At 48.9% G+C, this 43,507-nt stretch carries 42 protein-coding genes, 1 tRNA gene and 1 pseudogene (1 of these 44 running past the window's edge); 16 read left to right on the top strand and 28 right to left on the bottom strand.

Annotated features, from left to right (window positions below):
- Window positions 1-451 (top strand): IS3 family transposase (locus tag Q397_RS0112340; RefSeq protein WP_028879684.1); only part of this gene is annotated, 451 nt, incomplete at its 5' end.
- Between the two features lie 36 nt (window positions 452-487).
- Here Q397_RS0112340 and Q397_RS24725 read toward each other — a convergent pair.
- From Q397_RS24725 to Q397_RS0112325, 3 genes and pseudogenes are all read right to left on the bottom strand, one after another.
- Window positions 488-751: pseudogene (locus tag Q397_RS24725) on the bottom strand (helix-turn-helix domain-containing protein); the annotation flags it as partial.
- Window positions 752-871: 120 nt separating this feature from the next.
- Window positions 872-1,648: a HEAT repeat domain-containing protein gene (locus tag Q397_RS0112330; RefSeq protein ID WP_028879682.1), complete on the bottom strand. Its 777-nt coding sequence runs from the start codon at window positions 1,646-1,648 to the stop codon at window positions 872-874.
- Complete coding sequence (locus Q397_RS0112325; protein ID WP_028879681.1) at window positions 1,645-2,145, bottom strand: MarR family winged helix-turn-helix transcriptional regulator; 501 nt, start codon at window positions 2,143-2,145, stop codon at window positions 1,645-1,647. The genes Q397_RS0112330 and Q397_RS0112325 overlap by 4 nt, the downstream gene beginning before the upstream one ends.
- Window positions 2,146-2,380: 235 nt before the next feature.
- On the opposite strand from Q397_RS0112325, the gene Q397_RS22340 reads away from it, so the two are divergent.
- Window positions 2,381-4,126, top strand: coding sequence for an ATP-binding protein (locus tag Q397_RS22340; protein WP_051609971.1), 1,746 nt, complete (start codon window positions 2,381-2,383; stop codon window positions 4,124-4,126).
- Here Q397_RS22340 and Q397_RS0112315 read toward each other — a convergent pair.
- From Q397_RS0112315 to Q397_RS0112275, 9 genes are all read right to left on the bottom strand, one after another.
- Entirely contained in the window at window positions 4,123-4,326 is a 204-nt protein-coding gene (locus Q397_RS0112315) for a hypothetical protein (protein ID WP_028879680.1), read from the bottom strand. The genes Q397_RS22340 and Q397_RS0112315 overlap by 4 nt on opposite strands.
- Window positions 4,323-4,763, bottom strand: coding sequence for a FliM/FliN family flagellar motor switch protein (locus Q397_RS0112310; protein WP_240475069.1), 441 nt, complete (start codon window positions 4,761-4,763; stop codon window positions 4,323-4,325). Before Q397_RS0112310 ends, Q397_RS0112315 begins: the two co-directional genes overlap by 4 nt.
- A 92-nt stretch (window positions 4,764-4,855) precedes the next feature.
- Window positions 4,856-5,422 (bottom strand): cyclic nucleotide-binding domain-containing protein, encoded by a 567-nt coding sequence (locus Q397_RS24190; RefSeq protein WP_051609970.1) that lies wholly within the window; start codon window positions 5,420-5,422, stop codon window positions 4,856-4,858.
- Window positions 5,423-5,429: 7 nt separating this feature from the next.
- The gene (locus Q397_RS0112300; protein ID WP_028879678.1) at window positions 5,430-6,749 is read right to left on the bottom strand and encodes a dihydroorotase; all 1,320 of its coding nucleotides are present in this window, start codon (window positions 6,747-6,749) and stop codon (window positions 5,430-5,432) included.
- 12 nt (window positions 6,750-6,761) lie between these two features.
- A complete protein-coding gene (asnB, locus tag Q397_RS0112295) occupies window positions 6,762-8,522 on the bottom strand; it encodes an asparagine synthase (glutamine-hydrolyzing) (RefSeq protein ID WP_028879677.1) in 1,761 nt (586 codons plus the stop codon).
- Window positions 8,523-8,570: 48 nt separating this feature from the next.
- The gene (locus Q397_RS0112290; protein WP_038013761.1) at window positions 8,571-9,608 is read right to left on the bottom strand and encodes a glycosyltransferase; all 1,038 of its coding nucleotides are present in this window, start codon (window positions 9,606-9,608) and stop codon (window positions 8,571-8,573) included.
- Entirely contained in the window at window positions 9,608-10,639 is a 1,032-nt protein-coding gene (locus tag Q397_RS0112285) for a glycosyltransferase family 4 protein (RefSeq protein WP_028879675.1), read from the bottom strand. Before Q397_RS0112285 ends, Q397_RS0112290 begins: the two co-directional genes overlap by 1 nt.
- A gap of 2 nt (window positions 10,640-10,641) precedes the next feature.
- Window positions 10,642-11,391, bottom strand: coding sequence for a glycosyltransferase family 2 protein (locus Q397_RS0112280; protein ID WP_028879674.1), 750 nt, complete (start codon window positions 11,389-11,391; stop codon window positions 10,642-10,644).
- The gene (locus Q397_RS0112275; RefSeq protein ID WP_028879673.1) at window positions 11,388-12,419 is read right to left on the bottom strand and encodes a glycosyltransferase; all 1,032 of its coding nucleotides are present in this window, start codon (window positions 12,417-12,419) and stop codon (window positions 11,388-11,390) included. Before Q397_RS0112275 ends, Q397_RS0112280 begins: the two co-directional genes overlap by 4 nt.
- Window positions 12,420-12,562: 143 nt before the next feature.
- Here Q397_RS0112275 and ygfZ point away from each other — a divergent pair, with 143 nt between their 5' ends.
- Window positions 12,563-13,399: a CAF17-like 4Fe-4S cluster assembly/insertion protein YgfZ gene (gene ygfZ / locus Q397_RS0112270; RefSeq protein ID WP_028879672.1), complete on the top strand. Its 837-nt coding sequence runs from the start codon at window positions 12,563-12,565 to the stop codon at window positions 13,397-13,399.
- Between the two features lie 73 nt (window positions 13,400-13,472).
- Here the strand turns inward: ygfZ and Q397_RS0112265 are convergent, their stop codons facing one another.
- Together Q397_RS0112265 and Q397_RS0112260 are read right to left on the bottom strand one after the other, a co-directional pair.
- The gene (locus Q397_RS0112265) at window positions 13,473-14,801 is read right to left on the bottom strand and encodes a sodium-dependent transporter (RefSeq protein WP_028879671.1); all 1,329 of its coding nucleotides are present in this window, start codon (window positions 14,799-14,801) and stop codon (window positions 13,473-13,475) included.
- Between the two features lie 326 nt (window positions 14,802-15,127).
- The gene (locus Q397_RS0112260; RefSeq protein WP_028879670.1) at window positions 15,128-15,781 is read right to left on the bottom strand and encodes a FecR family protein; all 654 of its coding nucleotides are present in this window, start codon (window positions 15,779-15,781) and stop codon (window positions 15,128-15,130) included.
- 115 nt (window positions 15,782-15,896) lie between these two features.
- Between Q397_RS0112260 and Q397_RS0112255 the strand changes: the two genes are divergently transcribed.
- The gene (locus Q397_RS0112255; protein WP_028879669.1) at window positions 15,897-17,159 is read left to right on the top strand and encodes an MFS transporter; all 1,263 of its coding nucleotides are present in this window, start codon (window positions 15,897-15,899) and stop codon (window positions 17,157-17,159) included.
- Here Q397_RS0112255 and meaB read toward each other — a convergent pair.
- The 8 genes from meaB to Q397_RS0112215 form a co-directional block, all read right to left on the bottom strand.
- Window positions 17,134-18,072 (bottom strand): methylmalonyl Co-A mutase-associated GTPase MeaB, encoded by a 939-nt coding sequence (gene meaB, locus Q397_RS22330; RefSeq protein ID WP_038013758.1) that lies wholly within the window; start codon window positions 18,070-18,072, stop codon window positions 17,134-17,136. The genes Q397_RS0112255 and meaB overlap by 26 nt on opposite strands.
- Window positions 18,065-20,728, bottom strand: coding sequence for a pyruvate, phosphate dikinase (gene ppdK, locus Q397_RS0112245; RefSeq protein ID WP_028879668.1), 2,664 nt, complete (start codon window positions 20,726-20,728; stop codon window positions 18,065-18,067). The genes meaB and ppdK overlap by 8 nt, the downstream gene beginning before the upstream one ends.
- Before the next feature lie 65 nt (window positions 20,729-20,793).
- Entirely contained in the window at window positions 20,794-22,878 is a 2,085-nt protein-coding gene (glyS, locus tag Q397_RS0112240) for a glycine--tRNA ligase subunit beta (RefSeq protein ID WP_028879667.1), read from the bottom strand.
- A 2-nt stretch (window positions 22,879-22,880) separates the two neighbouring features.
- Window positions 22,881-23,768: a glycine--tRNA ligase subunit alpha gene (locus Q397_RS0112235; protein ID WP_028879666.1), complete on the bottom strand. Its 888-nt coding sequence runs from the start codon at window positions 23,766-23,768 to the stop codon at window positions 22,881-22,883.
- Window positions 23,769-23,850: 82 nt separating this feature from the next.
- Window positions 23,851-24,120, bottom strand: coding sequence for a hypothetical protein (locus Q397_RS22325; RefSeq protein ID WP_038013756.1), 270 nt, complete (start codon window positions 24,118-24,120; stop codon window positions 23,851-23,853).
- 68 nt (window positions 24,121-24,188) lie between these two features.
- On the bottom strand, window positions 24,189-24,884 hold the full coding sequence (locus tag Q397_RS0112225) for a hypothetical protein (RefSeq protein ID WP_028879665.1): 696 nt from the start codon (window positions 24,882-24,884) through the stop codon (window positions 24,189-24,191).
- A gap of 136 nt (window positions 24,885-25,020) precedes the next feature.
- Window positions 25,021-25,776 (bottom strand): tRNA1(Val) (adenine(37)-N6)-methyltransferase, encoded by a 756-nt coding sequence (locus Q397_RS22320; RefSeq protein WP_038013753.1) that lies wholly within the window; start codon window positions 25,774-25,776, stop codon window positions 25,021-25,023.
- Complete coding sequence (locus Q397_RS0112215) at window positions 25,763-25,993, bottom strand: putative signal transducing protein (RefSeq protein WP_028879664.1); 231 nt, start codon at window positions 25,991-25,993, stop codon at window positions 25,763-25,765. Before Q397_RS0112215 ends, Q397_RS22320 begins: the two co-directional genes overlap by 14 nt.
- A gap of 117 nt (window positions 25,994-26,110) precedes the next feature.
- Here Q397_RS0112215 and Q397_RS0112210 point away from each other — a divergent pair, with 117 nt between their 5' ends.
- Both Q397_RS0112210 and Q397_RS0112205 read left to right on the top strand, forming a co-directional pair.
- Complete coding sequence (locus Q397_RS0112210) at window positions 26,111-27,109, top strand: polyprenyl synthetase family protein (RefSeq protein WP_028879663.1); 999 nt, start codon at window positions 26,111-26,113, stop codon at window positions 27,107-27,109.
- A gap of 105 nt (window positions 27,110-27,214) precedes the next feature.
- Window positions 27,215-27,291, top strand: a tRNA-Pro gene (locus Q397_RS0112205).
- Between the two features lie 155 nt (window positions 27,292-27,446).
- Here the strand turns inward: Q397_RS0112205 and Q397_RS0112200 are convergent.
- The 3 genes from Q397_RS0112200 to Q397_RS0112190 are packed head-to-tail and all read right to left on the bottom strand — an operon-like array spanning window position 27,447 to window position 31,299.
- Entirely contained in the window at window positions 27,447-29,162 is a 1,716-nt protein-coding gene (locus Q397_RS0112200; RefSeq protein ID WP_028879662.1) for a hypothetical protein, read from the bottom strand.
- A complete protein-coding gene (locus tag Q397_RS0112195; protein ID WP_028879661.1) occupies window positions 29,159-31,063 on the bottom strand; it encodes a hypothetical protein in 1,905 nt (634 codons plus the stop codon). Before Q397_RS0112195 ends, Q397_RS0112200 begins: the two co-directional genes overlap by 4 nt.
- Window positions 31,064-31,089: 26 nt before the next feature.
- Window positions 31,090-31,299: a helix-turn-helix domain-containing protein gene (locus Q397_RS0112190; RefSeq protein ID WP_028879660.1), complete on the bottom strand. Its 210-nt coding sequence runs from the start codon at window positions 31,297-31,299 to the stop codon at window positions 31,090-31,092.
- A gap of 128 nt (window positions 31,300-31,427) precedes the next feature.
- On the opposite strand from Q397_RS0112190, the gene Q397_RS0112185 reads away from it, so the two are divergent.
- From Q397_RS0112185 to Q397_RS0112170, 4 genes are all read left to right on the top strand, one after another.
- Window positions 31,428-31,643: a hypothetical protein gene (locus Q397_RS0112185; protein WP_028879659.1), complete on the top strand. Its 216-nt coding sequence runs from the start codon at window positions 31,428-31,430 to the stop codon at window positions 31,641-31,643.
- A gap of 9 nt (window positions 31,644-31,652) precedes the next feature.
- Window positions 31,653-32,840, top strand: coding sequence for a tyrosine-type recombinase/integrase (locus Q397_RS22315; protein ID WP_038013747.1), 1,188 nt, complete (start codon window positions 31,653-31,655; stop codon window positions 32,838-32,840).
- Window positions 32,833-33,126 carry a hypothetical protein gene (locus Q397_RS0112175; RefSeq protein WP_028879658.1) on the top strand — a complete coding sequence of 98 codons (294 nt, stop codon included), beginning with the start codon at window positions 32,833-32,835 and terminating at the stop codon, window positions 33,124-33,126. Before Q397_RS22315 ends, Q397_RS0112175 begins: the two co-directional genes overlap by 8 nt.
- Window positions 33,127-33,208: 82 nt before the next feature.
- Window positions 33,209-33,610, top strand: coding sequence for a hypothetical protein (locus Q397_RS0112170; RefSeq protein WP_028879657.1), 402 nt, complete (start codon window positions 33,209-33,211; stop codon window positions 33,608-33,610).
- 4 nt (window positions 33,611-33,614) lie between these two features.
- Here the strand turns inward: Q397_RS0112170 and Q397_RS22310 are convergent, their stop codons facing one another.
- Entirely contained in the window at window positions 33,615-33,944 is a 330-nt protein-coding gene (locus tag Q397_RS22310) for a helix-turn-helix domain-containing protein (RefSeq protein WP_051609969.1), read from the bottom strand.
- Window positions 33,945-34,090: 146 nt separating this feature from the next.
- Between Q397_RS22310 and Q397_RS0112160 the strand changes: the two genes are divergently transcribed.
- The 6 genes from Q397_RS0112160 (at window position 34,091) to Q397_RS0112130 (ending at window position 41,306) form a co-directional block, all read left to right on the top strand.
- Entirely contained in the window at window positions 34,091-34,633 is a 543-nt protein-coding gene (locus tag Q397_RS0112160) for a hypothetical protein (RefSeq protein ID WP_028879656.1), read from the top strand.
- A 74-nt stretch (window positions 34,634-34,707) separates the two neighbouring features.
- Window positions 34,708-34,926, top strand: a complete 219-nt coding sequence (locus tag Q397_RS0112155) for a hypothetical protein (protein ID WP_028879655.1) — start codon at window positions 34,708-34,710, stop codon at window positions 34,924-34,926.
- Between the two features lie 10 nt (window positions 34,927-34,936).
- Window positions 34,937-35,143, top strand: a complete 207-nt coding sequence (locus tag Q397_RS0112150; RefSeq protein WP_028879654.1) for a hypothetical protein — start codon at window positions 34,937-34,939, stop codon at window positions 35,141-35,143.
- Window positions 35,144-35,544: 401 nt separating this feature from the next.
- Window positions 35,545-36,063: a hypothetical protein gene (locus tag Q397_RS0112140; RefSeq protein ID WP_028879653.1), complete on the top strand. Its 519-nt coding sequence runs from the start codon at window positions 35,545-35,547 to the stop codon at window positions 36,061-36,063.
- Window positions 36,056-38,266 carry a hypothetical protein gene (locus tag Q397_RS0112135; protein WP_028879652.1) on the top strand — a complete coding sequence of 737 codons (2,211 nt, stop codon included), beginning with the start codon at window positions 36,056-36,058 and terminating at the stop codon, window positions 38,264-38,266. Before Q397_RS0112140 ends, Q397_RS0112135 begins: the two co-directional genes overlap by 8 nt.
- Before the next feature lies 1 nt (window position 38,267).
- Window positions 38,268-41,306 carry a tyrosine-type recombinase/integrase gene (locus Q397_RS0112130; protein WP_028879651.1) on the top strand — a complete coding sequence of 1,013 codons (3,039 nt, stop codon included), beginning with the start codon at window positions 38,268-38,270 and terminating at the stop codon, window positions 41,304-41,306.
- Between the two features lie 217 nt (window positions 41,307-41,523).
- On the opposite strand, the gene Q397_RS22305 is transcribed toward Q397_RS0112130, so the two are convergent.
- Window positions 41,524-42,644, bottom strand: a protein-coding gene (locus Q397_RS22305) for an IS3 family transposase (RefSeq protein ID WP_420864632.1) whose coding sequence is annotated in 2 segments (ribosomal slippage) — window positions 41,524-42,398 and window positions 42,398-42,644 — 1,122 coding nt in all. Because the reading frame shifts where the segments join, the coding sequence is not laid out codon by codon here.
- Window positions 42,645-42,945: 301 nt separating this feature from the next.
- Window positions 42,946-43,507, bottom strand: partial view of an ATP-binding protein gene (locus Q397_RS0112115; RefSeq protein ID WP_028879649.1) — the final stretch only. Its footprint extends 3,299 nt past the window's final position; the window shows 562 of its 3,861 coding nt (coding positions 3,300-3,861); its start codon lies beyond the right edge, outside the window; it ends in the stop codon at window positions 42,946-42,948.

Genomic DNA, 43,507 nt, shown 5'->3' with positions numbered 1-43,507 from the left:
TATCAAGACAGCAGAGGGCTGGCTGTACTTGGCCGTTGTGATTGATCTTTATTCCCGCCGTGTCATTGGCTGGGCGACAAGTAAACGCTTAAAACGCAAACTGGTGATTGATGCCCTACAACGGGCGATCGCTTTACGTCAACCGCCTGAAGGCGTGATCTTCCATCCAGATCGTGGAAGTCAATATTACTCGCACGACTACCAGAAATTTCTCAGAAAACATGCCTGCAAGGCTTCTATGTCAGGCAAAGGTAATTGTTATGATAATGCCACTGTTGAGACATTCTTCAAATCTTTGAAAGCTGAATTAATCTGGAGAATGAAATTACAAACACGAGAACAGGCAGAAAAAGCCCTGTTTGGATATATTAACAGGTTCTACAATTCAAAACGCCGACATTCATATTTAGGAAATATCAGTCCAATGCAATTCGAAATGAAGGTCGCCTAAACGGAGAAAGTGCTCTCCACTTTTAGGGAACGGGTCCAGTTCATTACTGGCTCGTAATTGCCCATGTGCAGGATATTCGATGGCATGGGCAATGACAGCATCTTCCGTCATCTGGTCGACGCGATTTTTGAGGTTCGGTGTGTTTCTACTCTTTTCGAAAAGAGCAGAAACACCGCCTTCATCAACGGCGGCCTTATAGCGGTAAAAGGTATCTCTGGAAAAGCCCATGACATTGCAAGCCTTGGACACGTTATCGAGTTCTTCTGCCAGATTGAGAAGTCCGACTTTATGTTTGATGATTCTTTCGTTACTTTAAAGCATAGGGTTACCTCTTGGTGTTTTGATGTTTAAAGGTTCTCACCTCCATCAAAACGGGTAACCCTTCCTTTTTGCAAGAAGGACTGTCAGATCAGATCGGAACTAATTCAACTTATGAATCGTGCGCAAAGCGCGTTTACATATGCGGGCTGTTTCAGCACTTGTAGTTTCGCGCATCCAGCGTTGACACAGGCTTGCGACCCAATCAGGTTGATCCTTGCTCGCATCGTTGAGCCAATTGGCAACCGAGTCCTGCACATAAATGGCCGGATCAGCCTTCAATGGATCTAAAACAGGTAAACAAAGCTCCGGTGTTGTCTTTAGAGTCTTCAGGTGAGCGCACCAGACCCCGCGGGGGCGCAACGCTTCGCAGGCAAAGCGGCGGATACGTTCTGAAGGGTCATGCGTCCATGCGGACAGGAGGTCTATACTCGTCTCCAACTCAGCGGCAAGATGGGGGCGCAGTGACAACCACGACCACTCCCGCACCCCAAAGTGAGCATCATCCGCAAGTGTCCGCATCAAGTCCAATCGCGCCTGTAGCGACAAATCCGCTACTGCCGCGAGTACATAGCACGCCCATCCGCGCACAGTATCGGAGGGGTGAGACGTCAGCTCCGCCTGCTTTTCTTGTCCATATCGGGCTAAAATAAGGTCTGCCGCCAAGGCCATACGACGGGTAATGCCTTGCGTCGCAGCCGCTTTCATGCGCTCCAGCGACTCAGAACCGATATCCGGCAACACGGTCCACATGAGATGGGCAAAATCAACAGCAAGACATTCGGTTAAAACCGTTGCCTCCGCTTCACCACGGTTCAACTGGGCCAGCCGTTCCGGTGTGATGTCCGAAACCCGTTTGCGCTCCCCGACCCGCGTCATATCACGTCATCCTCTTCCAATGTCTTCCACACCCGATTGAGCAAGGGGCTCAACACCTTGAAATCTTCCTCGGAAAAACCCTCAAACAGTGATCCAATCCAACGACTGTGTTCTTCCCCTAATTTAGCCGCAACCTCTTCCCCTTGCGGACTTAATCGCACGATCAAACGGCGACGGTCTGTAGCATCCTGCTGACGGCTGATATAACCATCGCGTTCCAATCCATCCAACAACCCTGTGATGGTCCCGCGCGTCACACCCGCGCGTTCGGCAAGTTCATTCGGCGCGCCCCCTTGCGGCATCTGCTGCAACAAAAACAACACTATAAATTTTCCCTCTGACAACTGATAAGGCGCCAATCGACGCGCACAAGCCCGATCGATTGCCGACGCAAGGGCCAACACCTCGAAACACGCCTTCATCTTGCTGAGATCCGCCTGTCCTTTTTCCTGCGCAACGCCAAGAAGAGCGCAATACTTTTGCTCTAATGTCACCATTTCGATTTCCCCTTATTAAATTGATATCAAATTATAAGGCGCCAAATTATATGTCAACTATTCCCGCTTCCTGCCATCAGATTAAAAGTTAAGGGACCTTGCTATATAGTTCTTGGGTGTTACCCTAAAATGCCCTAAAAATAACTCAATCACACGTGGATAAAATCATGAGGGATAGTTGATTTTGATTTCAGCTTTCTTCGCCAATAACGACTTTGTCAAAAGGGTTTCCTAGATGGGCACCAGACTTTTGCTGATAATCCTTCTCTCTGGTATTTTCGCCATTACGGGAACCTGGTTTCTCGTCACCAGCATCGCAGAAGAGATGTTAGAAGATCAGGCGCGGTCTGAAAGTCTTGCCTGGGCGCAATTTGTGAAACGTGATTTGCGCGATCTCGACCATATTTTACGCGGGGCGCCACCGACCATTCAGGATATCCAGACCCTCAGCACCGCAAAAAATGTCGGCAACGTGATCTGGTTCAAAATTTACGACCACGATCGTTCCATCGTCTGGTCTAAGGACTTTCAGGAAATCGGAGATGTAAACGAAGCCCCCTTTTTCACCAGTCAGGTCGCAAAAGGAGAAAAGATCGTTCTACTAAGCCGCCAATCCGATAGCGACCAAGTCATCGCGACCGCCTATCTGCCGATTATGGATCAGTCAACCTTTCTGGGTGCCATTGAGGTTACCATGGACCTGACCCATATCGCGGCCAACAGTGACAATCTGGCCATCAGCATTTCAGTCGGGCTGGCAGTCCTGTTTGTTCTATTGCTCATTGTCACCGGATTTTCCGCCCGTCTGGAGATTAAACGTGAACGCGCGCTGAAAGAAAAAGCCCAACAAGCCGCCCGAGCCCGCAACGACTTTATCGCCATGGTCAGCCACGAACTGCGTACCCCCTTGAACGGAATTTTGGGGGCACTGGGGCTGATTAAGGAAAATCACGCCGAAAATAAGGATGAAACGCAACGTTTTATCCGCACAGCGATACATTCAACAGAACATCTACTCGCGCTTATCAACGAAATCATTGATTTTACGCAGCTTTCCGCACAACGCACAACCATTCACAAAGGTTTTGTCGATGTCCACGATCTAATGGACGAACTAAAGACCATCTTCCAGCTAGAGGCCGACACCAAAGGGCTAACGCTTCATCTGGAAAGCAAACTCCCCGATGATGCTTTTGGTGAAAGTGACTTAAAGCGTCTGCGCCAGATTTTATTTAATCTTGTGTCCAACGCCATCAAATTTACCAAACAGGGCCAGGTGACCATCTACAGCGAAATCAGCTTGAATGAGGAGCGAAGCCTGATCTTTCGCGTCATCGACACCGGCATCGGCATGGATGAAGAGCAACAGTTCAAGGTCTTTGAGCGCTTTCATCAGGTTGATAACTCCCTCACCCGCGCCTACGGCGGGATTGGGCTTGGCTTAAGTATCTGCCGAGAGCTTGCCCAGCTTATGGGCGGCGACCTCAGCCTTGAAAGCACAGTCGATACGGGCAGCACCTTTACACTTAAGCTTCCCTTTCCGACCTTGAAAAAGGAATCCCGACCACTATCGGACAAGTCAACACCGCCGATTGAGCAGTCGCTAAACCTTTTGTTGGTGGAAGACAATCTGGTCAATCAGAACGTCTTGAAAATCATTTTGGAAAAAGCCGGTCATACCGTCATGATTGCGGATAACGGACAAGAGGCCGTTGAGATCGCGAACGATCATCTTTTTGATCTGATCCTTATGGATATTCAGATGCCCCGCAAAAACGGCGTAGAAGCCACAAAAGAGATCCGACAATCTAACGGGCCAAATGCACAAACACCGATTGTCGCCTTAAGCGCAAATATTCTGGAAGAACAGCAGAAAAGTTATCTAGAAGCAGGCATGCAGAACTGTCTGGCCAAGCCAATTAAGGCGGAAGACTTACGTCGCGAAGTCCTCAGCCTCTATCACCGTCATAAACCGTCTTAGTGCAAAACGGCGGAATGCGGACGTTCTTTGGTTTGCAAAACTTCAACAGCGCGGGTAATGCGGCGCCACAGGACTTCACCTTCCTGATTACCCAAACGCTGAAATTCATCCCCCCGGATGGCTGCATATAACGCAGCTTCCTCGCCAAATTTTTCGATAACCTGATTGGCTGTTTTATAGATATCTGTCTCGCTTTTCATCGGCTTCGCTTCGACCTCATGATATTACCGATGCTTACGGCTAGCTTGTCTTCCACCACGACAACTTCCCCATCGGCAATTTTTTGATCCGAAGAAAAGACATCGATCGGGTCCCCGACACCACGGTCCAGTTCCACAACCGCGCCACGGCCCAGTTTCAGGATCTGGCTCATGGGCATGACGGACATCCCCAAGACAGCACGAACGTTGATTTCGACATCATAGACCGCTTCCAGATCACCCCCAAGTCCGAGCGCATCCCCAAGGGACATCTCGTCACTTTTGGGCGCAGAAGACTTTGCCGCTTCCTCTGCCTCAATATCGGCAAGGGCCGCAGCCATGTCTAAATCGTCATCCAAAGACGGTGCGTTGTGATCTTCTGCAAGTGCAGCTCCCCAATCTACGGAGAGATCATCATCGTCTTCATCGTCCGCCATAAGCGCCTCTTAACTTTACGATACAAAGGTCGGATATATGGAGTCACATATCCGACACTGCCAATTTAATGCGAAAAAGGTTAACAAACCGTCTAATCTGACAGCTTGGTCCGATATTTTTTCGATACCTGATAGAGTTTAGCACAGTTATCACGAATATTCACCAGATAGGGCGAGGCTTCTTCATTAAACCCGTTAATATGGGTCAGAAGGGCCAAATCCCCCATGGTATGGGAATGTCGCTCGATAGATTTGATATGTCCATCAAAACTATGGGCCGGATTTCGATAGGTATCGTGGGTTTCCCGCAGGTTCGTCATAAAGATGGACAACAAGGTTTTGACAAATTTATCTGCCCCGTTGATGCGGCTTTCCAACACCTCTGGCGCCACCACGATCAGTGTTGAATCTTCCAAGGCAATGGCAGAAGCCAACCGCTCCTGCCCGTCAAGCACCGCAATTTCGCCAAATATCTCGCCAGGGTTAAGGGTCGTGATCTCAACCTCGCTCCCTTGGATTGTTTTGTAAATACCGATCATGCCGGTTTCAACGATGTAGGCAAAGTCACCGGCCTCACCTTCATTAAAGATGCGCCGGCCCTTTCTTACCCGTCTGCCTTCATAAGTGGGGTCTTCCATATGGGATTTGGATGCGGACATCTCGACCTCACAGACATTCTGCGAAACGAACGGCCTCACCCACAGGATCCCCAATCAACTGGTCATCATGCATGACCACATTACCACGCACGATGGTGCTGATTGGCCAGCCTTTGACCTTCATGCCGTCATAAGGGGTCCAGCCACAACGTGACGCAATCCAGTTATCGGTGATCGTGCGTTCCGCCTTCATGTCCACAATGGTGAAGTCCGCATCATAGCCTTTAGCGATCCGGCCTTTTGCCGCCACGTTATAAATACGGCACGGCCCTGCACTTGTCAGATCGACGAAGCGTTCCAGCGTCAATTTACCGTTGTTCACATGGTTCAACATAATCGGCACCAGCGTCTGCACACCTGTCATGCCGGATGGGCTTTTCGGGTACTCAGCGGCCTTTTCTTCCAATGTATGCGGGGCGTGGTCGGACCCGATACAATCAACAACGCCCTGATTGATCGCATTCCACAACGCATCCACATGGCGCTGCGCGCGGATCGGCGGGTTCATTTGCGCTTTGGTGCCCAATGTTTCATAAGCTTCGTCATTCAAGGTCAAGTGCTGCGGTGTGACTTCCACGGTTGCAATGTCTTTATATTGCGGCAGAAGTTCCATTTCCTCAGCAGTCGTGACGTGCAGCACATGGATACGACGTTTCACCCCTTTAGCAATACGCAGGATACGCTGGGTGGCAAGGAATGCGGTTTGCTCATCGCGCCATACAGCGTGCATGCGCACAGGCGCGCCGTCTTTCACCAGCGCAAAACGTTCTTCCAAACGGTCTTCATCTTCGCAATGGACCGCCACGCGGCGTGTGCCGTTGGAGAGTACGCTTGCGAGGGTCGCATCATCTTTCACCAGCAAGCTGCCGGTGGAGCTTCCCATAAAGATTTTAACGCCGCTGACGCCTTGTTCGCGTTCCAGAATATGCAAATTCTCGGCATTTTCCGCCGCCGCCCCGATAAAGAAGGCGATATCAGTCCAGACACGGTTTTTCGCACGGCGGCATTTGTCCGCCATATCTTTTGCGGTGATGGTTGACGGTTTGGTGTTCGGCATTTCAAAGACGGCTGTCACGCCGCCCAAGGCCGCACCTGCTGTACCCGTTGCCAAATCTTCTTTATGTTCCAGACCCGGCTCGCGGAAATGCACTTGGCTGTCGATCACGCCCGGCAAGACATGCAGACCTGTCACATCCATCACCTGTTCGGCCTTGGATGGATCAATATCCCCGATTTCGGCGATTTTACCGTCCTTGATCGCAACATCGGTTTTGACAATACCCGCGAGTGTCGCGCAGGTGCCGCCTTTGAGGATCATATCGTACATTGTGCAGTCTCCTTAGCGTTGAGATAGCGCGTCAAACACATCGCCATCGCACTTGAATTGAAGGATATGGCGTTGATGCCACAAAGCATAAAATAACAAGGTCCATGCCGCGAACCCTTCTTCTTTACCTTCGTTTTTAAATAGGGTGACAACGGCATTTTTGTCACAAATTTCCGCAATCGCGGGCTGATCAGCAACCAATGCGCCCAGTTGATCACCATGACGATTGATCCAATGCCCCACCGGTACGGTAAAACCGCGCTTCTTGGAAAAGGGCTTGGCTTCCGGCAAACGTCGGTTCAACCATTGACGCAACAGGGATTTGCCCAGCTTGTTTTTAATCTTCATGTTATCCGGCAAATAAAAGGCTGCATCCGCCACTATCGGATCCAAAAACGGCGTGCGTCCTTCCACCCCGTTTGCCATCAGGCAACGATCGAGTTTGATCAACAAATCATGGGGCAGCCAGTCGATACAATCAATGGCTTGTGCGCGTTGCAGGCGGGACCACGGAAACTTTTTGACGAGCTTTTCCGCATTCGCGATGCCTTTGTGCCAATCTTTACAGATATTGCCTTTAAAGACACCCAACCCATCAAACGTCCCGGTCGCACGAATTGCTTTGCGCAACGGCCAAGGGCGACAATAAGCCCGATAGCGCCCGTACCCGCCCAACAGTTCATCCGCGCCTTCTCCACTTAAGACGACCTTAACGTCTTTTTTCGCTTCACGCGCCAGCTTAAAAGTCGGCAGCACCGCATAATCCGCGACAGGATCGTCAATAGCTTCCGCAATTTGGGGGAGCAGGTTCAGGAAGTCCTGCTCATTAAAATCGACTTCCGTATGATCTGCGCCCACTTTCTTTGCCAGCATGCGCGCATGTTCGCGTTCGTCATGCACATCCGTACCACTGAAGCCCGCGGTAAAGGCCTTGATCGGATTATCATTCAGTTCCGCCATCAAGGACAGCAGCGCAGAAGAATCAATCCCGCCGGACAAAAACAGACCATAAGGCACATCGGCACGCTGATGAACTTTCACACTGTCCTTCAGCGCCTCTTCCAGTTCCTTCATGGCTTGATCTTCACCGATAGAACGGGACTTGCGCCCCTCTAGCGCATATTTCATGTGATGTTCAACGATCAGGCCGCGTTCAATCACCAAAGTTTCCCCCGGTAAGACCCGCTTGATCCCTTTGTAGATCGTTTTACGCCCCGTTGAAAATTGCAGCTGCAAAAACGCATCGCGCGCCGTATCGCGCACCACCGGCTTGACCAGTCCAGCCCCGATCAGGGCTTGAGGTTCTGAGGCGAAGGCAAAGCCGCGTTGGGTTTCCGCATAATAAAGCGGCTTGATCCCAAACGGGTCACGGCTGAGCACCAGACGCCCGCGTTCCGCATCATAAATAGAAATCGCAAACATGCCGCGCAGGTCATCCACAAAGGCCAAGCCTTTGCGCCCATATAAATGCAGGGGCGGTTCGCAATCTGACGCCGTTTTCATGGCGACATCAGGCAAAGCCGCGCGCAACTCGACAAAGTTATAGATTTCGCCGTTTGCACTGATCACATTGCCGTCTGGCCCGACAATCGGCTGATCGCCTGTTTCCAGATCGATGATGGCCAAACGGGTTTGCACCAACGCCACATTTTTATCGCGAAAACGCCCCTGACCATCCGGGCCACGGTGGGCAAGACAACGGGCAAAGGCATCCAGCACTTCATCACTAGGGGACGTGCCATCGATCGTCATCAAACCTGCAATACCGCACATATTTTTCGCCTTTTCGGTCTTTAATCGGTTGAACGTGCAACAGTTCTTTTATGTGTTACTTTTTGTCACTTTGTCAAAAAACTCAAGATACTTTTCAACAACCACTTTTTCGGTAAAGTTCTGTTGATAAGTCTCCCAGCCTTTGGTGGCCAGTTGATGCGCAAAGCTTTCGTCACTAAAGACCCACTTGATCGCATCTCCCATGGCGCGGTCATCATCTACCGGACATAAGACGCCATTTTTACCATGGTCAATCAACGTCCCCGGCCCCAAGCTATCGGCGGCAATGACCGGACGCCCCTGCGCCCAGCCTTCCAGCACCACATTGCCCAAGGGCTCGTGACGCGATGGGCAGATGTAGACATCACTTGCTGCAAACAAAGCCGCCGTATCTTCGCGCCAGCCCAAAAAACGCACGCGGGGGCGAATGCCCAGTTCTTCGGCCAGACTTTCTAACTGGCGGCGCAACGGGCCTTCGCCTGCCAGCCACAAATAGACATTCGGCACACGGGCCAAGGCACGCAGCAGCGTATCAAACGCCTTATTTTCATGCAAACGCCCCATGGACAGCAACAAAGGCGCATCTTCCGGCGTTGATAAATCCATACGCGAAACCGGCTCCGCGCGTTCAGACGTTACAAAGTTTGGCAAATAATGCGCGCGATCAGCGGGCCAGCCTTCTTTGACCAGATAGTCGACGATATCTTGCGTATTGCCGATCAAATGGTCACAGTTTTTGTAATATTTAAGGTCATAGTACCCACCAAGGCGGGCCACTTTGACAAATTTGCCGCGACCTGCCGGTGTTTTTTTGGTTGCGCGGTTCATCCATGTCAACACCACATCGGGTTTAAACCGTCGGATCTCGCCCTTGATCGCCATTTTGGTGCGAAAATCAAACGCGCCGCCAAACGGCAATTGGACAGGTTCTACACCGCCCGCGCGTAAGATACGGCTGCGCCCACGGTCTTCACGGATAATGACTTTTTGTTCAACATCCGTCTTCTGCAACGCAATGGCCAAACGAGTAAAAAAAGCTTCGGCGCCGCCAAATTCGGCCCCTGCCATAGTTTGAAGGATACGCATTAGATCAATTCCTCAAAAGCCGCACAGGCTTGTTCCCATCCCCAGGACCGCTGGGTTTTCAGGCAATTTCTATGTTGTTCAAACCAATGGGCCTCATCCGTCAGTAATTTAACGGCCCCTTGGGCAAAGGCGGCATCATCCTTGGCAACCACACCGGTTTTACCATCCACGACCCGTTCTGCCATTGACCCTAAATCCTGCACTACCGTCGGCGTACCCAACGCTTGCGCTTCAGCCACCGCCAGACAATAGGTTTCGTTGATATCCCCACGATAGCACATCAGGCGCGCCTGTTGCAGTTCGTCAATCAACTGGGTCTTGGTGGCTGGACCACGCAAAACCACACCAAGCTCAGCCATGCCCTCTGCGCGGATGAAAATTTCTTCCATCAATTTGGCTTTATCCGCGCCAACTGCGCCGTAAACACTAGGGCCACCAAACACGTGCAGTTCGGCTTCAGGTGCATTGGGGCGAATGTCGCGTTCCCACAAATCCAGCAACCAGTTTAGACCGCGCAACGGGTTGGAGGTAAAGACCGCACGCGGCTTCGAAATTTCCGTGCGCTCGGTTGCATGACGAAACATATCGGGGATACCATAGGGGATCACCTTGCGCCCGCCATCCGGGATCCAAGACGGCAAGGTGCGCGCATGATAGTCACCAATAAACACAATCGTCGGGCGCACTTTCCAAAACTTTTTGATATAGCGCCACTTAACCATATATCGACACGGGTTGTGCGTCCAAAACACTGTCTTTTTAGCGTTCGGCATCAAATCGATCAGTTTATCGCCCCGGTTTGCGATATATAAGTCCGCTTCGTTTGGCATGCCTTGATCGATGGGTGCCCAATCAACCCCTTTATAGACCATAGGGGCTTTACATTTGTTGCGCACCAACACTTCGTGTCCACGTTTGGCAAATTCTTCCATCATCAGGATAACCGAAGATTCCACCCCCCCAAGGGCGCGTTCTTCCAATGTTTTTCCATCAAACTCGATGCCGTCGTCGGCAAATACGATACGCGCCATTTTTATTCTTTCTCTAAGGTCGCTTTCAGGTAGGACAATAACGGATATAGACCAGCAAACAAGGCAATCAAGAAGCCATAGCCCCCTTCTTTATATCCCTTGCGTGACACATAGCACTTGAAGAAGCGAGAGAAAAGCCTTCTTAGGTTATTTGCAAAACTTCCCAGCTTGCCACTTTCGCGCAAATCTTTGGCCCGTGCGGTGGAATAACTATCCAGCCGCCGGATCATGTCGGAGATATTGCGATCCACATAATGTTTAATGCGTCCCTTCAACATCGGACCTTTCTCACCGGACCATTTAAGCGAAGGATGGAGCCGTTCTGGCCCCCATTCCTTAACGCCTTTTTTAAACAGGCCCGGATATGCCGCCTTGCCAAAAGACGCCCCCCAGCCATGGCGCACCAATCGGTCACCCACATAATTATCGACCAGCACCTCATGCCAATCAAAGGTCGTCGTCTCAATAGTGCGGCGAATTTCTTCTGCCAGTTCCGGTGTCATATGTTCGTCGGCATCAATTTCAAACACCCACTCCCCGCGACAATAGGAAATGGCGGTGTTGCGACGCTCCCCTTCCAAGGCCCACGCCCCGACATACACCTGATCGGTATATTGCTTGGCAATTTCCTCGGTACGGTCCGTGCATTTGTCGCACACGACCACGATCTCGTCTGCAAAACCAAGGGTTTCCAAGCAGGCCGCGAGGCGGTCTTCTTCATTGTGGGCGGTGATCAGGGCTGACAGTTTCATCCGAGCAAGGCCTCAAATTCCGCAGCCGCCACATCCCATGTGCGGGCGCGCTGCATCATACGGCAATCCCGGCTCATATTTTCGCGCGAGGCTGATTTGGTCAACAGATGAACCGTGACATTCGCCATACTATCCATATCCGGCACAAGGAAGCCTGTTTGACCGTTCTTCACCCGCTCTGAACACGCCCCGACGGGACGCGCGACACAGGGCAGACCAATCGCCTGCGTTTCCGCCAATGTGGAGCAATACATCTCCGTTTCCACCCCGGGATAAAGGTGGCAGGCCGCATGACGGTACGCCATCGCCATTTCAAGGTCGGAGCCGGGGCGGTGAACGATCACGTTTTTGCTGCCCATGGCCTGAACTTTTTTAAAGATCGGCTGAAGCTTTTCTGGCAGCACAAAACCGCCTTGCGCTTTAAAGAAGCTGGCAGAATAAATATGCAGGCTCGCTTCCCCATCCACTTGCGGCAAAATCTGATCCGCCCATAAATCCAGCACCTGATCCAGACCGTGCAAAGGATTTGTGGTCACGATCACGCGCGGTGGTTTTTCAGGGCTATATTCAGCCTCTGTCAGATATTCGGGGCGCACGCCCGGTGTGACGATGCCTTTTCGAAAATACTTCCACGGCTCCCACGTTCTAAAGTGAGTATCGCCCATAAAGACCACGATGGGATTATGTTTTTCCATCAACGCCTGATGAACCGGCTTATTGAGGATCTTTGCAGGGGTTGCCAGCCACAACAGTTTATGTTCCACATCGGGGAATTCATCCAGCAAGGCCGGCTTTTTGATACAGATCACCGCATCGGTCTCCGGTGGGCGCGGTGCATCAAACGGCACCCAGGATACGCCTTCAATCACCGTTGCCTGTTGGATCCGGTTGACCACACACACATCATGCCCGCGTCGCACCAAGGCAGGCCCAAGGCTTGCAACCGCTTTTTCCGTCCCGCCCATGGGCTGTGTCTTCGGGCTGTTGCCGTCATACGCGATTGAGTCATCGATGATGGTAATATGCATGAAAGTCCCCGTCTAAAACATTTGATTTAAGACTGTTATAAGGTGATTTTTTCCGTCTGCAAAGAGAAGAGCCTTGCGAAAGCCCCTCAAATATCCCACTTTCTTAAAAAATACCGCACAACAGCAAAACACAGGTTTCTAACATGCCTCTTACTTCTTGCGTCCTCCCCGCACGCGGCGTCCTCAAAATCACCGGAAATGACCGTCTGGAATTTCTACAAGGTCTGATTTCCAACGATATTAACAAGGTTACGGATCAACAGGCGATCTATTCTGCCTTTTTGACGCCACAGGGCAAATTCATCTGTGACTTTTTCATCATCGGGCAGGAAGATGGCCTGCTGGTTGATATCGCAGAAGACGCCCTGCCTGCGTTTAAGAAAAAACTGACCATGTTTAAGTTACGCGCAGATGTCACCATTGCCGATGTCAGCGCCGACTATGATGTCGTCGTCGCCTTTGGTGGGGACGAAGACCTAAATCAAGCAGGCGTCTTTGCCGATCCGCGCCTGAAAACGGCGGGCTATCGCGCGATCCTGCCCACAGGCACCACAATTGAAAACACCGAGTCGGTTGACGTTGCTGCCTATGAAACCCACCGCATTGCCTTGGGCCTGCCAGACGGCGCGCGTGACATGACACCGGAAAAATCCATCCTGCTGGAAAACGGTTTTGATGAACTGAACGGCGTGGATTGGAAAAAAGGCTGCTACATGGGCCAAGAACTCACCGCCCGCACAAAATACCGTGCCCTGATTAAAAAACGCCTGTTCCCCGTCACCTTTGAGAGCGATGCCCCTGAACGCGGCACAGCGATTATGGCGGGTAAAAAAACGGTGGGCGAAGTCCATTCCAGTCAGGGCGCACAAGCCCTTGCCACCATCAAACTGGATGCCCTTGAAGATACCCTAACAGCAAACGGCGTGGCCTTAACGGTCACCCAGCCCGACTGGATGGTAATCCCGGAACCAAAGGCTTAAAACCAAAGCGCGACAGACACAAAAAAAGGGGAACCAGACGGCTCCCCTTTTTTCTTACATATTTTAAACCAGCTTAAAGACCGCTGATCAAAATCCAAGCCACCGCGATCGGCGCGATGAAACGGCAGATGAACAACCATGCGCCAAACAGCGGGAACGGTTTTTCACCCTCGTTTGTGACTTCAGACTGCATCTTACCTGCGACGGCCCAACCGACAAACAGGGAGATCAGGATACCACCAACCGGCAACATGATGTTGGAAGCGATGTAATCCATAGAGTCGAGGAAGCCTTTTTCACCGATGATGTGGAAGTCGCTCCAGATCCCAAGGGACAGGGAAGACGGCACACCCAGTGCAAAAATCACAAAACCGAAGACAACGGCGGTAACTTTTGCATTCCAGCCTTTTTCATCCGTGAAGTAGGCCACGATCGGCTGCAACAAAGACACAGCAGACGTCAATGCAGCCACTGTCAACAACAGGAAGAACAGAATACCAAAGAAGATACCACCCGGCATTTGTGCAAAGACTGCAGGCAAAGTAATGAACGTCAGACCCGGCCCCGCTGCAGGATCAAAGCCAAATGCAAAGACCGCAGGCAGGATCAACAGACCCGCCAAAACCGCAACCGCACTATCCAGCGCGCTCACCCACACAGCAGACTTCGCGAGGTTCTCTTTTTTGTTGAGGTAAGACCCGTAAGTGATCATCGCGCCCATACCGATGGAGAGCGAGAAAAACGCCTGCGACAGTGCACCATTGAAAGTTTCAGCCGTTACTTTAGAAAAATCAGGCGACAGGAAGAATTCCAAGCCTTTTTCCGCCCCCGGCAAGGTAACCGCACGGCCGATCAAAACGATCAGCAGAACGAACAACATCGGCATCAGGATTTTACAAGCGCGTTCAATACCGCCATGTACGCCCCCCAAAACAACCGCAACTGTCAGCGCCATGAAAAAGGCGTGATACAGGATCGGCTCAACCGGATCAGAAATAAAGCCACCAAAAGCAGCGCCCAGCGTATCAGCATCGCCAACCAGCGCCCCGGACGCCATCTTGACGATATAGGCCACAGTCCAGCCTGCAACAACACTGTAGAAAGACAGGATGATAAATCCGGCCAAAACGCCCATAAAACCAACGATCGGCCACATTTTGCCTTTCAAGACAGCAAAAGCCCCGATGGGGTTACGTTGTGCGGCACGGCCGATGGCAAATTCCGCCAGCATGACGCTCAAACCGATGGTGAAAACCAAGGCGAGATAAATGATAAGAAAGGCACCGCCACCATTTTGGCCTGCCATATACGGAAATTTCCAGATGTTCCCAAGACCGACAGCAGACCCAGCTGCAGCCAATACAAATCCGAGGCGAGAGCCCCACTGTTCACGTGATTGCATAAATTAAACCCTAACAATATTTTGGGCAGAAAAGTACAGAAAAACACGTGAAATAGGCTTGCGAAGTTAGCTCATTTTTCACAACAAAAAACTGACTAAACGGTCAAATTTATAATTAAATTATAAAACACGTATGGCGATGTATTTTTAAACATCAAGAAGCGTGAGTATCGATACTATTCTTCTTTTGATTTCGCAATGCAGCAAATTGTATGGATGATATATCTCTCCTTCTATTTCTTTTGCAAGTACAAAATAAAGGCACCTGCCGTTGATTGATCAGACAGGTGCCTTTGTAACGATACAATTGAGAAAGAGGTTAAGTCTTAAAAGGCCAGCGCGTCTTCTACTTCCTGCGCTTCTTCAGCCGTCCATTGACGCACCGGCGTTGGTGCTGCCAAACGTGTCAGGGGTAAAAAGGTCCCCTCCCCCGGTTCATCCAACAGCACACTTCCATTTGGCGCGGTTACTTCAATGGCACCGTCCTGAATTTGGAACCCATAATGCGGACGCCCCGGTGACATCCCAACTTGCAACTCCCCACCCACAAAATTGGTGCCACGAATACCGATGGTCGCAACCGGTGTTCTAAAAGTCACATTCTCATAACGTGCTTGGGCAATCGCGCCGGAGACATAACGAAAGACCCCACGCAATACATCAACGGTCTGGCTTTGATCTTCCGCCTTGTCCGCCGCTGGCGAATAGATCAGCTCATCCACAATGATATGGGCTTCTTCCCCCAAAAACAGGTTCGACCCATCTCGAAATTCAATCGCCAGACGCGCCCCCGCACCTGTCTTGATTGCCTCATCCACCATCACGCTCCCGCCGATCTCTAAAGGCCGCGTACCTGACTTGCTAATCGCTTGTGCTTCCCCTTTTAATTTGAGGACGGTGCCGGCGACCTCCTCAGCTTTTGCCGCGCCTGCCAGCATGACAAAGGCAAGGATCAGGGGGAGTAAAAATCGCTGTAACATAAAGCCTCACAAAGTCGGGGGAATGATGAATGGTGATTGATAAATTCTTCTACCTAGATAATGATACCATACATCATTTTAAGACCTGCAGTTTAAAATATTCATTTGGTTGATCATGGCTATCCGCATTTCTTCCGTTCTTGCCATTTTGTTTGGCACTGTTTTTCTATCCACAGGACAAGGTCTTCACCAAGCACTTATCCCGATTGCCGCCTCCGCCTTTCAATTTGATGCGGTGGCTTTGTCCATTCTTGCCTCAGTTTATTTTGCCGGATATCTGGGCGGATGTTTTACCAGCCCGATGTTGATTAAACGGGTCGGTCATACCCGCACGCTTGCGATTGCGGCTTCGCTTCTGTCGGCCCTGTCGCTTGCTCATATTATCTGGCCAACGGAAGCCCTGTGGATTGTGGTGCGTCTGTTTGTTGGGGCGTGCTTTGCCAATATCGATGTGGTGCTCGAAAGCTGGCTTGCGGATCGCGCCCCGCCTGCAGAACGCGGCAAGCTGCTGTCGTTTTATCGTTTGTGCGACCTGTTTGCCCTTGCCATGGGGCAATTGATGATCGCCCAAGCTTCCCCTACCGAATTTACCTTGTTTGCCTATGTGGCGATCCTTGTCTCCATCGCTGTCATCGTGGTTTCCGTCTCCGTTGCGCCGACGCCAAACTTGCCGGAACAGGTGAAAGTGCGCTTTTTCCAAATGGCAAAACGGATCCCCCTGTCCATCGTCGCAGCCTCTTTCCACGGGGTAGCGTCCGGCATCTATTGGGGGTTTGCGCCGATCTTTGCCGCAGGGTTAAGCGAAGATCGCACCATGACGGGCTTTATCCTTGCTGCGACCTTATTAGGTGCGGCCCTTGCACAATTCCCCATCGGGATTGCGTCTGATAAATATGATCGTCGGATTTTGTTGCGGGTCATCAGTATGGCAACGGCCATTTCCGCCCTCTTGGTTGCCTTTACGTCCTTCTTCCTCAAGGACGTGACCATCTTTGCGATGTTTATGTATGGGGCAACGTCTTTTTGTATTTACCCCATCGCCATCACCTATGCCTTTGACCGCACACAACCCAGCGAATTTGTGGAAGTCGGGGCAACCGTGCTCATTGCTTATGGGATCGGGGCCATGGTAGGGCCCTTACTGACCCCGCTTGCCTTGCATTTTGGCAACCATTCCGGTGCGTTTGTTTTAATGGGTGTCTTTTATCTGATGATCTTCGGCTTTGCGCTGTACCGTGAAAAGGTCCGCGAACCCGTCGCCGCAGAAGAAACGGTTCAGCATATGCACGTCCCCAACACCACCCAAATCACCCTTGAGATGGACCCGCGTGTGGGGACGAAACCTGAGCCGTCTATGACGCCTGAAAAAGAAGCTTAAAACTTTCGGAGATGGTGAACAGTCTTTCAAACGGTGATTCTGACGGGCTGATGTCCAATTGCGACATCACCCGTTGCATCCCAATGCGACCAAACTTTTCACGCACCGCCTCTTCCAGCCATTGTTTGGCTTGGGTATGACGCGCAGAATTTAAAAAGCCGTTATCTTTTAAGAACGTCACATGGGTATCAAACGCACTCACCAGTTCCTCAATCCCTTGCTTATGCATGGAGGAGAGCAACAGGACGGGAATATCCCACGGGTCTGTCCCCATCCGCCCGGCAAGGTTCAAGGCCCCTTTCATATCGGACATGGCGCGCCGTGCAGGTGCACCCATATCGGCCTTGGTGATCGCCACGATATGCGGAATTTCAACAATCCCCGCCTTGATAAATTGCAAACTGTCGCCCGACCCCGGCTGCACGCAAAACAGCACGGTATCGGCAACCCCGACAATATCGGTTTCAGACTGCCCCACCCCGACCGTTTCAATCAGGACGACATCATAGACCGCGCGCATCAGCACCATGCCCGCCACAGTCAGCCCTGCCAGACCGCCCAAACGATCCCTTGCCGCCATGGAACGCACAAAGATGCCCTGATCTTCAGGATCGGTTGTAAAGCGGGTGCGATCCCCCAGCAACGCCCCACGTGTGCGCCGCGAGCTGGGGTCAACCGCGATTACCCCGACCGTGCGGCCCTGCGCGCGCCATTGCGCGATCAGGGCGTTGGTCAGGGTTGATTTACCCACGCCAGGGGGACCCGTGATCCCGATGACGTGGGCTTTCGGTTCCGTGTAGGCGCGGTTTAACAAATCCAGCGTTTCACGGGCATCGGGGGATTGCTCCACCTGTGCTAATGCCCGTGCCATCGCCGCTTTGCTACCGGCTTTCAAGGTCTCAAAATCAATCATTCAATACTGCCTGTGCTGCGGCCAATCGCGCGATTGGCACACGGAAGGGTGAACAGGAAACATAAGACAGGCCCAACTTGTGACAAAAAGCCACAGACGCCGGATCGCCGCCATGTTCCCCACAAATCCCAAGCTTGATATCAGGGCGGGTTTCACGACCGCGTTCTGCTCCCAACTTGACCAGTTCACCGACACCGTCCTGATCAATCGTGACAAACGGATCAACGTCAATCACGCCTTTTTCCTGATAAACCCGCAGGAACTTACCCGCATCATCACGTGACAAGCCATACGTCGTCTGGGTCAAATCGTTGGTCCCAAAGCTAAAGAACTCAGCTGTTTCTGCAATTTTGCCCGCTTGCAATGCTGCGCGGGGCAGTTCGATCATCGTGCCGACCATATAATCAATCTTGATGCCCATAGTCGCGCAAACTTCTTTAGCGACCGTATCGACCACCTCTTTCATGCGGTCCAGCTCGCGCTTCATGGCAACCAACGGGATCATGATTTCCGGCACAACGGGCTTGCCACCTGCCTTGGTCACGTTACAGGCTGCTTCAAAGATCGCGCGGGCCTGCATCTCGTAAATCTCAGGGTACGTGATGCCCAGACGACAGCCCCGGTGGCCCAACATCGGGTTTTGTTCTGCCAGTTCTTCCGCACGTTCTTTCACATGCTGAACGGACATGCCCGCAAGTTTCGCCACTTCCGCCATATCATGTTCGGTATGGGGCAAAAATTCGTGCAACGGCGGATCCAACAAACGGATGGTGACGGGCAGACCTTCCATGATCTTAAACAGGTCTTCAAAGTCCTGACGCTGGAACGGCAGGATATGGGCCAAGGCCTCGCGACGTTTAGCTTCCCCATCCGCCAAGATCATCTCACGGACGTAATTGATCCGGCTGCTGTCAAAGAACATATGTTCCGTGCGACACAGGCCAATGCCTTCAGCCCCAAACTTGCGCGCCATTTCCGCATCATGCGGGGTTTCCGCGTTGGTGCGCACCCCCATGGTGCGGACTTCATCTACCCAGCCCATGAGGGTTGCAAAATCGCCTGACAATTCCGGCTGGATTGTCGGGACAGTGCCCGCAATCACCTGACCTGTCCCGCCGTCCAAGGTAATCACATCCCCTTCCGCAAAGACTTTGCCATCCATGGTGGTCACGGTCTTGGCTTTATAGTCCACCTTCATGTCACCGGCACCGGACACACAGGGCGTGCCCATGCCGCGGGCAACCACGGCTGCGTGGGACGTCATGCCGCCACGGGTGGTCAAAATCCCTTCGGACACATGCATGCCACCGATATCTTCGGGGCTGGTTTCGGTACGGACCAGAATAACAGCTTCTTTGCGCTTCACCCAATTTTCCGCATCTTCCGCTGAAAAGACGATGCGGCCCGTTGCGGCACCTGGGGAGGCTGGCAAGGCTTGAGAAATCACTTCACGCGGGGCATCCGGGTCAAGGGTCGGGTGCAGCAATTGATCAAGCGAGTGCGGCTCAAGGCGCATGATCGCTTCTTCTTTGCTGATCAGCCCTTCGTTGCACATATCAACCGCCATGGTCAGCGCGGCTTTGACGGTCCGTTTGCCGACACGGGTTTGCAACATCCAGAGTTTGCCTTTCTGGATGGTGAACTCCATATCCTGCATGTCTTTATAGTGTGCTTCCAGCGTATGACGGATGTCATCCAGTTCCTTAAAGGTCACCGGCATGACTTCTTCCATTGCCGCCAAATCTGATCCGGCTTCTTCTTTTTCAAAGACGGTCAGGGGCTGCGGCGTGCGGATCCCCGCAACCACATCTTCGCCCTGCGCGTTGATCAGATACTCCCCATAAAAATGGTTCGCGCCCGTGGACGGGTTGCGCGAGAAACAGACGCCTGTTGCACAGTCATCGCCCATATTGCCAAAGACCATCGCCTGAATATTAACAGCCGTGCCCCATTGTGCCGGAATATTATGCAAGGCGCGGTAAGTGTTCGCGCGTGTATTCATCCACGATTTAAAGACCGCGCCGATAGCCCCCCACAATTGGGCTTTCGGGTCTTGCGGGAAGTCTTCTTCCAGTTCTTCCTTCACCTTGGCTTTAAACTGGTCACACAGTTCTTTCCAATCCGCACCTGTCAGATCGGTATCAAGGGTATAATCTTTTTCGTCTTTAAGATATTCCAGCAATTCTTCAAAGATGTAATGGTCAACGCCCAGCACCACATCAGAATACATCTGGATAAAACGGCGGTAGCTATCATAGGCAAAGCGGTCATCACCGGATGCTGCGGCAAGACCAGCCACGGTCTCGTCATTCAGGCCAAGGTTCAGGACCGTGTCCATCATACCGGGCATAGAAGCACGCGCACCGGATCGCACAGAAACAAGTAACGGCGAGGTCGGATCACCAAATTTGGCATCCATAATGCCTTCAATCGTCGCCAGCGCCTCTCTGACCTGATCTTCCAGATCAGCCGGATAGGTTCTGTCGTTGTCATAAAAATGGGTACAGACCTCGGTTGTGATGGTGAAGCCTGCGGGCACAGGCAGTCCGAGGTTGCTCATTTCCGCCAGGTTGGCGCCTTTGCCACCCAGCAATTCCTTCATTTCTGCACGGCCTTCAGCCGCACCGTTGCCGAAGGTGTACACCCATTTGGTCATGTTTAGTTCCTTTGTGCGTCATCCCGCCTGCTCGGCAGACGGGATGCCAATTATGCCAAACGGTCTTATCCCTCCAGTTTGGAGAAATCTGCAAGCCCGTCCAGTGCACGACCGATTTGCGACAACAAGCGCAAACGGTTGACCCGTACATCAGCTGACTGGCAGTTGACCGTCACCTTATCGAAGAATGCATCAACCGGCCCCCGCAAGGAAGCCAAAGCCCCCATTGCCACGGTGAATTGTTCTTCTTTAAGAGCAGCATCCAGATCCCCCATGACTGGTTCCAGCTTCTCAAACAGCTTAACTTCCGCCTCTTCTTCCAGAAGGGAAGCATCAACAGCGCCATCATATTTGGCACCATCTTTCTTTTCTTCAATACGCACGATGTTGGTGGCGCGACGGTAAGCCGCTACCAGATTCGCCCCATCGTCACTTGCCAAGAACTCTTTCAAGGCTTCAACGCGAGCCATCAGACGTACCAGATCATCTTCGTCGCCTTTTTCAAAGACAGCCGTGATCAGGTCATGCGCAATGCCTTTGTCTTTCAGATAAACCTTCAAACGATCCGCAAAGAAATGCAGCAGGTTACGCTCATTCTCCGCCGTGTTGGACGGCACCGCACTCAACCCGTTGACGGTTGAATAGGCCGTGTGCGCATCGGAAAAGACCTTCAACAGGTTGAGGCGCAGATTATTTTCAAGGATCAGACGGATCACGCCCAAGGCCGCACGACGCAACGCGAACGGATCTTTAGACCCTGTCGGTTTTTCATCAATAGACCAGAAGCCCACAAGCGTATCGACTTTATCCGCCATCGCAACCGCAACCGAGTTGGGTGCAGACGGGCAGGCATCACCCGGCCCTTGCGGCGAATAATGTTCCGCAATCGCTTTGGAAACAGCTTCGTCTTCACCTTTATGTTTGGCGTAATATTCCCCCATGATGCCTTGCAGCTCAGGGAATTCATACACCATTTCAGAAACCAGATCGGCTTTAGCCAAATGTGCAGCCTTACAGGCTTTGCCCAGATCAGCACCGTCGATCATCTCTGCCAGACGGCCAGACAGTTTTTCCAGACGCTTGACCTTTTGGCCCATGGACCCAAGCTTGGCGTGGAACAACATGTCGTCCAGTTTCGGCAACAAGTCTTCGAGGTTCTTTTTCAAGTCCTGATCCCAGAAGAATTTGGCATCAGACAAACGCGCCCGCAGCACGCGCTCGTTCCCTGCAACGATGGCTTTCCCACCGTCCGGTGCTTCTTTGTTAGCAACAACAATAAAGCGCGGCGCAAGGCTGCCGTCTTCTTTCAGGCAGGAAAAATACTTCTGGTGTGAACGCATGGAGGTGATCAAACATTCCTGCGGCACAGCCATAAAGGCGTCATCGATCTGACCGGCATGAACCATCGGCCATTCCACAAGTCCAGACACTTCGTTCAACAGGCCTTCATCTTCTTTCAGGATGAAGCCTTCCTGTTTCGCGACAGCTTTTGCGACTTCGTGGATGGTTTCTTTGCGTTCTTCCTGATCCAGAATGACTTTATGTTCGCGCAACAAGTTTGCGTAAGACGCAAAGTCATCAACGCTAAATTCTTTCGGCGCAAGGAAACGGTGCCCACGGGTATAGCCACAAGACGTGATCGGCCCAAAGGTAAACGGCACGACCGCGCCATTCATGATGCACAGGATATTCTGCAACGGACGCACCCACTTAAGGGAGTTCGATCCCCATTTCATGGACTTCGGCCAAGGCAGATCATTCAGGGCGGCGACGAGAATTTCCGGCAAAACGGCAACAGTGTCCTGCCCTTTCTTCTCGATTACGGCAACATAGAAGCTGCCTTTTTTACCTTCCTGAATTTCACATTCTTCCAGCGTCAGGCCGGTGGAGCCCAAAAAGCCCTGAATAGCTTTATCCGGCGCGCCCACTTTCGGGCCTTTGCGTTCTTCGCGCACATCCGGCTGTTTTTCCGGCAAACCATCAATCACCAGCGCCAAGCGACGTGGTGTGACGTAAGAACGCGCGATGGAGAACCCAAGGCCTGCGTTTTTCAAACCATCTGTGACCAGACGTTTCAGATCGTCCGCTGCGCGAACTTGCATGCGTGCGGGGATTTCCTCGCTCAACAATTCTAAGAGAAGTTCAGCCATGATTATGCCCCCTCGCCCACTTGTGTTTTCATCCAGGCTTCTGCGCAGCCTTTTGCCATTGCACGGACACGACCAATATAGGCCGCCCGTTCCGTCACCGAGATCACCCCACGGGCGTCCAACAGGTTGAAGGTATGGCTGGCACGGATACATTGCTCATACGCGGGCAGCGGTAATGGCTCATCGAGGGACAGCAGATGCGAACATTGCGTCTCTGCATCACGGAAATGCTGGAACAGGATATCTGTGTTCGCATGCTCAAAGTTATAGGCCGATTGCTCTTTCTCGTTCTGCAAGAAGACATCACCATACGTCACGCCTTCCCCGTTGAAATCGAGGTCATAGACATTTTCCACGCCCTGAATATACATGGCGAGACGTTCCAGACCGTAGGTCAGCTCGACCGCAACCGGGTCACATTCAATGCCGCCGACTTGCTGGAAGTAGGTAAACTGGGTGACTTCCATGCCATCCAACCAGACTTCCCAGCCCAGCCCCCAAGCGCCCAATGTCGGGCTTTCCCAGTCATCTTCCACAAAGCGGATGTCATGCAGATCCGTATCAATGCCCAAATGCTTAAGGCTTTCCAGATACAGTTCCTGGGAATTATCCGGTGAGGGCTTCAACACCACCTGAAACTGGTAATAATGCTGCAAACGGTTTGGGTTTTCCCCATAGCGACCATCGACAGGGCGACGTGACGGCTGAACATACGCCGTTTTCCACGGTTTTGGGCCCAACGTGCGCAACGTCGTTGCCGGATGGAACGTACCGGCGCCCACTTCCATATCAAGCGGTTGCAGGATTACACAGCCCTTTTCGGCCCAGAAATTCTGGAGCGAAAGGATCAAATTCTGGAAACATGTTTTCTTGTTGGGTGTCGTGCCCATGGTCTTCACAATCATAAAAAGCGGTTTTGCAGTGCGAAAAATTAACGGAATTACAGAGGCGGGGTCAAGCGTTGTTACTTAACTATTTGTCGTTGGGACATCCCTCTTTGCCACATCCGCATTTTTTACCGGCGAGAACGTAATCTCCGCATTTAGGACAGGCGACCAGATCTTCATAGTCCGCTTCCTGCACCGTCTCGCGGCGCGACTGGGGTGCCGCGCTGTCTTTGCGGTCATTTCGCGGTGTTTTTTCCTGGCGCTCCTGCAGGCGGTTCAGCCATTTAAAGCCGTACCAGACAGCCGCAATAATCGCGACAGTGAAAAGCAGTTTCGAAGGACTTAAACCAAACATAAAAAGCGCCTGTTCCAAATACGATAAAAAAGGAACACTTTTTTAGAACATTCTGTGCGTGATTACAATCAGCTTCCCGCTTTAAAATCCTCAGAAAAGGTATTAAACGATTCGAACTCGTCCGGGCCCTTTTTCTTCTTCTGGGCCTTTTTCTCGATCGACTGGCGTCCTGCGGGCTGGGGCTTGGGGGAAGGGCGCGGTGGTGGGGTCGGTTTTGTCCTGATCCCCGTTGAAGGCGCAGCCCCTTCTGCGGCATCCGGTTGAATACCGGTTTTCGCAACCGCCATATCGGGCGCTTCTTCCTGATCGGGCGTCAGGGTGCGCGCCACTTCCATCTCGCCCGTCAACCCAGCAGATGGCTCCTCTGTCCCGGTCGGACGTTTATAAGCCGGGGCCGGACGTTGCAGACCTTGCCCTTGTTGCAGATTTTGCACCTGCATTTGCAATGACGCGACATCACCTTGCAAACGCTCAATATTTTTCTGCATTTCGCCAAACGTTTCTTCCAGATGGCCTTCCATGCCCTCTTTAAAACGCTTGCCTTCTTCTTTATTTTCATCACGCATCCATTTGATGCGCTTTTTGGTATCGCTATCGACCCACTCCTGCAACTCCTTGACCTTTTTATCAAAGTCCTTACGCACGCCAACCTTTACGTCGTAAATGGAGTTTGCAACGTTACCCAGATAATAAACGATGAAGAAACCAACCAATACCGCAACAGCGACACCAACGGTAATGGCAATGGTTGCCGTCCCGCTCATGCTCGCCTCCGCGCATCAGACGCCAGAACGCCAAATTGGTTGATCCACACTCTCATTCAATCACTCATCCCTATTTTTTACAGCCCTATAGCACCTAGAGTGTTGCAGACTCCAGGTATAAACTCCATAAAAAAAATCAAACCGACAAGTCCAGCCCCACCCCTTCCTTTAAAATGGACGCCGCTTGTGAAGTGTATTGCCCGTCATCATCATGCACCACCAGACCGGAAGCAAATTTCAACGGCGACTTTAATCCCTTGCGCCCCTGCAAGATAAAACGTTTCGCCCCGCGTCTTTGCGGCCCTGTCGGATTCATGGACCATAGGGGATACAAAACAATCTCGCCCAGCCTGCCTTGCAGACACGCCAGTGTTTCTTCCAATCTTTCAACGCGGTTAATAAAGGTAACGGACCCTTTCGGCTTGGCCATACGCAGCATATAATCCACCCATTGCTTCAAGGTCGCGTCCTCTTCCATATGGGCACGCGCCTTAATCTCGTTGGGCGGACGATGACCAGAACCACTTTCATAAAACGGGGGATTCGCCATCACATGATCAAAACTATTCGGTTCTGGGTCCATCGGACGGGTGGATAAATCCCCTTCCACGACCCGAAAACGCTCCTGCATTTTGTTAAGCGCAATATTCTGCGCCGCGATGGCAACCAGATCGCTTTGAATTTCCAAGCCCGTAACCTGCACACCATCAACGCGCGCTGCCAAACATAGAGACGCTGCCCCGACCCCGCAGCCTACATCCAACACCTTTTGCCCTGCTTTGGCTTTTATGCTTGCTGCCAAAAAGACCGGATCGGTCGCCGCGCGATAGCCCTCGACAGGTTGCAGCAAACGCACCTTGCCATCCAGAAACAGGTCTTCACTCAGCTTCACAAGCCATTACTCCGTTTTGCAGGTCGTCCAAGACCCGTTTTGCACGGTGATAATCTTCATCACTCACCATCACCCGGTGCGATGCAATGGACATATCACCGGGAAAGAGACTGCCGACAAAACCATCAAAAACATCAAAGGCCACCTGCTCTTCATTCAGGTGGTGTCGCAGGGCAGACACCAAAACCAGATCCCCTGTCGCAACTAACTCTTTCATAAATTGCCATACCCTCTTCCAACGTTGGCCCAAACCTGCTATTTCACTATCGTCTTATCCCGCCTCACGCGATCGGGGTCAAGGCAAACAGAGATAATTTTGACTTTATGGAATACCATGGATAAGCCCTCGTCAAGCCCAACTGCCGTTGAAACCCTCACCCATCTGGTTGCCGATGACCTCAAGGCCGTCAACGAGGCGATTATCGAACGGATGCAAAGCCCGGTGGCCCTGATCCCGCAACTGGCAGGCCACATCATCGCGGCGGGCGGCAAACGCCTGCGCCCAATGTTAACGCTCGCAAGTGCGCAGTTGCTGGACTATGACGGCGACAAACACATCGGCCTCGCCGCCTGTGTAGAGTTCATTCATACAGCAACTCTCCTGCATGACGATGTGGTGGACGAAAGCGATCTACGCCGTGGGCAAGACAGCGCAAACGCCATCTGGGGCAACAAAGCCAGCGTTCTGGTCGGTGACTTTCTGTTCAGCCGCAGTTTTGAATTGATGGTGCAAGCTGACAGCCTCAAGGTCATGGAAATTCTCTCTCACGCTTCCTCTGTGATTGCCGAAGGGGAAGTCCTTCAGCTCATCACCGCCAACGACGCAGACACCACCGAAGCCGCTTACCTTGAAGTGATCCAAGCCAAAACCGCCCAGCTTTTCGCCGCTGCCTGCCATGTGGGTGGTCTGGTTGCAGGTGCCACACCGGAACAGGAAGAAGCGCTGCAATCCTACGGCAATAACCTCGGCATCGCCTTCCAGCTTATTGATGACGCACTTGATTATTCTGCCAAACAAGCCGAACTCGGCAAAGCCGTTGGCGACGATTTCCGCGATGGCAAAATGACCTTACCGGTCATTCTGGCCGTTGCACGTGGCGATGACGCAGAAAAATCCTTCTGGAAACGCACGCAAGAAGATCAAGTCTTCCAAGAGGGTGATCTGGAACATGCACTCAGCCTGTTAACAAAACACAACACGCTGAATGACACCGTCACACGCGCACGTGACTATGGCGAAAAAGCCATCAATGACCTGGATATCTTCCCGGAAAGCCCGGCACGCGAAGCCCTTAAAGGCATTGTCGAATTCTGTATCGAACGGGCCTACTAAAAAAATAAAAAAGGGGCTTGCCACCCATCAAATGAAAGGCTATATACCGCCACACAAATTCAGACGGTGTCCCGAAACACACAACACCGTCGGTCTTATCGGTAACGGGAAGTAGCTCAGCCTGGTAGAGCACTGTCTTCGGGAGGCAGGGGCCGGAGGTTCGAATCCTCTCTTCCCGACCAACATAACCCCTTGGAAAACCAAGGGGTTTTTTGTTTCTGCAAAACATAGCTGAAAACCTTGTGTCCATTTTGGGTCTTATTTGGGTCCATGCTATTTTGAAGGTATTTTGTCTTTTATGGGCAAGGTGACACCTAGCTAAAAACTGCATCTTTAGTCAAACATTCAAAAAACGATACCAAAAAGACGGCGCTATAGGGTTTCTAAAATGTCGGCTTGCGATGAAATCGATACCGAACAGATCAGCCTGATATGCCGGTGACGCTTCCAGCACTTGGTGTCGTTCTGATGCCATGATTTGTCTCATGCGGTCAGTGTATTCATTCATGTCCGCTTCGAATTCGATTGGGGCTTCACATTCCCCCGTTTCCCGGCACGCATTCTGATAGTACATGAAGTTGAAAATGTCGTTAGCTACAGGGTGCCACAACTGACGACAAATATTCGGGAAGTCGTCTTTGGTCATCGTGTTGTGAAGCTCACCATACAGTTGTTCTTGGTTTAAGATTCCACACCACCCTGCCACTGTCGGCAGCAACCACGATGCCTGCATCAGTTCTTCACGACGCTCACTAGATGGATGTGCTTCATCAAGTTCAATCAAATCTTCAACGTTATCGGAAACAACAGGAAAACCTCGTCGCAGGTAAAACATGGAACAGGTTCGGTTAATTGTTTTCCTTAACCAATCAATGGCATCATCCTGACGATCCATTATGAGCAAGAAGATCATCGCCAATGTAATGTCGATAGATTGTCCATCTAGGCGTGGTGACGACGTTGCGGGGTTGTTCTTGAGCAGGCCAACAAGTGCGTCAGCGACATCGTTCAATTCAATGTAATCATATAGTTCGTCATTTCCGGCACCGCAGTACGTGATGAAAAGACCGATACTGGCAAGGAGGCCGATATGTTCAAAGAGTGTCAGCGTGAACAAATTACTGGATTGCGTTTGTTTGGCGAAACCATCTTTGACCATGCAATATGGTTGAATTTTATTGAAATAGGTTGCTGCGTTGTATGCGTATGTTCCGCACAGATCGGCATAAACCTTTTTCAATTTTGTTGAACTGGTTTCCTGTTTCAGCAAACGGTGCCATGACCACAACAAAGCACGCTCTGAGACCTTTAGAGCGGCCTTCGTGTCACCATCATTACATGCCCAGCCGCTAACCATCCGAACGGCCATGTTGATACGCACAAGAGCTTTATGAAGCTGGTCATTGTTGAGTTTAGCTTCAATCTCACCAGAAACATTTAATCCCAACTGCCGTCGAAGCAAATTGTCAAAATCACGCCGGGTGTATGTTTGTTCGCCAATCAACGCCAGAGTTCGTCTAAGGTCCGTTCTGTCTTCATCTTTGAACAAATGCTCGTTAAGCATATGCGTTTCGATGTAACCCGCGACTTCGTTTGCACCCCAAAAATCGAATGCCGCTTTATCGTGATAAAATTCGGTTATGCCTGACCAACTAGATTTGACGTTCTCTTTCATATCCCCAGTGGTCCCAAGAATAACTTTCTTGGGCAAATCGCGGTGATTTGCAGAGACATGACTACGAAGATAATCTGTGAAAATTTCGTCTATACTTGGCTTTACAGATTGTTCTCCTTGACCGTTCCAGACATTGCGATCAATGTCGCCTTGTTTCAAAACAAAAAGAATGAGCTTCTCTTGACCGTAAGTTGGATCGTTCTGTGCAACAGTAACATCTGGCCCGACAGCAGCCAAATCTACGCCCGATTGACGTGTCCCACGTTGTCCCTTTGTGATGGGGATAATGCCCATCGTTTGCAATAGGTCTGGTATCAGAACGTCAAATTCATCACGTTCTTTCATGGTGCGGAGATATGTGGACAGGATCAGTTTCATTCTTCACCCTTCCGAGATTGCCGATACCCAATCTTTCTTAATTCCAGTCCAATGCTATCAAATATAAAGCGACGCGGCAGTGTGATGTAGTGTTCGTATGCGTGCAGTGGTGACGGCTCACGATATTCACCTTGGAAAAACGAAAAGCTCGCTCTACCGGCTTTCAGTGGAATCGTTGTTGCGATCTGTCGGATGATCGAATCTTTTGCGGCTTCTTTGTGAACCTCCCTCATATGTTTGTCACGCTCAATGTAATAGCGTTCAACATGCTGCGGATTGGGTGCTAGCTCTTTAATTTGTGGCAAATTTGACAAGGCATCACGGTAGTCGTTGATCGACTTTAAGACACGATCACACAAACTGATTAACTCTGCTTGGCTGGTACTGGATTTGACTTCCTCAAGTTTTTTGACCGTATCATCTGGGAAATCGGCACCAATTTCTTCTTTCAACACACTTTCAATGAATGGATATGTTCGTTTCAGTGCGTCTGCGGTTTCCAGAAGTGACAATGTAAGTGACAACAGTTGAGTTTCATTGTCCACGAACCCAAGCATTCGCCGCACCAATAAGAGTATATCTTCATGGTCGTAACCATTTATAACATCCGTGTCGAACTTAGGTTCAAGGGATCGAATGGTGACGCAGTGTGAAAAGATTTCGTCAGCAGCTAACGTTAAAGGTTGATGGTCACTAACCAGCCAGACAGTCAGGATACGAGACAATATAGCTTGGTCTTGTAAAATTTCGTGAGTTGTCGAATTCAGGATTTTTGTGATTGGGTAGTTTTTGTCGTAGCCCTGTTGGATTAGCCACTTTTCAATTACGGCAATGACTTGCCCCGCATCACCCGCCTTATACATCTTATCCAAGATGTAATCGATGGTATCAACAATGCCTTCCCGTTCGAAGGGGATGTGTTCAAATGATGTGATCCATTGGTTAAAGTTTTGGTTGGACTTCAATTCTGCATAGTCGGCGTGAAAAAGCTCAGAAGCTAGAAAGCATATAGCGTCTAAATTCCGTAGATCGATTTGTTCCGATAACTCTCCAGCGAAATCATTATCGATCAAAGCCCCCTTCACGATTGATTGTAAAGCTGCATTCCGTATTTCATCTACTTGATCTTCAATGTTTGAAGTGCAATGGGTCAATAATGTACCAGATTGCGGTTCTGATAGGTAACCACGAGCTTTCAGCACTCCCAGCGACCACAGTGCATTAGCATGCAATAGATTATCCTCGGAAGTAAGGTCATTGATTGCTTCACGGTACGCTGCATCGGCATCAGTTTTTGCCAGAGATTGTATTGTCGTCGTATAAAGAGAGGTAATATCTTCACGGAATATAGGACGAAGTGCAGCCAGCATTTCACAGCATAGTTCAGGGCGTGTTTCTAACCTGCTTCCAATTTCGTCGAATAATCGGCCTCGCATGAAATCACGTTTAGTGTGTTCATGCTGTGCATCACATAATTGGATGATGCTTGAGATGTTTATATTATCTATTTTCGACACCGATCGGCGGACGACATCTAATACTCGCCACAGTTCCTCGGTATCGTTGACAATAGCCTCGGCTGCAGCGAGGAATGGGTCAGTGTCATTGACAGTGTAGGATAGAAATAAATCCAATGTCTCACTAAATGGAGCCAGCTTTGAAGCTACCTCCAACCATTTGTCCGGAATACATTGATCATTGGTATAGCATTGGCTTGAGAAATGTTTGGCAGCGTGCTTGTAGCGTTCTTCATCACTGATGAAGCGGAGAATGTTTCCATTAATCAAAAAGGTCGAATCTAGGTGGCCTTCCAGCATCACTAGGTCCTTTTCTGACAACTCCATGCAATCACAATTTTCTTGAAGCATAACTGCTGCAATCTCATTTAACCGAATTCCCATAAACCCTACCATTTTGGTAAATCAACTCAACTTTGGTCACTTTTGTATTCAAACAATTCACCAAGCTCACACTTAAAATACTCACAGAGCTTATTCATCACATCCAGCTCTACACGTTCGGCAGTTTCATGATAGAGGCGCGTGATGGTTCCACGGTTAATTCCGGTCTCTCTCGTCACATCTGCGATCTTTAATTTCTTCTCGCCCATTAAGCGAGACAAATGACATTTAATCATTTCAACTCACCATTTTAACCTCCTGCAGATCAAAAAAGCTTGCAAATAATCTTTTTACACCTATAATGATCTACAGAAGGTCATTTCAACTTCTTACAACGTTAAAAGTTTATAGCAGGAGACATAAAATGTCACAGACTTATTTGACCACCGAGGAATTATCCTCTCGCATCAAATATGATGCCCGCACTATTCGTGAGCGTCTGAAGGATTCTGTTTTACTAGAGGGTATTCACTATTTTCGCCCGTTCGGAGGACGCAAAATCCTCTATATCTGGGAAAAAATCGAAGAAGACATGATCCGAGGCCTTTCTGTGGACAGCCTAATTGCTAGCATTCAATAGGAGCTAAAGATGGCAACATTAATAACTCGTGGTGGTCGATTATATGTCGATTTCCGATACAAAGGAAAACGATGTCGTGAAGCAACAAGTCTAAGCGACACGCCGCAAAGCCGACGCAGGCTGGCTACTTTGTTGAAAAAAATCGAAGCAGAAATCACTTTAGGAAGTTTTGAATATTCAAAATATTTCCCCAATAGTGCTCGGGCAGAAGAATTCACCACCCACGAAAGTTCGGCCCGCATGATGCGAAGCGACATACCATTATTTGGCGACTTTGCTGAGCTTTGGTTTTCGGAAAAGAAAATCGAGTGGCGGGATTCGCATGCCAACACGGTCCGGATTTCGCTGGATAAATATCTTCTTCCAACCTTTGGCAAAAAGATAGTCGGCCAGATCCGTAAAAGCGACATTCTTAACTTCCGCTCGTCACTCGCCAAAGTACCCGGGCAGAAAGAAAAGACCCTGTCACCATCACGTATCAACCATATCATGACGCCATTGCGCATGATTATGACAGAAGCCGCCGACCGATTTGAATTTACCTCACCATGGCAGAATATTAAACCGCTAAAGGAGCCACGAACAGAAGTTCACCCTTTTTCCTTGGAAGAAGTAAATTTAATTCTCCAAACCGTGCGGTCAGATTTCAAAAATTATTTCACCGTTCGCTTCTTTACTGGCATGCGCACCGCCGAGATTGATGGATTACGATGGCAAAATGTCGATTTTGAACGTCGACAAATCCTTGTTGTCGAAGGTTGGGTTGAAGGTCAACGGGTAGCAACTAAAACTGATAGCTCCCATCGTGCCATTCACATGTCCAAAATGGTCTATGAGGCTCTGAAGGCACAATATCTCGTGACAGCCAAACTTGGCGATTATGTCTTTTGCACGCAAAGTGGCACCCCTTTACTACGACGTAATGTGAACCGCCGTGTGTGGTACCCATTGCTTCGCCATCTCGGCCTTGCGCAACGACGCCCCTATCAGACAAGACATACCGCGGCGACACTGTGGCTAGCTTCTGGTGAAAATCCCGAATGGATCGCCCGCCAAATGGGGCATAACTCCACAGAGATGCTGTTTACTGTCTATTCCCGTTACGTCCCGAACCTGACCCGACAAGATGGCTCAGCTTTTGAACGTTTAGTAACAAGCCATTTCTCAAACGAAAGCAAAGGAACAAAACATGAATAAGCAGACACATTCTCTCTACATGCAGCTCAAAGCGCATCAAGAAGGTTACGCCAGTCTTCAGCTCGCTAAGAAACTTCATTGCTTATTGCCTCTCAACGACGAGGTAGACCTGCGCCCCTTTATTGGGAATGGAAAGAACAGAAATAACGTCGAAGCCATACAAACATGGATCAAGGAAACAATGACAGATTTTCCGGCTAGCAGCTTTGAACTGACATTGGATCATTGGCATGAGCGTCTCATCAATGTCTTACTAAGCAAACTTTATGACGAGGAAGAAACATGATCATTGCGCCCCTCCTGACCTTAACTTTGAACATCACCTCCCCGAATATTCATAATTGTAATCGTGAGCAGGAGCTAGAATAATGCCCATGAACCAAATCCCTCTTGACCAACTCGTTCGCCTTAGCCCCATCGCCATCAATTCATACATTCACCTGATGGATTTATGGAAGGTTAAAACTCAAGACCGCTGGGACTTACTAGGCAGCACGCCCCCTTTCAATCTAGAAAAGTATGAAGGCTGGAATGCAAGTATTGCCCTGACAGAGGAACAACTTATTCGCGTCGACCTGTTGCTGAAAATTGCGCGGCACCTTCAACTCTTATCTGAGCCTGAACTTTGCTGGAAATGGATACAAAAACCAAATTCTAGCCCTCTTATGAAAGGTCTAACGCCTTTGCAATATATGATAAATGGCGGTCTCCCAACCATCACCGGGATTTTCAACTATCTAGAAGGACAGAGGCGATGCCACTTTTTGTAAGTTATTATTTATGTCGAATAAGGACCTTCGCCTGTTCTCTCACCGTTTTGACAACCTCATCCGGCTGGTCTTCCAGCAATTGCATTAGGCGCAACACCTCTGCAGATAAATTCCGAGGCTGCAGATCAAACAGCTCACCGATTTCAATCTCGAACACTCTAGCTATAGCAGCCAAATTTTCTAGGCGTGCAGATGTCACGCCCCGTTCAATATTTGAAACGGTATCAACATTGCAATCTATGGCCTCTGCCAATTGTTCCTGGGTCATCTGCTTTGCTTTTCGAAGCTTGCGGACCGTTCTTCCCAGCTGTGTAATGATCTGATCTTGGGTCATGCACGGAATTTCACCCGTATTTCAACACATAACCACCGAACAAATTCAGAGTTTTAATTGCATGCATACATTTACTGAATATAATCGGTTTAATTGCAAATTTAGAAAATCAAACCGAATTTATTCAGATCACAAGGAGCTTCATCATGATCATCTCTCGTACATTCTTCTTTCTGGTTTTCGCCCTTTTTGCCAGCCCCTCACATGCTGCAGAAAGAGCTGCCCCATTTGGTTTTGAGATCGGCACAGACACATTAATGTCTGCGCGCACTCAAGCTATTGAAAAAGGTTATGCCCACAAGATTGAAGGAGAGAACAAATACACAGGAGGCTTAATGCTCGATGTTGATGTCAGTGCGGCGCAGGTCAATGGTGTAAAAAAACTCATTCTGATTTTTGATCAACAGGAAGTCTTACAGGGTGTGACTTTTACTACCCGAAAAAACCATTTCCATGATTTCGATGGTTTCATGTCTCAAAAATACATTCCTGTTACACGTCAAGCCCCTGCTGTTGGCAACAAATATGTCGAATACCGCGCCCCAAACGCCATAATCAAAGTGAACGCCCCGCATCTGAGTTTTGACATGACCATCACATATGCTTCCCAAGACCTTCAGGACACCTTCGAACGAATGTCATCAAATGAAAATACGGCAAAAAGAAAAAAAGCAGCGTCACAGTTCTAAGGATAGCGAAACTCACCATGTAAATGTAAAGCCCTCCCAATTTATCAATTTAAAATTGCACAGGTATTCTTTCTATGACATCAAATAACCCGCAAATCTCAACTGCAAACATAATTAAAAAAATTCAGGAAGATAAAGCTTCCGGCAATTTCAAACGAGACACTTTAAAACATGGCCCCGCATATCAGATCCCCAAAACAAGGCCGGACACGATCCAACAAATTACCCCTGATGACACCGTCATCACTGGGCATTTTCAAAATGGAATGTTTATTCCCTCAGATTCAGAATAGGAATACCGACATGAAAACCATCGACCAATACCCAAAACCAACCAAACATGGTCCAGAGTGTGGAGAATTCAATGGTGCCAAAATCTTTGAGTACCTAGATTGCACTGACGGACAACGCTATTTCTACGCTGCCGTCTTAGCACCAGATGAGAGTTATTGTGATGTAGATGGGTCAGAGATCGTGTTGGACCCGGGGATTATTTATCGCCCCGAATAATAGTGCTATCAATTGAAAACAAACTATAGGGGAGGCAGGCTATACCTTCGCCTCCCCTTCTTTCATTTGCATATACAACAACTCTTATATCTACTGCAAAATCGTACTAACAACGGGAAACATCATACCTAGGCCTATTGCTCTATAAAGGTTTTGCAGCCCCTAAAAAGTATACATTAGCTAAAAAATCCAAAATTCATAAGAAAAACACCGTTTTTTTCCACATAAAATGCATTCTTCATTTCAATGCGGGAATACATTTTCCTTTTATTATCAAAGCATTAAATAACAAATAATTAGTGTTGTATTTCTTTTTCGGTATTTTACCCATCTAGGAAGGGCGTCGAAATGCCCGTGGATGTGGCATAAAATGTCATTTAGACACGAAGAGAGTAACTGTCATGAAATCTAGCATTTCTTACATCAACAATCAAACGACACCACTATTGCTACATCCATCCGCAGAACCTGCTGCCATTGCATGGGAAAAACTTGATCGTCATTGGAAGTCTTCAGAATTCACAAAAGCAGACATTTCAGCAATTCTTGAGAACACGACCATCTCGGTTGTAAAAAAAGACAAAGCTTATCTTTTCTTTTCAAACTTCGAAGCCGTTCGCCTAATTAAGCATCACCATATCAAAAAAGTAACGGTCCGCCTCTACGAAAAAATCCCTGAACATGACATTCGTCGAATATCAGTAAATTACCTTGGCTTCATCAAACTCTACTCTCTTAAGCCAAAAACCGGGCTTGCCAGTCTTCAGCGAGCGGCCTCGTCATATCTAGCCAAAGAATTCACCATTGATCATTTCGATACTTCTTTACAGCAGGTCAAAAACGCCGCCCCTGCCCTTGGTGTAACGCACAAACAATTACGCACTCAAATTCAAAACTTGAAAGGAAAAATTCATGACTGAACATTTCCTTTCCTCTTTGCGTCCATTCAGCCCAACTGACCAAAGCAATGTCTCTCTACAAAGATTGGCACATTTCTATCTGAACCGCGCACACGAAAGACTTGGCCTAGAGGGGCCAGAAAGTAAAACAATCATCACCCAGCTACCAAGCTCCTCTAGGATCTCTAACGAGGAAGTCAGGCAATTGTATACGAAACTTAAATCTCAGAAAAAGTTGACCAACTTTCCCGTTGCAGCGATGATTGCCCGCAACTATGACCTCCCTCACCCCAGAACCGATCTCCTTAACGACCTTAAAGCGATCGGACTATGCGTCAGTGTCTGGTATTTCACGACAGGCCGAGCCTTCAATGATCTCCAAAAATTTTGCTACGTCATTCGTAACCTAACGGATGAAAAGCTCCTTTGGTTATTGAAGCTCATGCCCGACCACGTAACCTCTGTTCATCAACTGATCAACCACCTTGATGGAAAATTTAAAGAAATCTCCATCCACCAAACGCGTCGGTTCAAAGACTTTTTCAACCCCTTAAAATCGTTAATCGACAACCGTGGAGCAAATCAACCCCAAAACCAACATGGTATGAGGAACCAACATAATTGGGATTGCGAGCAAAAAACAATAACTCTTCAAGCGCCTGGCACGGATGATCCTCTCTCCTTTCTCATCAATCCGCCGGAAAGCACCTCACCAAACATCAACATTGAAGAACAAACCTTCGATCAATTTTCCTCTCACCTGTTCATTGAATTCAACGATCAACGTCAGAGCAACAACAAAAGAACGCAGATTGAACGAGGGATTAAAGGGCAAGGTCTGGCCAATGCCTTTATCCACAAAACATGCAAAAGCATCTTTGATTGGGATAATTTATCTGAAAATGAAGTAACAAAACTTTTCCTCCTCGAGTTCGAAGGCGTAATAAAAGGAAATCAAGCTTCACTTCTGACCTGCCTGTCTATTCTGACAGGTCGGCCTGTTCACAAACTATCTGCACTTCCCATAAAGTCCCACGATAAGTTAGAAAACGGAGAACAATGGGTCTTGATGAATAAACTTGTATGTCTGGTTTACGTCGTCAAATTACCAGAAAATAAAAAGAAAAATGCCAAACAAGTTTATCACGAAACCGAAAAGCAAATCTGGCTGCCTATGCCTGCTCAGATATCAGAACTACTCAAAGAACAGCTCGTTAATGACGCTCTAACAAACATCAATTACGGAGATCATTTTTCCAAATTGAACCGACGTTTCAAAAATCGTCTCTCTGAAAACAGAATCGCTGATATCTTCAACCGCTTTTTTGAATTTCACGGCTATCAGAGCCCACTTATCGCCATGCTCAGCGGTCACTCCCCACAACACTGTCCGCCGACCTTCTATGCAGGCATTGATCGTGTTGACCTTTCATCTGCCTATTCTAGTTTTACTGCCTATCTAGAAAAATTAACCGACATCGATGAATTGCAACCATCCTTACGACCTTCATCAAAGACCATGATCGGCAGCAATGTGATCACCAAAGAACACATCGTTCAAGCGCGTTTCTCATCACTCAAACATCATCTTGCCAATACGGAAGAATGGCAGGACTTCCACAATATGTATACGTTTTATACCCATCAGCTTCTGTCATTGGCAACGGGACATCGCGCTGTGGGAAGCCCCTTTGAAAACATTGGAGACTTCGATTTAGAACATGGATTTATTTGGATTTGCGATAAGGAAAATCGACAAGAACAGTCCGCTCGTTTCATCCCATTATCTCAGACAGCTCTCCGACAAACTCACCTCTATGTCAAACACCTCGAAGCTTCTCAATTCTTCCATTCCATCTGCAATCCCGACCTCGCTAAAGAAATTGGAAAATCACTTTCTGGAGAAGCTGATTTTCTTTTCTTCTTCAATGGTAAAAGGCTCACCCCAGTCAGCCCTTCAGGCTTAGCGAAAATAGAGAAAAAACTCTGCCTGCCGGCGCTCAAGGACAACTGGGCCCGGCATTATCTCTATACTCATTTATTGAGAAGTCGTGTGGCCTCATCCTGCATTTATAACTTCTTTGGCCACGCACCATTCGGTCTGGAATATAGCTCACCAGTTTCCTTATCATCGCTTGCAGAGTTTAGAGACATTACGACTGAAATTGAAAAACACTTTACCACGTTAGCCATCTCACCACTCAACGGCTGGGAGAGCGTATAAGATGATTACACGCTCAAATGCTGCATCTGGTCGCAAAGCGCGCAAAGAAGCCCGTGCTAAAGCAATTCAAAATTTTGAAGACGCCTTTAGAAGCAATCTCATCACTCACTTCCCTGGGCTCTTTATCCTGCCTCGCTCTTGCTCAAATCATATGGAAAATTTGAATACCTTTGTCAGGTTTATTAAAGAACAAAAATTAAACCTAAATACAAAAAAGGAAGCGATTCTGCATCTGAACCAATTTATTGAGAACATCAACGATGAAGAAAACTGGCAGCTCGCAAAAGCACCTCAGATCAACCAAGCGATCAGACGGCCATCGCGAAGGAAACTTGGCCACCAAATGCAAGTCAATACCTTCCGGAAATGGTTTTATGACCTGGAAGCCAAACTCATCAACATCGATATGGAAAAGCATGAAACGCATCTTCAGTGCTATATTTTGCTTAGCATTATGACATACGGTGGCCTGGCGACAAAAGCTGGCCTTAGTCAGCTCATTAAAAAGCTAAATTCAAGTCAAACTCCATTTGAAACGGCTAAAAACTGGGTATGGATTGACCTTGTTTACAAAGACCCGAAAGCGTCCCCCAACCATCGAGTGGAGGGGGAGGAAGTCTGTCTCAGAAGATGGTTTCCAGACCCCCATACCTTGTCTTTAATCCATCTCTACCTTTCTAAAGAAAAACGAGGCCCCCTGCCTGAACGCGACGACGAAATTCTCAAACTTTTCAATGACACCTCCAAATCGGTCGAATGTAATCTCTTGCCGATCCAAGGAGCAAACCAGTTAAAACAACTTTGCGAAATCGCTTATGGTGCGATTGAACTGAAGCCAGGCATTTCTCTTCCAGAATATCTAATTGAAGTTTCAACGGGTCGATTGTTGACATCCTCTCTCCCAACTAGCGACTTCAAACGACTTCTTGGATTGAAAACGTATCGAAAAGCTTCATTGCAGGATCACCCCCGCCTGCTTGGAACCACACCAAAAAGCAGGCCAAACTTCAGCTGCACAGTAAAAGATTCAGCATACAAAGAACTGAAAGAACTCTATAAAATTCTAAAAAAGGGTCACAATCCTAAACCTATCATCGCTGCCCTTCAGGCCTTCACCCCAGTTTTTTCTATTATCCGCCTCCTGCAAAACTGGTCTATTTTCCTTCTCAAAGAACGCAAAATCGCAGTTAGCTCAACATATTCTTACCTAAGCCAAATTGGGAGTTTCTTAATCTACGACACGCCAACTTGTGATCTTTCTGAACTAACATCTGACGATTGGCTTGCCATCTATGAAAACGTTATCGAGCGTAAAGCAAACGTCACAGAACGCGACAACACCGCATTTCGTCTGATGGACTTTCATCAATTTCATGTCTCACAAAATACACTAACGCCACTCGATCTCCCTTTGATTACAGGAAAACCGGGGAAACTCAGTTTTGTCAAAGCAGGATTCATTGATGAAAAACTTTATGCAGACGTTCGGGCGGCTATTCGCCAATCCAAGGCCCTCTCACCCGACGAAATAACCCGATTGGAAGTTCTCGTTATCTTGGCTCACCGAACGGGCATGAGAATTGGGGAGTTGTTAAAACTAACCGGCGCCGACATTGAAGGAAACAAGCAATTTAACCTTCTTATCCGTGACAATCGTTTCGGAAAAAATAAATCTAGAAACGCCCAACGCATTCTTCCTCTTTGGTTACTCTTGCCTTTTGAAGAATACGCGTATATTCATGGCTTCCTGTGCAGCATTCCGTCTCGTCAAAAGCACCTCGTTTTTCATCACGATGGGCAACCTCAAAGCAAATGGAACACAGGAGAGATCAGCTATCTCATCTCTCGTCTTCTCAAGTCGATATCGGGTGAAACACATTTGAGTTTTCACCATTTTCGGCATTCAGCCCTTTCAAAAATGCAGTTAATAATTGAACAGGATTTTGAACTTGTCGAGACCTTCACCAACCACACACAGGAAGAAGCCCGAAATCTTTTTAACATAGCCTTTGGTGGTAGAAACAATAGCAAGACTGCATTCCTCCATCTCGCCAAGATGGCCGGCCATGGGGAAGCTGACACCACGTTCAAACATTATCTCCACCTGACAGACCTAATCTGGTTGCGCACAGTTCAAAAACGAACGGATCGCCTTGCCTCTAACCAAATTAAGAACCTTTTCGCAGTATCCGCAAATACAGCCACAAGACTTTCGAAGAGTGTTCATTTCTGGACCGATCTTCACAATCATGCCATCAAAAGCTTGAAAGAAAACGGCTTTGGGAAAGTGATCCGTCTCACGCGCGCTGCAAACCAACCACGCCTTGAAGACATGTCCGACTTGGAGTTTACCAAGGAAAACCTTCACACCATTCTCTACAACTACATCGTTTTAGGAAAAAAGCTCGGAAGTCATTGGCCGGAAAACCGCCGTGCTGAGATTGTAGAATCAATTGAGGTCAGTAAACACCTTGCCGAAATTGAAACCAAGTACAACAACCCACGTTTCCCCTCGGTTTTAAGGAAAAATACAGATGAGAAATATGTCTTGCCCTTTTCTGATCTGCGCAATTGCGCGACGGACGATCTAGCGCCGCTTCTTGATCATCTCACCAAACTTTATAAAAGGTCCCCAGCTAAAGTCATATCTTTTGCAAAAGATATTGTCGCAGGCTGCGATCAATCAGAAGCGGGTGTTTCCTTCAATCACCCCAACCAATTAAAGCTGGCCTTAACAATCTTACTGCCCATTTTTCCAATGGCACGATTTTCACTTACCTATGACTACCCAGTTAAGGCGTCAGACGTTGTGAAAAACCGCATTGAAAGTAGCTGGCTAAATATTTTTCAAGGCCACTCAATCCACAAAATCGTCCAAGTGCAATCTCCTCGTTCCAGATATATGACAGCTCGCCTCAAGCTTTTGGAAAAAGATATGAAGAAAAACTGCTCGAAACAACAAGCTTCCCGAGCCCTCCAAAATGCCGTTTTAGAATTTATTATTCTAAACCCTGAGGTTTACCCAAAATTACGAATTTGAACCTCAACATGCTTCGACGTAAAATACCCCTAGTTCAGTGATTGACCTACAAAGTGACGGCAGACTTAGTGTTTCCCTCCTTCCCCCCTCCAATCACATAACAAAATTAGATCTGTTCGATCTTTTTCTCTGCGTCCAAAACATTTCGATTTCACAGACTTTTCTTTTCTGACGCCTGCTCCTCTCCCATAATTGATGCCAGTGAGGAGTTAGTGAATTAGGCATGGCATGTAACGGCCGTTCTGTCCATCGTGTTCTGGGGCACCCCAGAACACGATGATGCAAATTCATTTGGCGTTGCCCAGTTCAGGGCGGAATGTGGTCGATCTGTATTGTATCTTTTTCTCCAGTTCTCAATGATTTCTTGGGCCTCTTTGAGTGATGAAAAAAGGTTCTCATTCAAGCACTCATCACGAACCCGTCCGTTGAAGGCTTCGATAAATCCGTTTTGACTTGGTTTGCCCGGTTGGATGAATTGCAGCTCTACGCCAGAACGTTGCACCCAATCAAACATCGCCATGGATGTGAACTCGGTGCCATTGTCGCAAACAATGAATTCCGGTTTGCCATGAAGATCAATCAATCGTGTCAGCTCTCTAGCGACACGATGGCCTGAGATGGATGTATCCACGATCATAGCATGGCACTGCTTTGTGAAATCATCGATTACATTGAACGTACGAATACGACGACCACTGGCAAGCTGATCACTCATGAAATCCATACTCCATCTCTGCAAGGGCTTTGAGGGCAGGATCAGCGGCTGCCGACGAATGGCACAACGCCTCTTCTTTCTGCGTTTCCTGACTTGCAGACCTTCTTCGGTGTAAATCCGATGGGTCTTTTTATGATTAACCCCAAAGCCTTCCCGCCTGAGCAGAACATGCAATCTCGGATGACCGAAACGGCGATGCTTGTCCGCCAGTTCCTTGATCCTAGATCGCAAATCCGTATCTGGCGATTTAACCGATTGATAGCGGATCGTCGAGCGGGCAGCCCCGATGAGACGACAAGAATGGCGTTCGCTCAATCCTACAGCTTGAAGGATGCTGACGGCCTTGCGAAAGTCTTTGGGGCTCAGATCTTTTTTAGCAGTTCTTCCAAAGCCATTTTATCCAGCGATAGGTCTGCTACTAGCTTCTTCAAACGCCGGTTCTCATCTTCCATATCCCGAAGGCGACGGGCATCGCTGACCTCCATACCTGCAAACTTGGACTTCCATTTGTAATAGGTCGCATCGGACATGCCATGCTTGCGACAAAGCTCCTTGACCGGGACCCCAGCTTCATTCTCTTTCAAAATTCCGATGATCTGTTCGTCTGTAAATCTACGCTTCATAAGTGTCTCCATTGTTCAAAATAATGAAAACACTAACTACCTACTGGATCAACATCCGGGGAGAGGAGCACTCAGTCGTCTTCCCAATACCCGGTCCGCCAAGGATGACTACCACTTTCCGATCATCGAAAAAATCGAACGACTGCGGAGACATATCTTGATTTGGGTCTGGCGGTGGTGAAACCTGAAGATAACGACGTTTAATATACACTTTTCGCCCCTTATTTTTTCCTTAGGAGAGACGATAGCATAGAGTCAAAAAACGTCATAGGCTGGAGTAGTTTAAGCAATAAAGTGCGTATTATCGAAGCCCCAAATCAGTTCTTAATCTCTCACATTCAGCTTGATACAAGATAATTCTCAAATGCGCTGCTTTCAGTGGAAGTTCAGCTTCTTTCCCAAGAAGATTTTGCAAAAAATCATTATAAAAAGGCTTTGAACTCTTAGCGCCTGCTTTTGATAACTCAAACTCATTCCTGACCGCCTCCCAGCATTCAGCAACAAAATCGGCTGCGAGCAACTCATTTTCATGATTCGTTTTTTCCGCGGTTTTAACGATTTTAGAATGAGCACTCTCGAAAGTTTCTAACGCACGATCAAACAAAGTCTCTTCTAGAACATTTAATTCATCCAAATCTCTGCAAGAAATAATACCAGATAGAGTACCACAAGCATTCAGGGCTTTGTCTATAAGGGGAATAATAGGTACGCTCAAGCATGGCAGACCTATAACATCACCCCACCTTCCTTTAAAATTCTCCACAGGAAATGGCCTATTGTTTACGGGGTGAAGTGCAAAGTTATCTAACAGAAAGCCTTTTAAGCTGAGGACAAAACAGTATGGAAAGTCTCCATTAAATACG

The organism is Terasakiella pusilla DSM 6293 (genome assembly GCF_000688235.1).
Classification (GTDB): domain Bacteria; phylum Pseudomonadota; class Alphaproteobacteria; order Rhodospirillales; family Terasakiellaceae; genus Terasakiella; species Terasakiella pusilla.
This window is presented reverse-complemented; position numbering and strand designations above follow the sequence as displayed.

Excerpts from the sequence above, each read along its gene's own strand:
- asnB (WP_028879677.1), bottom strand. The coding sequence starts at position 8,522 with ATGTGCGGTATTGCAGGTTTGATGACGATCGATGGCACGTCCCCTAGT.
- Q397_RS0112315 (WP_028879680.1), bottom strand. The coding sequence starts at position 4,326 with ATGAAAAGCGAGACAGATATCTATAAAACAGCCAATCAGGTTATCGAA.
- Q397_RS0112210 (WP_028879663.1), top strand. The coding sequence starts at position 26,111 with ATGGATAAGCCCTCGTCAAGCCCAACTGCCGTTGAAACCCTCACCCAT.
- Q397_RS24190 (WP_051609970.1), bottom strand. The coding sequence starts at position 5,422 with ATGTCCGCATCCAAATCCCATATGGAAGACCCCACTTATGAAGGCAGA.
- Q397_RS0112255 (WP_028879669.1), top strand. The coding sequence starts at position 15,897 with ATGGCTATCCGCATTTCTTCCGTTCTTGCCATTTTGTTTGGCACTGTT.
- Q397_RS0112160 (WP_028879656.1), top strand. The coding sequence starts at position 34,091 with ATGATCATCTCTCGTACATTCTTCTTTCTGGTTTTCGCCCTTTTTGCC.
- Q397_RS0112215 (WP_028879664.1), bottom strand. The coding sequence starts at position 25,993 with ATGAAAGAGTTAGTTGCGACAGGGGATCTGGTTTTGGTGTCTGCCCTG.
- Q397_RS0112155 (WP_028879655.1), top strand. The coding sequence starts at position 34,708 with ATGACATCAAATAACCCGCAAATCTCAACTGCAAACATAATTAAAAAA.
- Q397_RS0112200 (WP_028879662.1), bottom strand. The coding sequence starts at position 29,162 with ATGAAACTGATCCTGTCCACATATCTCCGCACCATGAAAGAACGTGAT.
- Q397_RS22315 (WP_038013747.1), top strand. The coding sequence starts at position 31,653 with ATGGCAACATTAATAACTCGTGGTGGTCGATTATATGTCGATTTCCGA.
- Q397_RS0112140 (WP_028879653.1), top strand. The coding sequence starts at position 35,545 with ATGAAATCTAGCATTTCTTACATCAACAATCAAACGACACCACTATTG.
- ygfZ (WP_028879672.1), top strand. The coding sequence starts at position 12,563 with ATGCCTCTTACTTCTTGCGTCCTCCCCGCACGCGGCGTCCTCAAAATC.
- Q397_RS0112135 (WP_028879652.1), top strand. The coding sequence starts at position 36,056 with ATGACTGAACATTTCCTTTCCTCTTTGCGTCCATTCAGCCCAACTGAC.
- Q397_RS0112150 (WP_028879654.1), top strand. The coding sequence starts at position 34,937 with ATGAAAACCATCGACCAATACCCAAAACCAACCAAACATGGTCCAGAG.
- Q397_RS0112275 (WP_028879673.1), bottom strand. The coding sequence starts at position 12,419 with ATGCATATTACCATCATCGATGACTCAATCGCGTATGACGGCAACAGC.
- Q397_RS0112280 (WP_028879674.1), bottom strand. The coding sequence starts at position 11,391 with ATGAAACTGTCAGCCCTGATCACCGCCCACAATGAAGAAGACCGCCTC.
- Q397_RS0112260 (WP_028879670.1), bottom strand. The coding sequence starts at position 15,781 with ATGTTACAGCGATTTTTACTCCCCCTGATCCTTGCCTTTGTCATGCTG.
- Q397_RS0112235 (WP_028879666.1), bottom strand. The coding sequence starts at position 23,768 with ATGGGCACGACACCCAACAAGAAAACATGTTTCCAGAATTTGATCCTT.
- Q397_RS0112170 (WP_028879657.1), top strand. The coding sequence starts at position 33,209 with ATGCCCATGAACCAAATCCCTCTTGACCAACTCGTTCGCCTTAGCCCC.
- Q397_RS0112175 (WP_028879658.1), top strand. The coding sequence starts at position 32,833 with ATGAATAAGCAGACACATTCTCTCTACATGCAGCTCAAAGCGCATCAA.
- ppdK (WP_028879668.1), bottom strand. The coding sequence starts at position 20,728 with ATGACCAAATGGGTGTACACCTTCGGCAACGGTGCGGCTGAAGGCCGT.
- Q397_RS0112290 (WP_038013761.1), bottom strand. The coding sequence starts at position 9,608 with ATGCGTATCCTTCAAACTATGGCAGGGGCCGAATTTGGCGGCGCCGAA.
- Q397_RS0112195 (WP_028879661.1), bottom strand. The coding sequence starts at position 31,063 with ATGGGAATTCGGTTAAATGAGATTGCAGCAGTTATGCTTCAAGAAAAT.
- Q397_RS0112330 (WP_028879682.1), bottom strand. The coding sequence starts at position 1,648 with ATGACGCGGGTCGGGGAGCGCAAACGGGTTTCGGACATCACACCGGAA.
- Q397_RS22340 (WP_051609971.1), top strand. The coding sequence starts at position 2,381 with ATGGGCACCAGACTTTTGCTGATAATCCTTCTCTCTGGTATTTTCGCC.
- Q397_RS0112285 (WP_028879675.1), bottom strand. The coding sequence starts at position 10,639 with ATGGCGCGTATCGTATTTGCCGACGACGGCATCGAGTTTGATGGAAAA.
- meaB (WP_038013758.1), bottom strand. The coding sequence starts at position 18,072 with ATGATTGATTTTGAGACCTTGAAAGCCGGTAGCAAAGCGGCGATGGCA.
- Q397_RS0112185 (WP_028879659.1), top strand. The coding sequence starts at position 31,428 with ATGTCACAGACTTATTTGACCACCGAGGAATTATCCTCTCGCATCAAA.
- Q397_RS0112310 (WP_240475069.1), bottom strand. The coding sequence starts at position 4,763 with ATGGCGGACGATGAAGACGATGATGATCTCTCCGTAGATTGGGGAGCT.
- Q397_RS0112130 (WP_028879651.1), top strand. The coding sequence starts at position 38,268 with ATGATTACACGCTCAAATGCTGCATCTGGTCGCAAAGCGCGCAAAGAA.
- glyS (WP_028879667.1), bottom strand. The coding sequence starts at position 22,878 with ATGGCTGAACTTCTCTTAGAATTGTTGAGCGAGGAAATCCCCGCACGC.
- Q397_RS0112300 (WP_028879678.1), bottom strand. The coding sequence starts at position 6,749 with ATGTACGATATGATCCTCAAAGGCGGCACCTGCGCGACACTCGCGGGT.
- Q397_RS0112325 (WP_028879681.1), bottom strand. The coding sequence starts at position 2,145 with ATGGTGACATTAGAGCAAAAGTATTGCGCTCTTCTTGGCGTTGCGCAG.
- Q397_RS0112225 (WP_028879665.1), bottom strand. The coding sequence starts at position 24,884 with ATGAGCGGGACGGCAACCATTGCCATTACCGTTGGTGTCGCTGTTGCG.
- Q397_RS22310 (WP_051609969.1), bottom strand. The coding sequence starts at position 33,944 with ATGACCCAAGATCAGATCATTACACAGCTGGGAAGAACGGTCCGCAAG.
- Q397_RS0112265 (WP_028879671.1), bottom strand. The coding sequence starts at position 14,801 with ATGCAATCACGTGAACAGTGGGGCTCTCGCCTCGGATTTGTATTGGCT.
- Q397_RS0112190 (WP_028879660.1), bottom strand. The coding sequence starts at position 31,299 with ATGATTAAATGTCATTTGTCTCGCTTAATGGGCGAGAAGAAATTAAAG.
- Q397_RS22325 (WP_038013756.1), bottom strand. The coding sequence starts at position 24,120 with ATGTTTGGTTTAAGTCCTTCGAAACTGCTTTTCACTGTCGCGATTATT.